Below are 57,065 nucleotides of genomic sequence, written 5' to 3'. Positions count from 1 at the left end.
CGGTAAGTAGAAGGCGGGAGGATCGAGATGACGATTTTCAACCGCCTGATGCTCGCTGCCGCAGGCCTTGTTCTTGCGGGCGCCCTTCACCTCTCTCCCGGGGGCGCAGGCGTGCCGACGGCGCAGGCGCGGGGCACCGCCGCCGCGCCTGCTGCCGCACCGGCGGGCAAGCCCAATGTGCTCGTCATCATCCTCGATGATCTCGGCTATGCTGACGTCTCAGCCTACAACAAGGGCCGCATCCCGACCCCGAACATCGACCGGCTTGCGCGCGAGGGCGTGCTGTTCACGCAAGGCTATGTCTCCGCGCCGATCTGCTCACCCTCGCGCGCGGGGTTGATGACGGGTCGCCATCAGCAGCGGTTCGGTTTCGAATACAACAACGGTCCCGGCGCGCTCGATCGTGCCGAGCACCGTGGTCTCGACCCGCGGGAAATGACGATCGGCGATGTCATGCGCGCCGGGGGCTACCGCACCGGCGTGATCGGCAAGTGGCATCTTGGCTGGAACGACGAGCATTACCCGACCAATCGCGGGTTCGACTATTTCTGGGGTCTGCTGACCGGGCAGACCAACTTCATCCGCCCCGATGCGCCCGATGCGGTCAACGCCTACAACCCTTCCAAGCCGGGCGAGAGCCGCGAGCTGGTGCAGCCCTACGAAGTGGTCGGCGCGACCGAGCAGATTGTCACCGGCCCCGATCGCACCCCGGTGCCGCTGGGTGACCGGCACCTCACCGATCTCATCACCGACGAAGCGATACGCTTTATCGACAGCAGCGGTGATCAGCCGTTCTTCCTCTACCTTGCGCACCCTGCGCCGCACACGCCGCTGCAAACGACCCGCGAATGGTATGATCGTTTCCCGGCAATCGAATCCCGCCAGAACCGGGTGTTCGCCGCGATGGTGGCGCAAGCCGATGACGGGATCGGCCGGGTGCTCGCTCATCTCGAGGCAACCGGCAAATCGCGCGATACCATCGTGGTGCTGCTGTCGGACAATGGCTGCGCGGCCTATATCGAAGGGCTGTGCAGTCCCGAGCCGCTGTCGGGTGGCAAGCTGACCTATCTCGAAGGCGGGGTGCGGGTGCCGTTCATGCTGCGCTGGCCGGCGCAGGTGGCGGGCGGGCAGGTGTTCGACCAGCCGGTCTCCAGCCTCGACATCATGCCCACCCTGGCACGCGCTGCCGGCCTGTCCCTCCCGTCCGACCGGGTGTTTGACGGGCAGGACATTGTCGCGCGGCTCGGCGGCAAGGGCGAGAGGCGCGCGCTGTTCTGGCGGACTCAGCCGATTGCCGCCGTGCGGGAAGGCGACTGGAAGTTCATCCGCGATCTCGACGGGAACGAGTATCTCTACAACCTGCGCAAGGACCCGCGCGAGACCGTCAACCTTCTTCAGCGCCATCCGCAGCGGGCCGAGGCCATGCGAGCGGCCCACGCTGCCTGGGCGGCGCAGATGAGCGAGCCGGGCTGGAAGCCGCGTCGAACCGATTTCGACTTCGGCGGCCGACATTTCAAGTTCAGCCCCTGATGCAAACCGGCACGCTTTGCCTTGCTGCGCCAAGCGCGCTTGCTGCGGGGTCGGTAAGATCATTGAAATAGCTGAAATATAACAGAAAAATATCGCAGCAGACCATGACTGCGAGAGAAAGGGGAATGGGGCATATGGTGCAAAGGACGTTCGGCTTGGTCTCGCTTTCCGCGCTTATCGCTGCGCATGGCCAACCGGCCTCTGCGCAGTCCAGCGACGGGCAGCCAGAGGGTGATGAAGCGGGCCCCAACATCGTCGTCACCGCGCGAAAGCGCGAGGAACGCATCCAGGACATCCCGCAAACCGTCAGCGTTCTGACCGGCGAGCAGATCGAGGAGCTTGGCGGCGTCAGAAACGCGCGGGATCTGGTGCAGCTTACGCCAGGTGTCACCTTCATCGATGCCGCGACCGGCGCTGTTGCCGAGCCCAATATTCGCGGGGCCGGGCAGGCGCGCAACCCGAACGCGGATGCGGCGATCGGCCTCTATCGCGACGGCGCCTACATCTCGGGCGGAAACCTGGGCGGCCGCACTTTCCAGCGCTTCGATCTGTTTGACGTGGAGCGCGTTGAAGTGCTGCGCGGGCCGCAGGGTGCGCTCTATGGGCGCAATGCTGTTGGCGGCGCGATCAATGTCATCAGCCGTCGCCCCGAGTTCGATTTTGGCGGCTATGTTGAAGCCACCTATGGCAGCTTCGAAACATCCGAAGTCCGCGGCGCACTCAATCTGCCGGTCAATGACAAGATTGCGCTGCGCGTTGGGGGAGAAATCGCCAATCAAGACGGGTGCATGTACCGGCGCTCAGACAATGGATCGTGCTTCGATTTTCTCGATTACCACGCCGGGCGCTTGTCGGCCTTGTTCGAGCCAACCGATCGGCTCGAAATCATGCTGGTTGCCGACTACGTCAAATCGGAGGCCGATGCAGGAGCGACGCTTTTCTACACGGATGCCGTCAACTTCGTGCGCCCGACCGACATCACAACCGTGCAGATCGACGGGTCAAACCTGTTCGAAACCGAGCGTGCCAATTTCAGCCTGAATGCCCGGCAGGACTTCGGTTGGGGGGAACTGGTCGCGGTCGTCAATCACCGGATCGGCGATTCCACCCTTCTGTCCGATCCCAACGGCATTGCGGTGCCGACGACCGAAACCGACCGCAGGGTCGACGACACAGCGGCGACCTTTGCCGAAATCCGGCTTCAGGGCGATGCGGAAAAGCTGCGCTGGCTGGTGGGTGCGGACTTGTTCCACCTCAGCAATGAATACCTGATCGAAATTCGCGGGCGCGCATTGCTCGGCATGGCGATGATCAACCCGAACAATGACATCACCACCATCAACGAACAGCGCTCCTACGCCGCCTTCGCCTCGCTCGAATATGACGTCACCGACAGGCTGACCCTCAGCGGAGAGGCGCGCTACAGCACCGACCGCAAGGATGGCGAAGTTGTGGCCGTGACAGTCACCGGCGCGCCGCGCTTCCCCGATTTCCCGCCGGGCAGCCCGCAGGCCAATCCGGTGATCGAAGCCGACAACTTCGCCTGGGGCTTGACGGCGTCCTATGACGCGACCGAGGACGTCATGGCCTTCGTGCGCGCTGCGACAGCGTTCCGAGCCGGCGGCTTCAACTTCGAATTCGGCAATCCCTGCGATCAGCCGGGAGAGGTTCCGGGGACGACCTGCAACCTCATTGATCCGCCGCTGACCTATGAGCCGGAAACCTCGATCACCTATGAGGCGGGTCTCAAGACCCAGTGGCTCGATGATCGTCTGACTTTCAACGTCAACGCCTATTACATCGAGTATTCGGATCTGCTGGCCAACGTGAACAACGGCATCATGGCCATGGTCGATCCGCTGAACGCTGCGATGTTCCTGGCCAATGCCGGAGATGCCACCGCCTATGGTGTCGAAGTCGAGCTGTCGTGGGCTTCTGAACTGCCCGGCGACCTCGGCAAGATCCGCATCGACGTGACTGGCGGCCACCAAAGCGGCGAGTTCGAGGATGTCCCGGCCTTCCTCACCACCGTGGCAGATGGGAACAAGATCGCCCGTCTGCGATCCTTCAGTGGGCTCATCAATGCGGTGCACACGCTTCGCGTCAGCGAGAAATTCTCGCTCGTATCATCGGTGACCTTCCGGGCCGAGGATGGCGGGTTCACGGGCGCCGAGAACGATTTTGCGCTCGACAATCTCGAAACGCTGGGAGCGCGGATCGCGTTACGATCCGATCGATGGTCGTTCGCCGTCGCCGGCCAGAACCTCACCAATCAGCGGTATCTGATCAATCAGACGGCCAGCAATTTCCGCATTGCCGACGCGCGGCGGATTTTTGGCTTTGTCACCTTCCGCTGGTAATCAGCCACGGCAAGGCGAGGCAGGGCGAACACGTCAAACGATGGGGGAACAGTCGCAAGAATATACCATCGACGTGGTGTTTCCGTCCGCCTTTGGCGTGTTCCAAAGCCCGGTGCATCTCGCCTATGCCGCCTGGCTGGGAGGGCGCAGGTCGTTCGACGTGCGCGCCCCCTTTGCCTATGCCGACCTTGGCTGCGGCGGCGGTGTCACCCTGTGCATTCTGGCCGCTTGCTACCCCCATGGCGAGTTTCACGGGGTCGACATCAATCCCGAACACATCGCGCAGGGCCGCGCTTTGGCTGCTGATGCAGGGCTCGGCAATGTGACCTTTCATCACCTGAGCTTTGCCGACCTTCCGGCGGCTCCCCTGCCTGCCCGGCTCGATGCCATCGCCATCAGCGGGATTTATTCCTGGCTCTCACCGAGCTTGCGCCGGGCCTGCCTGGATTTCGCCAATGCGCGCCTGAGCGATGCCGGGGTGGTCTTCCTGCATTATTCGGCCTTGCCCGGAAACGCCCAGATCGATGCGCTCTATGCTCTGCTGATCGAGCTGTCAGAGGGGATCGAAGGCGACACCGTGTCCCGGTTTCGCGGGGCGTGCGAAAAGGCGGCGATGCTGCGTGCGGCCAGCGGTCTGTTTTTCCGGCAGAACCCGCTGGCGGCGGCCTGGCTCGATCAGATTGCCCGAACCGACCAGCGCCAGATGGCGCACGAGGTGCTCAACAGCCACTGGGGTTCGCTGTCGATCCGCAATGTTGCCGAGGAGGCAGCGGCGGCGGGTCTTCAGTTCGTGGCCAACGCTCACCTTGAACTGAACGATATCGAGCTGGCTGCGCCGAGCGGTGCGCGCGAGGTACTGTCAGGGCTCACGCCCGTTGCGCGCGAAATGGCGCTCGATGCAATGCGATCGGCGATCGCCCGGATTGATGTGTTCATGCGGGAGAGCGACGACCACACCGGCAGCGCCGCGCCTCCCGATCTGTGGGTCGACCGGCTGACACGCGGCCCCCTCAAGGTCGAGCGTGCGCAATTGGCTCAGCGGGCCGGGGTCGATCTGTCCGGTCCCATCTACGATGACATTCTTGGCGCAATCGATGACCGGGCCCAGCGCCTGAGCGATCTTCTGGCGACACCCGATGCGCGCGATGCAGAGGCGCGCGAATTGGCGCTCAAGCGGATTATCGCGCTCAAGCTGGCGCATTTGCAGCTTGAACCCTTTCCGAGAAAGGCACCTGAACATCCGCCCCGCCTCGCATCGCCGATCAATGACCTGCTGCTGACCGAGCGGATCGAAGTCGCCGGCGCCCTTCCGCTCGCTTCTCCGGTGGCAGGGACGCAGGTTCTGCTGCCCCCGGAAGACCGTCTTGCCCTGTTGGCACTGGTGAATGGCGATTTCGAGCAAGCCTGGGCCCGCATCGAGCGGGCAGGGCAGAGCGTAAGGCTGGGCGAACGCCAGGTTCGCGACGCCCGCGCCCTGGCCGAAATTGCCAATGCGCGCGCCGAAGCGTTGCGCGGGCCGATTGTGGAGCGCCTGTTCAGGCTGGGGATACTCGCCTGATCGGCGCTGCGTAACGCAGCGCTTGCGCGAACCGAACCAATGCCGGTGATCCGAGCGGCACAAGGTCGCGCTGTGCCCACGGGCCGCACACGGCCTCGGGCGAGGGGAAGTGATCCCGCTCACCCGGCAATTCTCGTTGCATATCAGGCAAAAATGGTCGGGGAGAGAGGATTCGAACCTCCGGCCCCTGCCTCCCGAAGACAGTGCTCTACCAGGCTGAGCTACTCCCCGACCGTGTCGGCTCCGCTGACCCCTAGGGGTGCTGCGGATCGAGGCAAGGCGCGCCCTATAGGGGGCGATGCGCGGGGTGGCAAGCGGGCAATTGCGGCTTATAGTCGCAGGCATGGCCAGCAGCGCGATTCCTCTAACCGACCCTTCGTCTTGCGGGGCAAATCCGCATCCTGAACAGCAATATCTCGACCTGATGCGCACCATCTGGGAGACCGGGAGCGAGCGGCTCGACCGCACCGGGGTCGGCACGCGCTCGATCTGCGGGGCAATGCTGCGATTCGATCTGGCGGACGGCGCGATGCCTTTGCTCACCACCAAGCGGGTCTACTGGAAGACCGCCACACGCGAGCTGCTGTGGTTCCTCACCGGCGAGACCAACATTCGGCCGCTGGTGCTGCAAAGTGTCAAGATCTGGAACGAGTGGCCCCACGCGCGCTACGTCCGCGAAACGGGCGATCCGATCAGTCTGGACGACTTCGTTCAGCGAATCGCCGAGGACGAGGTCTTTGCCGCCAATTGGGGCGATCTCGGGCCGGTCTATGGCAAGCAGTGGGTCAACTGGCCGACCTATCGCTATCGCCCCGATGGCCTCTACGAAAAGGGCGAGGGGATCAACCAGGTCGCGCAGGTGATCGATTCCCTGCGCACCAGCCCCGGCAGCCGCCGCCATATCATTGAAGGCTGGAACGTCGCCGAGCTTGACCGCATGGCCTTGCCGCCGTGCCACAAGACCTATCAGTTCCATGTCGCAGGCGAGGGGAGCGATGCCCGTCTGGGCTGCCTGCTCTACCAGCGCAGCTGCGACGTTGCGCTGGGCTTGCCGTTCAACCTGTGGTCGGCAGCACTTCTTACTGCCATGATTGCGCAGCAGGTGGGGATGCAGCCGGGCGAGCTGGTATGGATGGGGGGCGATGTGCACCTCTATCTCAACCACGCGCATCTGATCGAGGAACAGCTCACCCGCCAGCCGCAGGGGCAGCCACGGCTCGAAATCACCCGCCACCCCGAAACAATATTCGACTACCGCATCGAGGATTTCGTGGTGCATGATTACGCGCCGCTCCCCCCGATCAGCGCACCTGTTGCGGTCTGACGCGCGCCTGCGCACCACGCTTGACCGCTTCCCGGCGCTGAAATAAAAATACGTATGCGAGCAATGATTGCACCTGCTTGCAGCGGGTGCTGGCGAGGGGAGAGCGCGATAGATGGCCGATCCAGCGAAACCGGCTGAGACCAACCGCGCAAGGCTTGCGCTTCACGTGCCCGAGCCGAAATATCGCCCCGGCGACAAGGCCGATTTCTCGCATCTCGACATCGGTCAACCCGGCGACCAGCCGCGCCCGGATGAAGGCGTCCACCCCAGCACGATGGCGGGCCTTGCCTATGGGCTGGTGCGGGTGCTGGGCGACGACAACCTCGCCCACGGCCCGTGGGATCCTCGCCTCGATCCTGAAACGCTGCGGCGGATGCTGGGCCACATGGCGATGGTGCGCGCCTTTGATGAACGGATGTTCCGCGGCCAGCGTCAGGGCAAGACGAGCTTCTACATGAAGTGCACCGGCGAGGAGGCGACCTCGATCGCCCCCGCGATGGCGCTTGCCAGCGATGACATGGTGTTCCCGAGCTATCGCCAGCAGGGCATCCTGATCGCGCGGGGCTATCCGCTGATCGACATGATCAACCAGATCTACTCGAACCGCGCCGACAAGCTGAAGGGCCGCCAGCTGCCGATCATGTATTCGAGCCGGGAGCACAGCTTCTTCTCGATCTCCGGCAACCTTGCCACCCAGTGCCCGCAAGCGGTGGGCTGGGCGATGGCGAGCGCGGCGCGCGGTGACAGCCGGATCGCGGCAAGCTGGGTTGGCGAGGGCAGCACGGCAGAGGGTGACTTCCATTCGGCCTGCACCTTCGCCGCCGTCTACAACGCGCCGGTGATCCTCAATGTGGTCAACAACCAGTGGGCGATTTCGAGCTTCTCGGGCTTTGCCGGGGCCGAGCGCACCACCTTTGCCGCCCGCGGGCTGGGCTATGGCATCGCCGCCCTGCGGGTCGACGGCAATGACGCGCTCGCTTGCTATGCCGCTGCCGAATGGGCCGCCAACCGCGCACGCGGCAATCATGGGCCGACGCTGATCGAATACTTCACCTACCGCGCCGAGGGGCACTCTACCTCGGACGATCCTTCGGGCTACCGCTCCGCGCAGGAGCGCGAGGAGTGGCCGCTGGGCGATCCGGTGACGCGCCTCAAGAAGCACCTCATTGCCATCGGCGAATGGGACGAGGAACGCCACGCGGCGATGGACCTCGAATGTGCCGAGACGGTCAAGGCCACCACCAAGGAGGCCGAGAAGAACGGCATCCTCGGCCACGGCCTGCATCACCCGTTCCACACCATGTTCGAGGATGTCTACGAAGAGCTGCCCTGGCACCTTGAGGAACAGGCCGAACAGGCGATCCGCGAACGCATCGCCAAATTCGGCACGGAAAGGCCTTTCGGATGAGCGATCTTATTCCTTCCGTCGGCGAGCCCGTGATCGAAGAACGCCGCCTCAACATGATCGAGGCGATCAACGAAGCGCTCGACATCATGCTGGCGCGCGATCCTGATGTGATCATCATGGGCGAGGATGTCGGCTATTTCGGCGGCGTGTTCCGCGCCACCGCCGGGCTTCAGGCCAAGCATGGCAAGAACCGCGTGTTCGACACGCCGATCTCCGAATGCGGGATCATCGGCGTGGCGGTGGGGATGGGGGCTTACGGCCTGCGTCCCGTGCCGGAAATCCAGTTTGCCGACTATATCTACCCCGGTCTTGACCAGCTGATCTCGGAAGCCGCGCGCCTGCGGTATCGGTCTGCGGGTGATTATGTCGCGCCGATAACGGTGCGCTCGCCCTTCGGCGGCGGGATTTTCGGCGGCCAGACCCACAGCCAGTCGCCCGAGGCGCTGTTCACCCATGTGGCGGGCCTCAAGACCGTGATCCCGGCGACGCCCCACGATGCCAAGGGGCTGCTGATTGCGGCCATCGAAGACAATGATCCGGTGATCTTCTTCGAGCCCAAGCGCATCTATAACGGGCCATTCTCGGGCTATTACGACAAGCCGGTCGAGCCGTGGAAGAAGCACCCTGATTCGGTCGTGCCCGAGGGCTACTACAAGGTCCCGCTCGGCAAGGCGCGCACCGTGCGCGAGGGCGAGGCGCTGACCGTGCTCGCCTATGGCACGATGGTTCACGTCGCCGAGGCGGTGTGCCGCGAGAAGGGGGTCGATGCCGAAATCCTCGATCTGCGCACGCTGGTGCCGCTCGACATCAAGGCCATCGAGGCTTCGGTGGAAAAGACCGGGCGCTGCCTGATCGTCCACGAGGCGACCCGCACTTCCGGCTTCGGCGCGGAATTGTCGGCGCTGGTCACCGAACGCTGCTTCTACCACCTCGAAGCCCCGGTCGAACGCGTGACCGGTTTCGACACGCCCTATCCCCACAGCCTCGAATGGGCCTATTTCCCCGGCCCCGTCCGCATCGGCGAGGCGATCGACAAGCTTTTGAGCGAGTAACCGCGATGGCCAAGTTCATTTTCAAGATGCCCGACGTGGGCGAAGGCGTGGCCGAGGCGGAAGTCGTCGAATGGCACGTCAAGGTCGGTGACTGGGTCGAGGAAGACCAGCACATCGTCGACGTGATGACCGACAAGGCGACGATCGACATCGAGAGCCCGGTGTCGGGCGTGGTGACGACGCTCGCGGGCGAGGTTGGTGATGTGGTCGCGATCGGCGCCATGCTGCTGGTGATCGAGACCGAGGGCGAGGTGACCGAAGAGGAAGCCGAGGCCGCGGCCGAGCAGATCGAGGACGACATGTCCGATGCGCCGACCTCGGAAGAGGTGGCGGAGCGGGTCGAGGTCGAGACCCCCGACGCCTCGGACCCTGAGGACGCGATTGCGGCAGCGCCCGCTCCGTCGCCCGCGCCCGAACACCGGGCTGAGGCCAAGGTCCTTGCCAGCCCCGCCGTGCGCCAGCGTGCGAAGGATCTCGGCATCGATCTGGCGCAGGTGAAGCCCGCCGCCGATGGTCGGGTGCGCCATGCCGATCTCGACGCCTTCCTTGCCTATAACGGCGGCTTCGGTGCGGCAGGCAAGGCCCGCGCGGACGAGACGATCAAGGTGATCGGCCTGCGCAAACGCATCGCCCAGAACATGGCCGCGGCCAAGCGCCACATCCCGCACTTCACCTATGTCGAGGAATGCGACGTCACCGACCTCGAAGAACTGCGCGCGCAACTGAACGCCGCGCGCGGTGACCGGCCCAAGCTCACCATGCTGCCGCTGCTGATCACCGCGATCTGCAAGGTCATCCCGCAATTCCCGATGATCAACGCGCGCTATGACGACGAGGCCAATGTCGTCACCCGTTATGGCGCGGTGCATCTCGGCATGGCGGCGCAGACCGACGCCGGATTGATGGTTCCGGTGATACGCGATGCGCAGGCCAAGAACCTGTGGCAGCTCGCGCGCGAAATCGGACGCCTCGCCGAGGCTGCCCGCACCGGCAAGGCGACCTCTGATGAGCTTTCGGGTTCGACCCTCACCGTGACGTCGCTCGGCCCGCTTGGCGGTGTTGCGACCACCCCGGTGATCAACCGGCCCGAGGTCGCGATCATCGGCCCCAACCGCATCGTCGAGCGGCCCATGTTCGTTTCCGACGGCATGGGGGGCGAGCGAATCGCCAAGCGCAAGCTGATGAACATCTCGATTTCCTGCGATCACCGCGTGGTCGACGGGCATGATGCAGCGAGCTTCATTCAGGGCGTGAAGCGGTTGATTGAAACCCCGGCATTGCTGCTGGTGGACTAGGGCGAAAATAAAGCGCCAAAGGGTCGAATGAGGGCGTTGACAGCCTCAACCGACCGCCCTAATGGCGCTGCTCCACGAGCGGGACGGCATCGCCGAAACGCTCGAAAGGACAAGATGCGCGGGTGTAGCTCAGTCGGTTAGAGCGCCGGCCTGTCACGCCGGAGGTCGCGGGTTCGAGCCCCGTCACTCGCGCCACTTGTTCCTCAGGGAAGCGCCGAAAGGCGAAAGCAAGGCGGGCTTCGGTCCGCCTTTTCTTTTGCCCGCAGCGCGCGGGCGTTATTCCGGCGGGCTCCAGCGCCCGGTTTCCATCCAGATCAGGAAGCGCTTGAGCGGCAGCAGCCAGACGAGGCCGAGGATCACGTAGACCACCGTCTGCGCGCCCCCCGACCAGCTTCCGATGATGGAAGGGGCATAGCGCGCGATCACCGCGCCATAGATGATCAGCAGCACGAACAGCGCGAAGATTCCCAGTGGGATTCGCCAGGTGGGGGTCTCACGCATTACAGGTGTCCATAGATCCGGGTCGGGGTGACGATTGCATCGAGAGCAATGTCGTGGGGTTCGGTCGGCAGGGTCTCGCAAGCTTGCGCGTCCCATGCGAGGCCAACGGCAAGCTGCGGGGGATGTTCCGCGAGCCAGCGGTCATAATGTCCGGCGCCTTGCCCCAGGCGTTCGCCGCTCGCGGTGAACCCCACCAGCGGCACGAACAGAACATCGGGCACCAGCGCCTGTGCCTCGGCGCCGGGCTGGAGCATTCCGAAGGGGCCGACCTCAAGGTCGCTGTCGGCATAGGGGTCGGTGTGATGCGCAAAGGCCATCGGAGCGGTCCGACTGGCAAAGCGGGGCAGAGCGAGGGTGTGCCCTGCCTCATGGAAGAACCGCGCATAACCGCCCGCGGGGGCTTCCCACGGGCCAGCATGATAGAGCCCGATCACTGCCTCATCCCCGATCCGCGCGAGCAGCGGGGCAGGGGGGCGATGGAACAAGAGGCCGCGGATGGAGTCGGGCAGTGCCTCGACATGGGCGCGGCGCGCGGCGCGCAGGGTGCGGCGGAGTTCGGTCTTGGTAGTGTCGGTCATTTCACCATAAGCGGTAGGCGACGGCCCGCAGGGCCGCAAGGGCGACCGCCCGTCCGCAGCGGGCGCAGCTCTGCTGCGCATCTAGCGAGGATCGCATCGCGAAGGCGATGCGCAAGACAAATCGGCTCGCAGGGCCGCAAGGGCGACCGCCCGCCCGGAGGGGTGGCCCCGCAGGGGCCGGGCCCCCGAAGGCAAGCCAAGCGCGCGGATGCGCGCGCCGGCGCTTGAGGCCAAACAAATGAAGTGGCGGAACCACCATGGGTCGTTTGCGCTCGAAATCCTCTGACGCGTGGTACGTCAGGTGGGCGCCGTATACCCAAGACTTCCGGACGAACCGGCAGGCAAGGGCAGGGACAACTCCCATTTGGATTACTTATAGCCTCAGGGATGTTCAACGGCTCGTGCCGGGCAGTCCCGCCGCCTTCTATCTAGGCGTTCGAGAGCGCCGCTTCAAGCGCAGCCGCGCTGGCTTCGGCCCGCGCGGCGAGGGCTTCAAGCTGTTCAGCGAGCGCCTCGGCATCGGGTTCGGAGGCGGCGGCAGGCGTGCCGCTACCGAACAGGTCGAATTGCGGAGTTGCCGCGGCAGGCGCGGCGGCGGCAGCGCTCCGGACTGCGGCGAGTTCCGCTTCCAACCGCGCCACTGCCTCGCGCAGGCTATCAATTTCGCTCGTATCAGGTTCGGCAGGTGCCGCCGGCTCGGGCTCGGCAGCCAGGCGCTTTCTCGCCTCGGCCAGCTCGTCGGCGAGGAACAGACCGGCGAACAGCAGGTTCTGCGCCTCAAGCGGCGCGCGCGCAGAGCCGAGCTGGGCGTATTTGTCGGCGATCATCGCCCCGAGCGCGCGGATATGCGCTTCCTGCCCGTCGGCGCAGGCGATGGTGTAGGTCTTGGGGCCGATACTGAGAGTGACGGTGCTCATCCTCAGTCCTCCAGCTTGGCCAAGAGATCGTCAAGTTCGCGAAGGCTTTCCGCCACTTGCTCGCGCAGCTTTTCGTGAACATTGACCAGTTCGACCACCCGCGCCGAGCCGCTGGCGGCCTTGGCCTCTGCCCCTGCGGCGCTGTCGCGCACGGCATCGATGCGTGCGATCGCAGCTTCGATCCGGGCAAGCGCGGCGGCGATACGGTCGGCGGTCATGGGCGTTACCGATAACAACAGAACGATGGCTGCGCAAAGCCTTGGCGGGGGCTGTTGATAAGTGGGCAGGGCTGCAGGCGGGCAAGGATGCGCGCGCAAGGTTGACCTCCCCCGTCCCCTCGGCAATGGCACAGCGCGACCGCAACCGGGGGCGAATCGCGCGCGCAAAGTGCCAGCGTCTCCCGCAGGAGAATAGCGTGCCCATGAGCCTTGATGCCGCCCGCCTCCAGCCGATGGCCAATGCCATCCGCGCCCTGTCGATGGACGCAGTCGAGGCTGCCAATTCGGGCCACCCGGGGATGCCGATGGGCATGGCCGATGTGGCCACTGTGCTGTTTACCGGCCACCTCAAGTTCGATCCGACCGCCCCCCAGTGGGCTGATCGCGACCGCTTCGTGCTGAGCGCCGGGCACGGCTCGATGCTGATCTACAGCCTGCTTTACCTCACCGGCTATGCCTCGCCGACCATCGACGACATCCGCAATTTCCGGAAGCTCGGTAGCCCGTGCGCCGGGCATCCTGAGAACTTCCTCATCGACGGGGTGGAATGCACCACCGGCCCGTTGGGGCAGGGGCTGGCGATGGCGGTGGGCATGGCGATGGCCGAGCGGCACCTCAATGCGGTCTATGGCGATGATCTGGTCGATCATCGCACCTGGGTGATCGCGGGTGATGGCTGCCTGATGGAAGGCATCAACCACGAGGCGATCGGCCTTGCCGGTCACCTCAAGCTGGGCGGCCTCAATGTGCTGTGGGACGACAACCGCATCACCATCGACGGGGCGACCGACCTCAGCTCGTCCGAGGATATCAAGGCGCGCTACATCGCCACGGGCTGGCACGTCACGGAATGCGACGGGCATGATTTTGCCGATATCGACCGCGCCCTCAATGAAGCCAAGGCCGATCCGCGCCCCTCGCTGATCGCCTGCCGCACGCTGATCGGCAAGGGTGCGCCCAACAAGCAGGGCACCAGCGGGGTGCACGGCGCGGCGCTGGGCGGGGCGGAAGTCGCCGCCGCGCGCGAAGCACTAGGCTGGCCGCACGAGCCCTTCGTCGTGCCGAGCGACATCCTCGCCGACTGGCACAGCGCTGCCGAACCGGGCCGCCGCGCCCATGGGGCATGGGCCGGACGGCTGGAGGCTTCGGACCAGAAGCACGCCTTCATCGAACGGATGATGCCGATCGGCAGCCTCGTCGGCCCGGCGATTGAGGGCTTTATCGACGATCTGGCCCGCAATCCGCAAAAGGTCGCGACCCGCAAGGCGTCCGAAATGGCGCTCGGGCCGCTGACGGCGGCGATCCCGAACCTGATCGGCGGATCTGCCGACCTTACGGGATCGAACAACACCAAGACGCCTTCGACCCTGCCGATGACGGCCGATGATTACGCGGGCCGCTACGTCTATTACGGTATCCGCGAATTCGGCATGGCCGCGGCGATGAACGGCATGGCGCTGCACGGCGGGATCGTGCCCTATGGTGGCACCTTCCTGATCTTCTCCGACTATTGCCGCAACGCGATCCGCCTCTCGGCGCTCCAGCAGGTCGGCGTGGTCTATGTGCTGACACATGACTCCATCGGTCTTGGCGAGGATGGGCCGACCCACCAGCCGGTCGAACAGGTGATGAGCCTGCGCCTGATCCCCAACCTCAATGTCTTCCGTCCCGCGGACGTGATCGAGACCGCGGAATGCTGGGCAATGGCGCTTTCGACCCCCGAAACGCCCTCGGTGCTGGCGCTGACCCGCCAGAACCTGCCGCAACTGCGCGGGAAGGGCGACGAGGACTGGACTCAGTTCAGCAATCGCTGCGCCAGGGGCGGCTATCGCCTGCGCGAGGCGATGGCGGAGCGCAAGGTCGTGCTCGTCGCCACTGGGTCGGAAGTGGCGCTGGCGGTGGAATGTGCAGCTGAGCTCGAAGCGGCCGGGATCGGCGCCGATGTCGTGTCGATGCCTTGCATGGAATTGTTCGACGCCCAGCCGGAAGTCTACAAGGCCGACCTCCTCCCCGCCGACGCGCTGATCGTCTCGATTGAGGCCGGCTCGACGCTGGGCTGGGAACGCTACACCGGCCGCAGCGGCCTCAATATCGGGCTCGACACCTTCGGCGCCTCCGCTCCGGCGGAAGACCTGTTTGCCCATTTCGGCTTCACCGCGGAGGCGATTGTCCCGCAAATTCTGAACAAACTGAACGCTTAAGCAGGAGTACCTCTCATGGCCACTAAAGTTGCGATCAACGGCTTCGGCCGCATCGGCCGCCTTGTCGCCCGCGCGATCCTGGAACGCACCGACCATGATCTCGATCTGGTCGCGATCAACGACCTTGCCGACGCCAAGGCCAATGCCCTGCTGTTCGCCTTCGATTCGATCCACGGGCGCTTCAAGGGTGAAGTGACGGCCGATGGCGATGCGATCGTCGTCAATGGCAAGCGCATCGCTGTCACCAAGGAGCGCGATCCGGCCAACCTGCCGCACGCGGCGATGGGCGTCGATATCGTGCTGGAATGCACCGGCTTCTTCCAGTCGGACGAAGCCAGCCGCCCGCACCTCGCCGCCGGGGCCAAGCGCGTGGTGATTTCCGCGCCCGCGACTGGCGTCAGCAAGACCATCGTCTACGGCGTGAACCACGAAACGCTGACCGCCGATGACGTGATCATCTCCAACGCGAGCTGCACCACCAACTGCCTCGCGCCGGTCGCCAAGGTGCTGAACGATGTCATCGGCATCGAGCGCGGTTTCATGACCACGATCCACTCCTACACCAACGACCAGCGGATGCTCGACCAGATCCACTCCGATCTGCGCCGCGCCCGTGCGGGTGCGCAGAACATGATCCCGACCACCACCGGCGCTGCGCGCGCGGTTGGGCTGGTGCTGCCCGAACTGAAGGGCAAGCTCGACGGTTCGTCGGTGCGCGTGCCGACCCCGAACGTCTCGATGGTCGACCTCGTGTTCGTGCCGAGCCGCGACACCACCGCCGAGGAAATCAACGCCGCGCTCAAGGCCGCGGCTGAAGGCCCGATGAAGGGCGTGCTCGACTACACTGACCAGCCGCTGGTCTCGAGCGATTTCAACCACTACCCGGCATCTTCTACCGTCGATTCGCTGGAAACCAGCGTGATGGAAGGCAAGCTCGCCCGCGTCGTCAGCTGGTACGACAACGAGTGGGGCTTCTCCAACCGCATGATCGACACCGCCGGCGTGGTGGCGAAGTTCTTGTAACCGAACGCCCCCTCCCGCCTGCGGGAGGGGAGCGAGACTTGCCCCGGACTTGTTCCGGGGCTTAGTCGCAGCGGGGTGGGCCTGCGCCACGCTCGTTCCCACCCCCGGCCCCTCCCGCCTGCGGGAGGGGGTCAACGGAGTGAGCCAATGCCCAAGTTCAAGACCCTCGATGATCTGCCCGCCAACCTCACCGGCGAAGTCGCGCTGGTGCGCGTCGACCTGAACCTGCCGATGAAGGACGGTTCCGCCACCGACGTCACCCGGGTCGAGGCGGTCAAGCCGACCATTCTCGAACTGGCAGGTCGCAGCGCCAAGGTGCTGCTGCTCGCGCATTTCGGCCGTCCGGGCGGGGCGCGCTCCTCGACCCTGTCGACCAGCATGGTGATCGGCGATGTCGAGCGGGTGCTTGGCAAGGAAGTGATGTTCATCCCCGAAATCGCCGGGCCGGTGGTGGCGCAGGCGGTCGAGAGCATCCTGCGCGCAGGCGACATTGCCCTGCTCGACAACACCCGCTTCTGGCCGGGCGAGGAAAAGAACGACCCCGAGCTGGCCAAGGCGATCGCCGCGCACGGCACGCTCTACGTCAACGACGCCTTCAGCGCCGCGCACCGCGCCCATGCAACCACGGAAGGCCTGGCGCACTTGCTCCCCGCCTATGCCGGGCGGTCGATGGAGGCCGAGCTCAAGGCGCTCGACGCCGCGCTTGGTGCGCCGGAGCAGCCGGTCGCGGCGGTGGTGGGCGGGGCCAAGGTTTCGACCAAGCTGGCCGTGCTCGAAAATCTGGTCGGCAAGGTGCAGCACCTGATCATCGGCGGGGGCATGGCCAACACCTTCCTCGCCGCGCGCGGGGTGAATGTCGGCAAGAGCCTGTGCGAGCATGACCTTGCCCCCACGGTGACCGCGATCATGGACGAGGCCGAGCGTGCCGGGTGCACCGTGCACCTGCCCTATGACGTTGTCGTGGCGAAGGAATTCGCCGCCAACCCGGCAAGCTTGCGGGTCTGCAACGTGCACGAGGTTGCCGCTGACGAGATGATCCTCGATGTCGGCCCCACCGCGGTCGAAGCGCTCGCCGATGTGCTCAAGACCTGCCGCACGCTGGTGTGGAACGGGCCGCTTGGCGCGTTCGAGACCGAGCCCTTCGATGCCGCCACGGTCGCCCTGGCGCGCACGGCGGCTGCTCTCAGCCTTGAAGGCTCGCTCATCAGCGTAGCGGGCGGCGGGGATACGGTTGCGGCGCTGGCCCATGCCGGGGCTGCGGATGATTTCACCTATATTTCAACCGCTGGCGGCGCTTTCCTCGAATGGATGGAAGGCCGCATCCTGCCCGGTGTCGCGGCGCTCGAAGCCTGATCCATGGCTGCAAGTGAAGCCGAGATCGAAGCGCTCGCGCTGACCACCATGCGCGCATGGGTCGGCGGCGATGCCAAGGCGATGAAGAAGCTGCTGGCGCGCGACTTCATGATGATGTGTGGCAGCACCCCGCCGCAACTGCTTGATCGCCCAAGCTTCCTCGCCGCGATCGAGCGTGGCTTCCAGTGCCATCGCTTCACCTTCCGCGAAGTGATCGTGCGCACTCATGGCAAGAGCGCCTGGTTCGTCGCCGGGGCGGAACTGGCGCTCGAAGTTGGCGGCAAGCCGTGGAGCGGGAGCTTCCTTGTCACCGATCTGTGGCGCAAAGGCACGATCGGGGGATGGAAGCTCGCCGAATGCAGCCTCGCGCGGCTCGATGGGGACGACAGCCTTGCCCCTGCCATCGCCCGCCTGCAATTGTGGAAATGACCCGATGAGCGACGCCAACGAACAAAGCTTCGGCCAGTTGACCACCATGGATGAAGGCGAATTCGCCGGGTGGCAATATTGGCTGGGTGACCCTTACGAGACCCGCTCCGGCCCCTTCTTCCACCGGCGCGAGGCCGATGGCTCCTATGTCAGCGCCTTCCGGGCCGAAGCGCGCCACATGAACGGTGGCGGGTTCATGCATGGCGGCTGCATGATGACTTTTGCCGACTTCGCGCTGTTCGCCATCGCGACCGACGAGCTGAAGGGCGACCATGCGGTGACGCTCAATCTGGCGGGCGATTTTCTCGGATCGATCAGCGAAGGCGCGTTGGTCGAGGCGCGCGGGGAAGTGACGCGCGGGGGCGGCAAGACGATCTTCGTGCGCGGGCTGGTGACGGGTGACGGCAAGCCCGCCCTGAGCTTCACCGGCATCATCCGCCGTCTCGCCAAGCGCTAGTTCTTCGCGGTTGCAGCATCCGCTTGCCCTCGCTAAGGGCGCTGGCAAGGGGCTATGCATACCTATGCATAGCCGTCAGGGACGCAACCGAACCACCTCTCGCGACTTGGAGACTGCTTGCCATGAACACCCTCGAAATGACGACCCGCATCGCCACCGGACAGGGGTTCATTGCCGCGCTCGACCAGTCGGGCGGATCGACCCCCAAGGCGCTGCGTGGCTACGGGGTGGACGACAGCGAATGGTCGGGCGACGAGGAAATGTTCGCCCAGATCCACGCGATGCGCGCCCGCGTCATCACCAGCCCTTGCTTCTCCAGCGGCAAGGTGATCGGCGCGATCCTGTTCGAGAAGACCATGGACGGCGAAGTGGACGGCAAGTCCACCGGCGATGCCTTGAAGGCGCGCGGGATCGTGCCCTTCATCAAGGTCGACGAAGGCCTCGCCGATGAAGCGGACGGGGTGCAGCTGATGAAGCCGATGGTGAAGCTTCCCGCGCTGCTCGAAAAGTCGGTGGCGGCGGGGATGTTCGGCACCAAGATGCGCTCGGTGATCAAATCAGCCAACCCCGCCGGGATCGCCGCGATCGTCGCCCAGCAGTTCGAAGTGGGCGCGCAGATCATCGCCGCCGGGCTGATGCCGATCATCGAGCCCGAATATGACATCACCGCCGAAGAGCGCGCCGAGGGTGAGGCGATCCTTTTGGCCGAGATCCTCAAGCACCTCGACGCGCTGCCGGAAGGCCAGCAGGTGATGCTCAAGCTGTCGATCCCCGCCACCGCCGGGCTGTATGCCCCGCTGATCGCGCACCCCAAGGTGCTGCGTGTGGTGGCGCTGTCGGGCGGGTTCTCGACCGACGATGCCTGCGCGCGCCTCTCCCACAATCCTGGCATGATCGCGAGCTTCAGCCGCGGGCTGCTGCAGGACCTGCGCAAGCAGCAGAGCGACGAGGAATTCAACACCGTCCTCGGCAAGGCGATCGACCAGATCGCCAGCGCGAGCGTCTGAGGCGGATCAGCGCGGCGCGCCCTCGCGCGGCTCGTAGGTAAGGCGATAGGCGTCGGGCGGGGTTTCCTTGTCCGTACCCGCCATTCGCCCCGGCTCGCCCGAAACGAGCGCGATCACGATGTCATGCGTGCCGAAGGGCTCGCCCAGCGTGAGGTCGGCCGTGTCGCGCCAGCCTGCGCCGTCGATGCGGGAGGTCACCACCAGCCGCCCGGGCCACACGCAGCGCGCGTTGATCGGGCAACGGCTGTCTTCGACGACCTTCATGGGCGTGACGACCACGCTGCCGACCTGCACCGGCTGCCCGAGCGGTACGGCGGTGCCTTGGGCGAGGGGTGTGCCTTCGACCAGCGGCGCATCGGGGATCACCGCGCAGGCGGCGAGGCTGGTCAGAAGCAGGGCGGGGGCGATGTGGCGCAGCAGCTTTGTCATGCCGCTGCTTAGGCACCCGCGGGCCTGAGTGCTGCCTGAACAGGTGACACGCGCGGCCAGAGCGATTAGCGAAACGCGCCATGACCCAGACCCAGCTCTATCTCATCAGCCCGCTCGACGTGGGCGGCGATTTTCCCGCCCGGCTCGAACGCGCGCTCGCGGCAGGTGCGCGGCGGCATGGTGATCTTGTCACCGCCTTCCAGTTCCGCGTGAAGGGCATCGACAGCCACGAGGCCGCGCGTCTTGCTGCCCCGCTCCAAGCCATCTGCGCCGCGCATGATGTCGCCTTCATCGTCAACGACTCGGTCGCGCTGGCCAAGCGGTTGAAGGCCGACGGGGTGCATCTCGGGCAGGACGACGGCTCGCCCAAGGATGCGCGCGTCGAGCTCGGGCGCGAAGCGCAGATCGGCGTCACCTGCCACGCCAGCCGCCACCTCGCGATGGAAGCCGGCGAGGCGGGGGCGGATTATGTCGCCTTCGGGGCGTTCTTCCCGTCCTCCACCAAGGACAAGGGCGCAGATGCCGAACGCCCGCTCCCTGAACTGCTCCAGTGGTGGACACAGCTGTTCGAAATCCCCTGCGTCGCCATCGGCGGGATCACGCCCGACAACTGCACACCGCTGATCGAGGCGGGCGCGGATTTCCTCGCCGTCAGCCATGCCGTGTGGGGCGGGGACGAGGTCGCCGCGATCGAGGCTTTTGCCAAAGTGATGCGGGGGTGAAGCGCTGGCTCGCCGCTGGGGTGGGCGCGCTCGTCATGTGGCTGGGCGGGGTCGCGGTGTGGATCGCACTCGGCCCACCCATCTCCGGCGCGGAGCGCGGCGAGACGGCCATCGTGCTCGGCGCGGCGGTGATTGGCGATCAGCCCTCGCCCGTGTTTGCCGCCAGGCTCGATCATGCGGCCACGCTTTACCGCACGGGGAGGGCGAGGCGCATTCTTGTCACCGGCGGGCGTTCACCCGAGGATGGGGTGTCAGAAGCTGAGGCGGGCGCGACCTATCTGGCCGCGCGCGGCGTGCCGAGGGCGGAAATCCTGGGAGAGGATCAATCGCGAACGACCCATCAGAACCTTACCAATGCACAACGCATCCTGGGGCCGCGCGCCGCCCAGCCGGTGCTGATTGTCTCCGATCCCCTGCATCTGCGCCGCGCCATGGCGATGGCCGTGGCCGAGGGCTTAGATGCGTTTCCTGCGCCGACGCCGACCTCGCGCTACCGCAGCCTCGGCACGCAGATACCTTTCCTCGCGCGGGAGGTGTGGTTCATCCATGTCCATTGGCTGGCGGGGGTGTGAACGCCTTCTGCGCCTACTCGCCCGCGCCCACGCGGGTGCAGATCAGCTTGCTCAGTGTCCCGTCCGGGTTGAGCTTCTGCAAGGTGTTTTCCCCCAGCACCCGGAAGCGTTCGTCCTTCTTCGGGCCGCGGGTGAAGAGGACTTCGGTGCCGCGCATCAGGTAGATGCCGGTGCCCTCCGGGCTTTCATAGCTGGAGGCGGTGCCGATGCGGAAGGCTTCGGCGGGCTGGGGCACGAAGGCCTCGCCGCCCGCGTCGCCGGGAAGGGCACATTCCCAGTTGCCGTGGCGCAGGATGCCGAGCATTCCGCTGGCCGGAGCCGTGGCCGACCCTTGCGGGCGTGAGGCCGCGCGGTCCTGTCCGTGGGTCTGGCCGGGCAGAAGCGCGGCCGCAGCAGCAGCGCTGACGACAAGCAGGAACACGTAACGGGTCTTCATGGCTGCGGCCTTATCATCCTGCGCCAAACACTGCCACCGCGTTAACCACGCTTGTGCTGCGCTTGCCCCGCCCGCGATGCTCGGCTATGGGCGCGCATCCTTTTCGGGGCCGCGCCCTTGCAGCGGCGCGCCTCACGCTCTTTCCACCTCGTAAAAAGGCCTGAAGCCATGAAGATCAGCGGCGTCGATATCCGCCCCGGCAACATTCTCGAATATGAAGGCGGCATCTGGAAGGTCGCCAAGATCCAGCACACCCAGCCGGGCAAGGGCGGTGCTTATATGCAGGTCGAAATGAAGAACCTGCAGGATGGCCGCAAGACCAACGTGCGCTTCCGCAGCGCCGACACGGTCGAGCGCGTGCGCCTTGATACGAAGGACTTCCAGTTCCTCTATGCCGAGGGCGATGATCTCGTCTTCATGGACAACGACACCTACGAGCAGATCCAGCTTCCGGGCGATCTGCTGGGCGATGCGCGCCCCTTCCTGCAGGACGGGATGCAGGTCGCGCTCGAACTGTGGGACGAAAAGCCGATCTCGGTCGAACTGCCCGCGCAGGTCGAAGCCACGATCGTCGAGGCCGACGCCGTGGTGAAGGGGCAGACCGCCTCGTCCAGCTACAAGCCCGCGATCCTCGACAACGGCGTGCGCATCATGGTCCCGCCGCACATCGGCAGCGGCACGCGCATCATCGTCGACGTCTACGAGCAGGCCTACGTCGGCAAGGCCGGCTGAGGACACGCACATGGCAGCTATTTCCGGCCTCATTCGCGTCATGGAGCGCGCCGCGCGCAAGGCGGGCGGGCGTTTGCGGCGTGACTTCGGCGAAGTTGAACACCTTCAGGTCTCCCGCAAGGGCCCGGCCGATTTCGTCAGCAAGGCCGATATGCGGTCCGAGCGCACGATCTATGACGAACTGACCGCAGCCCGTCCGGGTTGGGGCTTCGTGATGGAAGAGGCGGGCGTGATCGAGGGTGACCCCGGGATGCCGCGCTGGATCGTCGATCCCTTGGACGGCACCAGCAACTTCCTCCACGGCATCCCGCACTTCGCGATCAGCATTGCTGCGCAAGAGCCGCGCCCCGACGGCAAGGGCTGGGGCGACGTGGTCGCGGGCGTGGTCTATCAGCCGATCACCGACCAGACCTTCTGGGCGGAAAAGAGCCGCGGCGCATGGCTCCACGATGCGCGCCTGCGCGTCTCGGCCCGCTCGCGCCTGACCGATGCGCTGGTGGCGACCGGGGTGCCGTTCTTCGGCCACGGCGACTTTGCCGAGTGGACCAAGATCTTCAGCGCGATCGGCCCGGAGGTTGCGGGCATCCGCCGTTTCGGCGCGGCCTCGCTTGATCTGGCCTATGTGGCACAGGGCCGCTTCGACGGGTTCTGGGAAAGCGGCCTTTCCGATTGGGACACCGCCGCCGGCTGCCTGCTGGTGCGCGAGGCCGGCGGCTTCGTCAGCGACTTCCGCGGGCGCAGCGAGCAGATCCATTCGGCGCAGGTGCTCGCGGCGAATGATGCGCTCCATTCGAAGCTGCACAAGCTCTTGGCGGGCGCGCTGCGTTAATCCCGCGCCTTGGCGGGTTTTGCGCAGGTCTTGTCGCGCGGAAACGCGATTTGGCGCTGTTTCACGTGAAACAAGCGGCGTGATGCTTGATGCGATGCGCAAGCCGGGCTAACAGCCGCCCGTCCGCTTTGGTGCGCCCCTGTGGTGGAATTGGTAGACGCGACCGACTCAAAATCGGTTATCGAAAGATGTGCCAGTTCGAGTCTGGCCAGGGGCACCAACTTGCAGCGCAGGGCGACAAACTGCTTGCCGTTGAGCCGATAGCAGCTAGCCTCGTCGGCACCCTATGTTGGAACCACCATCTTATCACGCGATAGCCGCCATGGCGGTGACGGTCGCGATGTTCATCGCTTTCGCGCGCGGGCGTTATCCGGAAGAGATCATCTCGCTGGTGACCATCGCGGTGATCGGCGTCGGCCTCTATTTTGCCCCGCTCGAAGGCAACAAGCCGACCGACGGGCTGGCGCTGGCCTTCGGCGGGTTCGGCCATTCGGCACTGATCACGATCTGCGCGCTGATGATCATGGGGCGCGGGCTGGTGGTGACCGGCGCGCTCGAGCCTTTCGCCCGGATGCTGGAAAACGTGTTCCGAATCAATCCGCAGGCCGGTTTGCTGACAGCGCTGCTGCTCGCTTTCACCATGTCGATGTTCGTCAACGACACGCCGGTGATGGTGCTGCTGATCCCGATCATCGTCGCGATTGCGGGCAAAGGCCTGATGGCCTCGTCGAAGATTCTGATGCCGGTCAACACGGCGGTGTTGCTGGGCGGGATGTCGACCACCATCGGCACCTCGACCAACATCCTTGTCGTCACGATTGCCGCCGATATCGGGATGAAGCCCTTCGGTGTGTTCCAGTTCACGCCCATCGTCATGATCGCAGGCCTGCTGGCGATACCCTATCTGTGGCTCGTCATGCCCCGAATGCTGCGGGATAACAGCAAGGCCGCTGACCAGAGCTTGCGGATATTCCGCACCCATCTGAGGGTCGGCGAGAGCAGTCTGCTGGCGGGCGGCGATGTGTCGAGCCTGCGCAGCAAGCTTCCGGATGGGATCACCTTCCACGACACGCCCTCCGGCACGCTTCAGCCCGACGAGCGGTTGCAGATATCCGGCACCCATGAAGCGCTGGAAGAAGCCGCCCGCGCGCTCAAGGGCGAGTTGGCGCCGTCATGGGTGGTGGAACGAATCCGCCGCATCTCCAAGTCCAAGGGCGAGGATATCGTCGCGGTCGAGATGACGGTGACGGCGGATTCGCGGCTTGTCACCCGCACGCTTGCAGGCTCAGGGATTGCCGATCTTTATGGCGTTGCTGTGCTCGGTATCCACCGCCCCAATCGGGTTCTGGGGGAGCGCGATACCTATAGCCAGAACGGCGATCTCAGGATTCTCGACGGCGATGTGCTGCTGGTGATGGGGATCGAGGAGGATCTTCAGGCTTTTGCCCAGGGCGACGGACTGCTCCGGCTCGAGGGTGCGCGCGAACTGCCGCGGCGCTCGAAGGCGGTGCTGGCCGGCGCGATCATGCTCGGCGCCATCGCCACGGCATCGCTCGGCCTGCCGTGGTTTGATGCGAGTGGTTATGCCCCGATCAAGCTGCCGATTGCGATTTCGGCGCTGGCGGGCGCGATCATCATGTTCGTGACCGGCTGCGTGAAGTTCGACCGCGTGGGCCGCGCGCTTTCGGCCAAGGTGATCGTGTTGATCGCGGCGAGCCTCGCTATCGGCCGGGTGATCGACGAAAGCGGCGCGGCGGCATGGCTGGGGCAGGCGCTTTCGCTGGGATTGGCCTATCTGCCGCCTGCGCTGGTGCTCTCGGCGATCATGCTGTTCGTGACGGTGCTCACCAACTTTGCCTCGAATGCGACCGCAGCGACCATCGGCACCCCGATTGCCTATAGCATCGCCGTGCAACTGGGCCTGCCGCCCGAGCCACTGGTGCTGGCCGTGCTGTTTGGGTGCAACCTCTCCTTCGCGACGCCGATTGCCTATCAGACCAACTTGCTGATCATGTCCGAAGGGGGATACAACTTCGCCGATTACGCGCGTGCCGGGGTGCCGCTGGTGGCCTTGATGGTTACGGTGCTCTCGGTGCTGCTGGTGCTGTGGTACGGGCTGTAAGGCTCGCAGGGAGAGCGTGATGCTGCGATGGGTATGGGGAGCGAGCCTGCTGGCTCTGGCGGCGGTGCCAGCCGAGGCGGACAATCTGCGCGATGCGGTGGCTGCCGATCTGCCGGCGCTGGTCGAGCTTTACAAGGATCTCCACGCCAATCCCGAACTGAGTTTTCAGGAGGTCGAGACCGCCGGCAAGCTCGCCGCCCGCGCCCGCGCGCTGGGCTTCGAAGTGACCGAGGGCGTCGGCAAGACCGGCGTGGTCGCGGTGATGCGGAACGGCGATGGCCCGACGGTGATGCTGCGCGCCGATATGGACGGGCTGCCGGTGATCGAGCAGACTGGTTTGCCCTATGCCTCCAAGAAGCGCGCCATTGCGCAAAACGGCACCGAGACCGGAGTGATGCACGCCTGTGGGCACGATACCCACATGGCCGCCTGGATCGGCACAGCGCAGCAGCTGGCGGCGCGCAAGGATCAGTGGTCGGGCACGCTGGTGATGATACTCCAGCCCGCCGAGGAAATCGGCGAGGGCGCCAAGGCGATGCTCGACGATGGGCTCTATACGCGCTTCCCGAAGCCCGATTACGTGCTGGCCTTCCACGATGCGGCCCAGTTTCCGGCGGGGCAGGTGGGCTATGCCAACGGCTTTGCCCTCGCGAATGTGGATTCGGTCGATATCGTGGTGCCAGGTGTGGGCGGTCATGGCGCCTATCCGCACACCACCAAGGACCCGGTGGTGCTCGCCGCGGCGATCGTGATGCGGTTGCAGACGTTGGTGAGCCGCGAATTGAATCCGACCGATTCGGCGGTGGTCACCGTCGGCAGCTTTCAGGCCGGGGCCAAGCACAACATCATCCCCGACGAAGCGCGGTTGCAGCTGACCGTGCGCAGCTACTCCGATGCGGCGCGCAAGCAGTTGCTCGACGGGATCGCCCGGATCGCAAAGGGTGAGGCGATTGCGGCGGGAATGCCCGAGGACAAGCTGCCGCGCGTCAGCGTGGCCGATCCCTATGTGCCTGCCACCTTCAACACCCCGGAACTGACCGCGCGCGTGGTGACTGTGTTGAAACCACGCTTCGGTGACAAGCTGTTCGAAGTGCCCGCCGTGATGGGGGGCGAGGATTTCAGTCAGTTCTACCGCGCTGACCGCGATAATGTGGAATCGCTGATCCTGTGGGTGGGCGGGGTGCGCGCCTCGGAATGGGAAAAGGCGCAGAAGGGCGAGATCACGCTGCCCTCGCTCCATTCCCCGTTCTGGGCGCCCGATGCCCCGGTGGTGATTGCCACCGCGACCGAAGCGCTGACGGCCGCGACGCTCGATCTGCTCAAGAAGAGTTAAGTCCCGCGCTCCCTTGCGCGTTCAAAAAATTCGGCCGCCGAAGCGCACCCATGCAAGGGGCGTTCCGGCGGCCGTTTCTCCTCCCCAGGAGAACTGTGAAACGGGTATTCGCGTCTTACTCGCCCGACGGCACATAGGTGCCGAGACGGTGGTGCAGCGCATTGATCTTGGCCAGCTCTTCGCGATCTTCGGTCGCGCGGGCGTGGCTTTCGAGTGCGCGGCGCAACAGCTTCATGTCGGCGGTCGAAAGCAGCGCGCGGGCGCGGGCAGGCTCGGTCTTGGGGGTATCGGTATCGCTCATGTCACTCTCCGCTGGGTGATCTCACCCGCGTGTCCTTAGGCGGCTTTGGGGCATCCCGGAAGGCCGGATTATCCAGTCCTCCCGGGATTCTCTCCCAATCAAGCCGCTTCGAACTGGTTCATCGTGTTGTGCACGCCGCCTGCCTTGAGGGCAGCTTCACCGGCGAAGTATTCCTTGTGATCATCGCCAATGTCGGAGCCCGACATGTTCTGGTGCTTCACGCAGGCGATGCCCTGACGGATTTCCTCGCGCTGCACGCCCTTGACGTAGCCAAGCATCCCGGCCTCGCCGAAGTATTCCTTGGCGAGATTGTCGGTGCTGAGTGCCGCCGTGTGATAGGTCGGCAGGGTGATGAGGTGGTGGAAGATGCCCGCCCGCGCCGCAGCGTCGCGCTGGAAGGTGCGGATCTTCTCGTCGGCTTCGTTCGACAGTTCGGTGCCGTCGTAATCGACGCTCATCAGCTTGGCGCGGTCATAGGCCGACACGTCCTTGCCCGCCGCTTCCCAGGCGTCGAACACCTGCTGGCGGAAGTTCAGCGTCCAGTTGAAGCTGGGCGAGTTGTTGTAGACCAGCTTGGCGTTGGGCACGACTTCGCGGATGCGGTCGACCATGCCGGCGATCTGCTCGACGTGCGGCTTTTCGGTCTCGATCCACAGCAGGTCGGCGCCGTTCTGGAGGCTGGTGATGCAGTCGAGGACCACGCGGTCCTCGCCCGTGCCGGCGCGGAACTGGTAGAGGTTCGAGGGCAGGCGCTTGGGCGCCAGCAGCTTGCCGTCGCGGCTGATGAAGACCTGACCGTTGGTGATGTTGGCCGGATCGACTTCATCGGCATCGAGGAAGGAGTTGTACTGGTCGCCCAGATCGCCCGGCTCCTTCGAGAAGGCGATCTGCTTGGTCAGGCCAGCGCCGAGCGAGTCGGTGCGGGCGACGATGATGCCGTCTTCCACACCCATTTCGAGGAAGGCATGGCGGCAGGCGCGGATTTTCTGGAGGAAGTCCTCGTGCGGCACGGTGACCTTGCCGTCCTGGTGGCCGCACTGCTTTTCATCCGAGACCTGGTTTTCGATCTGGAGCGCGCAGGCACCCGCCTCGATCATCTTCTTGGCGAGAAGATAGGTGGCCTCGGCATTGCCGAAGCCTGCGTCGATATCGGCGATGATCGGCACGACGTGGGTTTCGTAGTTGTCGATCGCGTTTTCGAGGCGCTTGGCTTCGACTTCGTCACCGGCCTTGCGGGCAGCATCGAGGGCGCGGAACATCATGCCGAGTTCGCGGGCGTCGGCCTGCTTCAGGAAGGTGTAGAGTTCCTCGATCAGCGCGGGCACCGAGGTCTTCTCGTGCATCGACTGGTCGGGCAGGGGGCCGAACTCGCTGCGCAGCGCGGCGACCATCCAGCCCGAGAGGTAGAGGTAGCGACGCTTGGTCGAGCCGAAGTGCTTCTTGATCGCGATCAGCTTCTGCTGCGCGATGAAGCCGTGCCAGCAGCCGAGCGACTGGGTGTACTGCGCCGGGTCGGCATCATAGGCGGCCATGTCGGAACGCATGATCTTGGCGGTGTACTTGGCAATGTCGAGGCCGGTGCGGAAACGGTTCTGGATCACCATGCGCGCGGCGCTCTCGGGATCGATCGCGGCCCAGCTCGGCCCATTGGCGGCAATGACACCCTGCATCTGGGTGATGGTGTTCTGGTAGGTCATGTGCTTCTCCTGTCCGTCCTGGGGAGGGGTGCTTGCCTGTTGGAGAGACTCGCACCGCTGCTGGGCAGGCTTTGGCGTGGTGCGGCGCAGCATGACAGAAAAAATTACAAGAAATCTTGTCGCTATGCCGACATTCACCCGAAAACTTGTGTAAATCGGTAAATTAATTTACAAATACGGCATGGTTGACTCGAATCTTCTCGCCGGCCCGGCGCTGCGCCGTCTGCGCAAGCGCGAGGGGCTGACGCAGGCTGCAATGGCGGCGGTGCTCGGCATCTCGCCGTCCTATCTCAACCTGATCGAGCGCAACCAGCGACCGCTCTCTGCGCGCGTGCTGGTGCAGGTGATCGAGCGCTTCGACTTCGATCCGCGTTCCCTGCGCGAGGATGACGCGATCGGCGGTCTGGATGGCCTCGTGCGGCGCATGGCCGACAAGCGCTTTGCCGATCTCGGGATCGACCGCGAGGAAGTGCAGGAATTCCTCGCCGCCGCGCCGCAGATCGCGGCCGCCTTCGCGCGGCTCTACGACACGGGTGGCGGCGAGCGCATCATTGTCGAGGACACCGCTGCCGCCGCCCGCCGCGCAATCGAGCGCTGGCAGAACCACTTCAGCGACCTCGACCACGCAGCCGAGGACCTTGCCGACGAATTGCGCCTGTCGCGCGGGGAAATCAGCGCGGCGCTGGGCGAGCGGCTGCGCGAAAAGCACCGCATGACGGTGCGCATTCTGCCGGCCGAGGTGATGCCGGGGCAGGTCCACCGGCTCGATCTCCACGCCCGCCAGCTCCAGCTGTCCGAGATGCTGCCCGGTGCTGCCCGCCGCTTCCAGATCGCGCGGCAGGTCGGTGCGCTGGAGATGCGCGAGGGGATCGAGACGCTGGTCGCCGGGGCCAACCTTGCCTCGTCCGAGGCGCGCGAACATCTGCGCGAGCACATCACCGATTACCTCGCAGGCGCGCTGCTGCTGCCCTACCGCCGCTTCCTGCGGGCCTGCGAGCAGACCGGCTATGATCTCGCGGTGCTGCAACGCCGCTTTGCCGTCAGCTTCGATCAGGCGGCACAGCGCCTCACCACGCTCGGGCGCGTGGGCGAGCGCGGCCTGCCGTTCTTCATGGCCACCATCGATCGCGCCGGACGGCTCGAGAGCTTCACCGCCGGTGGGTCAGGCGCGCTCTATCCGCTCGAAGGCGCGCGCTGGCCGGCGTGGATACCCTATGGTGCCTTCGAGCGCCCCGGCACGGTGCTGACCCAGGCGGTGACCTTCAGCGAGGGCGAGGCGACCCCGCGCCACTGGCTCACCATCACCCGCACGGTCGATGGCGACGGGGTGATGTGCTCCGCCCGCCGCGCGGTGGTGCTGGGGATCGAAGCGCGCTTTGCCGGAGAGCTGGCCTATGCGCGCGGGGTCTCGCTCGACCCTGCCGATGCCGTGCCGCTGGGAACGCCGTGCCTGCGCTGCGGTCGGGCCGAGTGCCTCACCCCTGCGCCGGCGCGCATGGCGAGCGATCTGCCGCGCTTGAGGCCATCGTTCTAGCTTCAGAACTGCTGGTTGGAGGCGTGGATGTGAAGGATGCGCCACGCTCCGGCGCGCCTGACCAGAATGATCGTGCGACGCCCGAGGCGCTCGGGACTATCGAAATGGAAGGTGCACAGCGCGACATCACCCTCGACCTGCACCATCAGGTCATTGATCAGATCGGGGCGATGAAAAGGCGGTCCGGGACGCTCTTTCGGCAGGGTCAGCGCGATCCGGCGCATGCCTTCGGGCATTCCGGGCGTGCGCTTGATGCTGTCGCGTGCTGGCGCCGCATCGCCTGTCCCGGCATTGACCACATTGAAGCTCGTCGCGTCGGAAGCAAAGGCGGCTTCCATCGCGGGCAGGTCGCACGCGGCAAAACTCTGCAGGAAGGCCATCAGTGCGGCTTCGGCCGAGGCCGCATCATCACCACCGAGTGCGGCCCCCGGAGCTGCCGTCATCACCAGCCCCAGTCCGAGCGCTTCACGTCGATTGCTATGCATTGGCCTGCCTCCCTCCCGTATGCCCGCCTGAAGACCTTGTGCCACAATGGCGGGAGGAGACCAGCCTTGCGGCCGCGTTAACCCTCGAAAGACGCTCAAAATCGCCGTTTCAAAGGGGTGTAAAGTTTACCGACACTTAAGGTCTCGCGCCTAGAAGGGAGGGCAACGCGCAAGAGGCCTGCCCCCACCATGATCCGCCTGTTCAAGCACTATATCCCGCACGCCGTGCTGCTGCTCGGCCTGCTCGATCTTGGCTTGCTGGTGTTGGCGAGCGAGGTCGCGTGGCAATGGCGTGCGCATCAGATCGGCATGAATGTCGGGGCGCTCGATGATCGCGGTCTGGCGCTGTTCGGCACGGCATCGGTGATCTGGCTGGCGATGATTGCGGTCGGGGTTTACGGCCCTAACGCGCTCAGATCCCTGCGCTTTGCAGGCGCGCGCGTGCTGGTGGCGATCAGCCTCGGGATCATCGCGCTGGCGGTGATCGACTTCATCTTCCCGAGCGACATATTCTGGCGATCGACCCTGCTTTACACCATGGGCTTGGCGATCCTGGTGCTGGTGGCTGACCGGCTGCTGCTCAATTCCTTTCTCGGCTCCTCGGCCTTTCGCCGCCGTGTCATGGTGCTGGGCGCCGGGCCGCGGGCGCAGCGTCTGCGCGAATTGGGCGAAAAGCCCGAGACCGGTTTCGCCATCGTCGCCTATATCGCCATGAGCGAGGACAACCGCGTCGTCGAAGAGGCCATCCCGCGCGCTGCGATCCATGATCTGGGCCGTTTCGTCGAAAATCTCGGCGTGTCCGAAGTGGTGCTCGCGCTGCAGGAGCGCCGCAACGCGCTTCCCTTGAAAGACCTGCTGCGGATCAAGACCAAGGGCGTCCACGTCAATGATTTCTCCAGCTTCATCGAGCGCGAGACGGGGCGCGTCGATCTGGAGACGATCAATCCAAGCTGGCTGATCTTTTCCGACGGCTTTTCCAGCAGCCGGATGTTCTCAAGCGCGGTCAAGCGCATCTTCGATATCACCGCGAGCCTGATCCTGCTCAGCCTGACCCTGCCGGTGATCGTGCTGTTTGCCGCGCTGGTAAAGCTCGACAGCAAGGGGCCGGCATTCTTCCGGCAGAAGCGGGTCGGCCTTTATGGCGAGACCTTCACCCTCATCAAGCTGCGCTCGATGCGCACCGATGCCGAAAAGGACGGGGCCAAGTGGGCGGAGGAAAACGATCCACGCATCACCCGCCTCGGGCGCTTCATCCGCAAGGTGCGGATCGACGAACTGCCCCAGACCTGGAGCGTCTTGAAGGGCGAAATGAGCTTCGTCGGGCCGCGCCCCGAAGTCCCGACCTTCGTCGAAAGCCTCGAGGAGGAAATCCCCTTCTATGGCGAGCGGCACATGGTGAAGCCGGGGATCACGGGCTGGGCGCAGATCAACTATCCCTACGGCGCGTCGGTCGAGGATAGCCGCTGCAAGCTCGAATATGATCTCTACTACGCCAAGAACTACACCCCCTTCCTCGATCTGGTGATCCTGCTCCAGACCTTGCGGGTGATCCTGTGGCCGGAGGGCGCGCGGTGATCTGGCTGGGCGGCCTTGCGCCGTTGGCGGGCGCGCTGGTGTGGCTGGCGGGCGCGGTGCTGAGCCTTGGCGCCTTTGCCTGGCTGTGGCGCTATGGCGAGCGGGCACGGCCTGACCGAGCCGGGCTGATGGGGGCTGCGGCGCTGAGTGCCTTGTGGTGCGCGCTGTCGGCCGGATTGGGGCCGGACCATTATGCCGCCGTGATCGCGGCGATGGGTCGCAATCTTGCGCTGCTGGCGACGATCTTCTGCCTGTTCGCCGCCGATGGCCGCGCGGCCAGCCTGAAACCAGTGCGCCCGGTGATCATTGCGCTGGTTCTGGTGCAGCTGCTGCACCCCGTGGTGCTGCTGGTGGGGCATCGTATGGGCAGCGAGCCGCTGGTCGGGCGCGCCGTCTTCGAAGCGCGGGTGATGATCGATATGCTGGTGTCGATCGGTGCGCTGATGCTGCTGCACAACCTCTACGCCGGGGCAGCAGTGGCGCTGCGTCCGGCGCTGCGGTGGACGGGGATAGCGCTGGCAGGGATCTTCGCATTTGATCTCAACCTGCACACGCTTGCCTATCTCGGCGGTGCGATGCCGCGTGTCCTTGGCGACCTGCGCGGGCTGTTTGCCGGGATCATGGCTGTGCTGTTCGCGCTCGGCCTCAATGCGGCCGGGCCACGCGTGCAGTTCAGTCCGTCGCGCGCGGTGACGTTCCGCACGCTCTCGCTGCTGCTGATCGGTGGCTACCTGACGGCGATGGTGCTGGTGACGAAATCGCTGGCGCTGATCGGCGGCGACATGGCGCGCGCCAGTCAGGCGGTATTTGTGGTGATCGCGGTGCTGACAGCGGCGGTTGCCTTGCCTTCGCGCCGACTGCGCGGGTGGGTTCGGGTGACCGCGACCAAGCACCTGTTCCAGCACCGTTATGACTACCGCGAGGAATGGCTGCGCTTTACCCGCACGATCGGGCGGAGCGGCCCGGGCAGCGCCAGCCTCGAAGAACGCGCCGTCAAGGCGCTCGCCGACATCACCGAAAGCCCCGCAGGCCTGCTGCTCACGCCCAATGAAGAAGCGCAGCTGGAGCTGACCGCGCGCTGGAACTGGCAGACCATCGCTGTTCCGGCCGTCGCCGGCGAATTCGCGCTGTCGGGCCTGCTCGAACAGCATAGCCTCGTCCTTGCGCTCGATGAGGCACGCGCCGGGACGTCGCATCATGGCGAGGCAAGTCATGTGCCGGCCTGGCTGATGGAAGCCGAGGATGCCTGGGCGCTGGTGCCGCTGATCCATTTCGACCGCCTGGTCGGCGTGGTTGTCCTTGCCCGCCCGCGCAATCCGCGCCAGCTCGATTGGGAGGACTTCGATCTCCTGCGCGTCGCCGGGCAGCAATTGGCGAGCTATCTGGCAGAGCAGACCGGTCAGCAGGCGCTGATGGATGCAAGCCGGTTTGATGAATTCAACCGGCGCATGGCCTTCGTGATGCACGACATCAAGAATCTGGTCAGCCAGCTCTCGCTTCTTGCCGCCAATGCCGAAAAGCACGCCGACAACCCGGCTTTTCGCGCCGATATGCTGGTCACCTTGCGCAATTCGGCCGACAAGCTTTCGGCGCTTCTGGCACGGTTGGGCCGCTATGGATCGGGCCACGTCAATGCGATGGGGCCGATCGAGCTCGTCGAGCTTGCGCGCGGGATTGCCGAGCGGTTCAAGGGTGTGCATCCGGTCGCCCTGACCCGCGAGGTGCCGGTCGAGGTGTCCGGCAACCGCGAAGCGCTGGAACAGGCGCTGATCCACCTCGTCCAGAACGCGATCGACGTAAGCGCGCCGGATATGCCGGTGTTCCTCGATGTCACCACCGAAGGCCTGCACGGCGCGATTGATGTGGTCGATTCAGGTGCAGGCATGAGCCCTGAATTCGTGCGCAGTGGGCTGTTCAAACCGTTCATCTCGTCCAAGCCGGGCGGTTTCGGGATCGGTGCCTTCGAAGCGCGCGAACTGGTGAAAGCGATGGGTGGGCGCATCGCGGTGGAAAGCCGCGTTGGCCTTGGAACGCGCTTCTCCGTCGTTTTGCCGCTCGCCGAAGCCGTGCGGCTCGCTGCCTTCGAGGCGGGTGATGCCATTGATATTGAAGAGGTTGCGTGATGCCCGCCGACAAGAAGCCCGTGCTGCTGGTGATCGAGGATGATCCGGGCCTCCAGGCCCAGCTCAAGTGGGCCTATGACGATTTCGAGGTGGTCATCGCAGGTGACCGCGACAGCGCGATCGCTGCCCTGCGTGCCGAGGCACCGGGGGTGGTGACGCTCGACCTCGGGCTGCCGCCCGATCCGGACGGCACCACCGAGGGCTTTGCCGTGCTCGATGCGATCATGCAATTGAAGCCCGATACCAAGGTGATCGTCGCCAGCGGTCATGGCGCGCGGGAAAGCGCTCTCGCTGCCATCGCGCGCGGCGCTTACGACTTCTACCAGAAGCCGATCGACATTGATGCACTTGGCCTGATCGTGCGCCGCGCCTTCAATCTGCGCGCCATCGAGGAAGAGAACCGCCGCCTCGTTGCCACCAGCAGCGCCGACAAGACCGTGCTCGGCCGCCTGATCACCGGCGCGCCCGAAATGGTGAAGGTTGCACGCACGATCGAACGCGTCGCCAAGACCAGCGTATCGGTGATGCTGCTGGGTGCGAGCGGAACGGGCAAGGAGCTGCTCGCCAAGGGGCTGCATGACGCAAGCGACCGCGCCAGTGGGCCGTTTGTCGCGATCAACTGCGCCGCGATCCCTGAAAACCTGCTCGAAAGCGAGCTGTTCGGGCATGAGAAGGGTGCCTTTACTGGCGCCGTCAAGACCACCGAGGGCAAGATCGAAAGCGCCAATGGCGGCACGCTGTTCCTCGATGAGGTCGGAGACATCCCGCTGCCGCTTCAGGTCAAATTGCTGCGATTCCTGCAGGAACGCACCATCGAACGCGTCGGCGGCAGGCGCGCGATTGCGGTCAACACCCGGATTGTGTGCGCGACCCATCAGGATCTCGAAAGCATGATCGCCGGCGGACAATTCCGCGAGGACTTGTTCTATCGCCTCGCCGAAATCGTTGTGCGCATTCCTGGCCTCGCCGAGCGTCACGGTGATCCGGTGCTGCTCGCCAAGGTGTTCCTCAAGCGCTTTGCCGCCGAAATGAACCCCTCGGTGACCGGCTTTGCCCCCGATGCGCTCGCGGCCATTGATGCGCACGACTGGCCGGGCAACGTGCGCGAGCTGGAAAACCGGGTGAAGCGCGCGGTAATCATGGCCGATGGCAAGCTGGTGACCGCCGAGGATCTCGATTTCGGCGCGGGTGAGGACGAGGACGCCGATGTCCTCAACCTCAAGGCCGCGCGCGAGGCGGCAGACCGCCGTGTCATCCGCCACGCCCTTTCCCGCAGCGAGGGCAATATCTCGAGCACCGCCAAGTTGCTCGGGATCAGCCGGCCGACGCTGTATGACCTGCTCAAGCAGTATGATCTTCAGGCCTAGCCTCCTGCCGGCGCTTGGCGCGGTGGTGCTGATGCTGGGCGTTTCGGGCTGCTGGGGCGGAGAGGATGCTCCGGACGCCGGGCGCATGGTCGCTGGCGGAGCGGGGGTCGCACGCCTGCTGAGGGAGGCTGACGCCGCGATGGGGCGCGGTGCCTTGCCCGATGCCGCGCGGCTGCTTGACGAGGCGCGCAGTCTTGCGCCCGAAAGCCCCGACCTGTGGGTGGCCATCGCCCGGCTGCGGCTGCGCGGCGGCGAGCATCTGACGGCGCTGGAGGCCGCCGACCGCGCGCTTGCCTTTGGCCCCGATCATGCGCCCGCCCTGCATCTGCGTGCGCTGATGGTGCGCGATGCACACGGCGCAGCCGACGCGCTGCGATGGTTCGAGGCCGCACGCAAGGCCGCGCCGGACAATCCGGATATTCTGGCCGATTACGCCGCAACCCTCGGCGATGCCGGACAGGCCGGCGCGATGCTCAAGGTCGTCCGCGCGCTCGCCGAGGTCGCGCCTGATGATGCCCGCGTGCCGTGGCTTCAGGCTGTGCTGGCCGCGCGCGGGGGTGAATATGGTCTGGCGCGCAGCCTGCTCACCCGAAGCGGCATGGCGGCACGCGAAGTGCCCGCGGCCCTGCTGCTCGACGCGCTCATCAGCCTCGAGGAAGGCAATGCCGACAGCGCGGCAGCCACGCTTGAAGCTCTGGTGGCGCGCCAGCCAGCCAATGCCCGTGCGCGTGAACTGCTGGCTCGGGCCATGCTGGCGGGGGGACGCCACAATGACGTCATCCAGCGCTTCGGCGCCGAGGCGATGCTGCCCGAGGCATCGCCCTATCTCGTGATGCTGGTCGCCCGCGCGCATGAGGCACGCGGCGACCGCGCCGCCGCCGCGCCGCTGCTGGCGCGCGCTTATGGCCCGATGGGTGGCATCGCGGCGCGGTTGGCGGTTCGCGATGGCCTGCCGCCGCCCACTGCCGAATTGCGCGCCGCGCTGCTGGCAGGCAAGGGCGCCGCCGCGCGCGCTCAGGCCGATGCGCTGCGCCAGCGCTTTCCCGCTTCAGCCGACGTTGCCAGCCTTGCTGCCGATGCCCTGCTGGGCGCAGGCGACCGGCCCGCAGCACTCGCCGCCTATGGCCTCGCATCGGAAGCGCGCCGCCCCTGGCCGCTCGCCCGCCGCACGATTGCGGCCTATCGCTCGGCGGGCAATGCAGAGGCTGCCGATCTGCTGCTGATCCGGCAAGTCGCAGGCGAGACCCAGACACCCAGCGCGCTCATGGAACTGGCCCAGCGCCTTGCGCAAGCCGGAGACTGGGCGCGAGTGGCCGCGCTGCTCGATCACGCCATCGGGCTTGGCGCAGGGCACGATCCGGCGCTGCTAGGCCTGCGCCTGCGCGCCGCCGAGGCGCTAGGGCAGCAGGCCGACGCGCGCCGCTTTGCCGCGCTGCTCGCCGAGGTGCACCCGCGCACGCTGGCCGGGCGGTAAGCGCCCGCTCTCGACAAGCCGTGTGCAGCAGGGCAGGGGCAAGCCGATGTCCAATTCCTCCGCAGCCCCGCGCCCTCCGTTCCTCACCGACCCCATGATCGCGGTGCTGCTGATCGCCACGGCACTCGCCCTGCTGGTTCCCGCTGCGGGCGAGGCGCGCGCGGCGGCCACGATGGTCTCGAATGCCGGGATATTCGTCTTGTTCCTCGTCAACGGGATGCGGATCCGGCGCAGCGAAATCGCGCGCGGCCTGGCAAACTGGCGTTACTTTGGCCCGCTGATGCTGTTCGTCTTTGGGGCAATGGTGCTCCTCGGCCTCGGCTTTGCGCGCCTTGCGGACAACCTCCTGCCGCCCTTGGTCGCGCTGGGTTTCCTCTATCTCGGCTGCCTGCCTTCGACCGTGCAATCGGCAACATCCTACACCAGCCTTGCCAACGGCAATGTCGCGCTGTCGGTGGTGGGCGCGGCGCTGATCAATATTGCCGGGGTGCTGGTGAGCGGGCCGCTGTTCGCTTTCGTGGGCGGAGGCGCGGCCGGAGACATCGGCGGCGAGGCGATAGGCCGGATTTTCCTGATCCTCGTCCTGCCCTTCGCCATCGGGCAGGCGGTGCAGGATCGCTTCATCGACAAGCTGATCGCGCACAAGGCCACCGCCGCCTGGCTTGACCGGGCCGTGATCGGGATTGCGGTCTATGTCGCCTTTTCGGGGGCGGTTGAGCAGGGGCTGGGCGCGATGTTCACTCTGATGGACTGGGCGATGATTGGCGTGCTGGTGCTGGCGATGCTCGGCGCCGCGCTGGCAGCGGCGTGGGGCACGGCAGGGGCGATGCGTCTTGCCCGCGCTGACCGGATCGCTTTCCTCTTTGCCGGATCGCAAAAGAGCGTCGCCATCGGCGCACCGCTCGCCGCGATCCTGTTTCCGCCCGCGAGTGCCGGCTTCGTGATTGCGCCGCTGCTGCTCTATCACCTCGCCCAGCTGGTGCTGGCCGCGCCGCTGGCGATGCGGTTGGCGCGGGGCACCTAGGCCTTGGGCTGGTAGGTCTGGTCAGGCGTCGGGAAGCTGCGGGCGCGCACTTCCTCGGCATAACGCGCCACGGTGCGGTCGATGACACCGGCAATATCCTCGTAGCGTTTGACGAAGCGGGGCACGCGTTCAAACATCCCCAGCATATCCTCGGTGACGAGCACCTGACCGTCGCACGCCGCCGAGGCACCGATGCCGATGGTGGGGCAGGTGACGGCTTTGGTTGCGGTAATCGCGATGGGTTCGAGCACGCCTTCAATGACGATGGCAAAGGCACCCGCATCATCGAGCGCTTCGGCATCAGAGACGATCTTTTCCGCTTCGGCATCCGAGCGGCCCCGCGCGCCATAGCCGCCAAGGACGTTCACGGCCTGGGGTGTAAGCCCGACATGGCCCATCACCGGGATGCCGCGCTGGTTGAGGAAAGCGACGGTCGGCGCCATCGCCGCGCCGCCCTCCAGCTTTACGGCGGCAGCGCCGGTCTGCTTGAGCAGGAAGGCTGCGCTCTCGAAGGCCTGCTCGGGCGAGGCTTCGTAGGAGCCGAAAGGCATATCGATGACCACCACCGAATGATACGACCCGCGCACAACCGCGGCCCCATGATTGGCCATCATCTCGAGGGTAACCGGCACGGTCGAAGGCAGTCCGTAGATCACCTGACCGAGCGAATCCCCGACCAGCAGGAGATCGCAATGGGCATCGAGGATCTGCGCTTGCCGCGCGGTGTAGGCGGTCAGCATCACCAGCGGCTCGCCGGTCACACCATCGGTCTTGCGCGCCCGGATCGCGGGCACGGTCAGCCGCTTCATGGGGGCAGGGGTGGGGTTGGCGCGGCTCGTGCTCGTATCGAGCTGGAAGGTCGTGGACATGGCCCGGGGGTCTAGCGCCTGTGCGTCCCGGGGGAAAGAGCGCCGATTGCCGCTTGTGTTGCGGGCCTGTTCCGCTAGCTTGGCGCCATTCGATCGCGCGGGGGATCTGCCTGCGGTCAATGGGAGACCTAATTCAGATGTTTCTTGACAGGATCAAGCCGCGCGCCGCGCAGGCGTGCAGGGGGAAATTGTAATGGCAAGCAAACCCAACCGCTCCATCGTCGAGCGGATGTTCGCGCGCAAATCCATCGCTCAGGTGCAGCGTGAAACCGCCAACAGCGAATTGAAGCGTTCGCTCGGCAAGTGGAACCTGCTGCTTTTGGGCGTGGGTTGCATCATCGGCGCGGGCATTTTCGTGCGCACCGGCAGTGCTGCGGCGCTGCACGCGGGGCCGGCGGTGCTGCTGAGCTTCGTCGTCGCGGGCATTGTCTGCGCCTTTGCCGGGCTTTGCTATGCCGAGCTTTCCTCGACCCTGCCGGTGTCGGGCTCGGCCTACACCTATGGCTACACCACGTTGGGCGAATTCGTCGCCTGGACGATGGGCGTGCTGCTGCTGCTCGAATACGGGATCGCCGCCGCGGTGGTCGCGGTGGGCTGGGGCGGTTATGTCGTCAGCCTGTTGGCGGACTTTGGCGTCGTCATTCCCCCGCAACTGACCGGCCCCACAGGCTACACGCTGATGCGTGACGGGGTGCCGGTGCTGGTCGATGGCCAGACGGTCACCACGATCTTCAACCTGCCCGCCTTTGCAATCTGCATTGCCCTGTCGCTGCTGCTGATTTTGGGCGTGTCGGAAAGCGCCAAGGTCAACAACATCATCGTCGCGATCAAGGTCAGCGTGCTGGCTGCCTTCATCGTGGTCGGCGGGCTGATCGTGCTGGGCAACCTGCCGGAACTGATCGCGACCAACTGGACACCTTTCATTCCCGAAAACACCGGTGACGGCGAGTTCGGGGTCGACGGGATCATGCGCGCCGCCTCGATCGTGTTCTTCGCCTATATTGGCTTCGAGGCGGTCTCGACCGCAGGACAGGAAGCCAAGGACCCGGCCAAGGATATGCCCTTCGGCATCATCGGTTCGCTGGTCGTCTGCACCGTGATCTATATGCTGGTTGCGGCCATCATGACGCTGCTGGTGCCTTACAACACCTTGAACGTCCCCGATCCGGTGGCGGTGGTGGTCGATGCCTTCGGCCCGCAGTGGGGCTGGCTCGCCAAGATCATCAAGATCGGCGCGATCATCGGCCTTACCTCGGTGGTGCTGGTGCTGATGTATGGCCAGACCCGCATCTTCTACACCATGGCGCGCGACGGTTTGCTGCCGCACGTCTTCTCGAAGGTGCACCCGAAGTATCAGACCCCGTGGATCAACACCCTGCTGGTCGGCCTGATCACGGCGCTGGCGGCGGGCTTCCTCGACATCAACCTGCTGGGCGATGCGACCTCGGTGGGCACGCTGGCGGCGTTCGCCATCGTGTGTCTCTCGGTGATCTACCTGCGCCGCGCTGCGCCCGATCTGCCGCGCGGGTTCAAGGTGCCGTTCTACCCGGTGTTGCCGATCCTCGGGATTGCGTCCTGCGGCTACCTGATCACCACGGTGCCGGGTCACGTGCTGCTGCTGTTCCTCGGCTATCTGGCGTTCGGGATGGTGATCTACTTCTTCTACGGGATGCATTTCTCGAACCTGCAGACCGGACGGGATCAGGACGAAGGGCCGGATATGGGCGAGTTCCCCGGGCCGGTCGTCGACGACTGATCGGATCGGGCGTCAGCGCTTCATGGGGCGCGGGGAGCATAGGCTTCCCGCGCCCTTTGCATTTGCCAGCGGGCCGATGTTGGAACATAATGCGAACATATGAGTCGTTCGCCTATGCCCTTCACGCCCGCAAAGCCCTCTCCCGCCCGCATTCTGGCCCGCACCGGACCGGATCCACGCTGGCGGCCGGGTCTCAACGTGCAGCCGTTCCACTCGGAAATCTTCGCCCCTGCCACTGAGGCGAGCGGGGCGGGGCTGGCGTTGGCGCTGGCGCGGGACGCCCTTGCCGCGGCGGGGGAGAGCGATGACACCCGCCAGATCCTGTGGGTGCAGGATCGTGCGGCGATCCGGCTTGGCGGGCGGCCCTGCCTTGCGGGGCTGCCGCGTGATCTCGCCCACCGGTTGATCCATGTCGCCGCCGCCACGCCCGAAGACGCGCTGTTCGCGCTGGAGGAGGGGCTGAAGTGCCGTGACCTCGCCTGCGTGATCGGCGAGATTGCGGGCAACCCCAAGGCGCTGTCCTTCACCGCCTCGCGCCGCCTCAGCCTCACCGCCGAGAAGCATGGCGTGCGGCTGTGGCTGGTGCGCTTGGACGCCGCGCCCGACCTGTCCTCGGCCCGGATGCGCTGGCAGGCGCGCGCCGCGCCCTCGGCCGCCCCGCGCTGGAACCCCGCCGCCCCCGGCATGGCCACCTGGCACGCCGAACTGTTCCGCGCGCGCACTCACGCGCCCGGCCAATGGAGCCTCAGCGATGATGCCGGAACCCTGCGCATCGCCAGCGATCCCCCAACCGAAACCGTCGCCGCGCCGGATCCTCGCTATCTGGCTCGCCCGACTGTCGGTCGATCGCTGGCGGCGCGCGTCCACGCCTGAGGCGTCCCAAGACATTGACGCTGCCCCCACCGCGCTGATCCTCGACACGGCGCACGGGCCGCGCATCACCGCTGCCAATGATGCAGGCCTTGCCGCAGGGGCGAGGGCGGGGATGCTGCTGGCTGACGCGCGCGCGCTGTGCCCTGATCTGGTCGCGGTTCCCGGCGATCCGGCCGGCGATCTGGCGGCACTCGAAAAGCTTGCCCTGTGGGCGCAGCGCTGGGGGCCGTGGAGCGCGCTCGACCCGCCCGATGGCCTGCTGGTCGATGTCACCGGCGCGGCGCATCTGTTCGGGGGTGAGGAGCACTTGCTCAAGGATGTTGCTGCCGCTTTCGCCGCGCGCGGTCTCACCACCCGCGCAGCGCTTGCGCCGACGGCAGGGGCGGCCTGGGCACTCGCGCATTACGGGCGGCGGCAGACTATTCTTGCCCCCGACGAGGACCCACTGCGCGTGCTGGCAGACCTCCCGGTCGCCGCGCTCCGGCTCGATGATGATGTGCTCACCGTCCTGCGCCGCCTCGGGATCAAGCGCCTTGGCGAGCTTGCCGGGGTGAGCGGGGCGGGGGAGGCTGATCCCGCCGCCGAGGCTGCGGCGCGCGACGCGCTGCGCCGCCGCTTTCGCAACCGCCATGCGCCTGCCGCTAACCCATTGCTGCGCCTCGATCAGTTGCTTGGGCGTGTCCCCGAACCGCTATTGCCGGTCATCGACCGCCCGATGCCGTTGGTGCAACGCCGCTTGATGGAGCCGCTGCGCCACCGTGCGCTGCTCGATCATGTGCTCGAGGATCTCGCCGCCGACATGGTCCGCGCGCTCGAAGCACGGGGCGAGGGCGCGCGGCGGCTTGAACTGGCGCTTTGGCGGGTCGATGGCGAGGTCTTGCAGCGCCGCATCGAACTCGCCGCCGCCACCCGCGAGGCGAGCCACATCACCCGGTTGTTCGCCGCCCGGCTCGACGATGTCGCGGCCGGGTTCGGGATCGAGATGGTGCAGCTGCGCGCCAGCTGGAGCGAGCCGCTCGGCCTCACCCAGGCCGATCTCGATGCGGCGGCCGAAGATCATGGCACTGCGCTTGCCGCCTGTATCGACCGGCTGAGCGTGCGCCTCGGGCCGAAGGCCGTCACCCGCCCGGTTCCGCGGGCCAGCCACATCCCCGAACGCGCGCAGGTGTGGCAGCCGCCGCTCGCTCCCGTTCCTGCGAGCCAGCATCCGCTCGCCTTCCATACCCGTCCCCTGAAGCTGCTCGATGTCCCTGAGCCGATCGCGGTGCTCCATGCCGCGCCCGACGGCGTGCCCCAGCGCTTCCGCTGGCGGGGTGCGGTGCGCGAGGTTGCGCGCGTCGAGGGGCCGGAACGGATCGCGCCCGAATGGTGGCGCGAACGCTCGACGACGCGGCTGCGCGACTATTACCGCATCGAGGACGAGGCCGGGCGGCGCTACTGGATTTACCGGCAAGGCATCATCGGCGATCGCCGCGGCGGGGTGCCCATGTGGTTCCTCCAAGGCCTTTATGCCTAAGGCCTCTTTACCTGGTCGCTTAGGCTTCTTTTACGCCTTTGTGCGAAGAGAATCGCATGAACCTCGATTCCATCCCTCGCGCCTCCGAGCGTCGACCGATGAGCATAACGGTCAAGAGCCGTGTGCAGTCGCGCGTGGTGTTCGTCGATCTGCTCGACATCTCCGAAGGTGGCTGCAAGATCAAGGCGAAGGCGGGCTTTGCCGAGGTGGGCGACCGGGTGACGATGAAGGTCGGGGGGATCAACGCTCCGCTCGGTTCGGTGGCCTGGGTCGATGGGCCGGTCGCGGGCGTTGCCTTCGAAGGAGCGATGCATCCGGCCGTGATTGACCATCTGTGCGACCATCGCGATGATCGCGGTAACGGGCAGGGGCTGCGCCGGGTCCTGTAGAACAGGCTTGCAAGCTTTGCATTTGGCAGCGGGGCCGTAGGAACATATAAGGAACACTTGAAAGGTGTTCCCCCGTTCCCATGGCCCAGCAATCCCCCCCGAAACCCACTTTACGCCAACGTCTCGAAATCCTCGCCGATGCGGCGAAATATGATGCCTCCTGCGCGTCCTCCGGCACGGCGAAGAAGAACTCGCTGGGCGGCAAAGGCGTGGGCTCGACCGAGGGGATGGGCATCTGCCACGCCTATGCGCCGGACGGGCGCTGCATCTCGCTGCTCAAGATCCTGCTGACCAACCACTGCATCTTCGATTGCCACTACTGCATCAACCGCAAGAGCGCGAACACCCCGCGCGCGCGCTTCACCCCGCAGGAGGTGGTCGACCTCACGCTGAACTTCTACCGGCGCAACTACATCGAAGGCCTGTTCCTGTCCTCGGGGATCGTGAGGAGCGCCAACCACACGATGGAGCAGCTGGTCGAGGTCGCCCGCATCCTGCGCGAGGAGCATGATTTCCGCGGCTACATCCACCTCAAGACCATTCCCGAGGCCGAGCCTGAGATCATCCATCAGGCGGGGCTTTATGCCGACCGGGTCTCGATCAATGTCGAGCTGCCCACCACCGCCGGGCTGACGCGCCTCGCGCCGGACAAGAATGCAGGCCAGATCGAAGGCGCGATGGGCCGCACCAAGGCGCGCATCATCGAGGCCAAGGATGAAAGGAAGCGTTTCCGCCACGCGCCGCGCTTTGCACCGGCGGGACAATCGACCCAGATGATCGTCGGCGCGGACGGGGCCAATGACGCGGCGATCATCGGCAAGGCGAGCCGGCTCTATGGCGATTTCGGCCTCAGGCGCGTCTATTACAGCGCCTTCTCCCCGATCCCCGATGCGTCTGCCGTGCTGCCGCTGAAACGCCCGCCGCTGCTGCGCGAGCACCGGCTCTACCAGTCCGACTGGCTGATGCGCTTTTACGGCTTCGCGCCGCAGGAGGTCGCCGATGCGGCCGAGGCGGACGGTAACCTGCCGCTCGATATCGACCCCAAGCTCGCCTGGGCGCTGAAGTTCCGCGCAAGCTTCCCGGTCGACGTCAACCGCGCGCCCAAAGAGATGCTGCTGCGGGTGCCCGGCCTCGGCACCAAGGCGGTGGCGCGCATCCTTGCATCGCGCAGGCACCGCAACCTGCGGCTTGATGATGTGGCGCGGCTGACGGTTTCGGTGGCCAAGGTGCGGCCCTTCATCTGCACGGTCGACTGGCGGCCGACCTTTCTCACCGACCGCGCCGATCTGCGCGGGCTGTTGGTGCGCAAGTCCGAGCAGCTGGAGCTGTTCTGATGACGGCGATGCAGCACGTCAGCCTCGGCGCGCACTACGCCGTGCACCTTCCGGCTCCGGATGATTTCGCCTTCTGGCGCGAGCGGGCGCGGGGGCTCATCCAGTGCGACGTGCCGCCCGACCGGGTGAGCTGGATCGAGCCGGGCGGGACGGGCGACCTGTTCGCATCCGAAGGCCCCGCGCGCAGCGAGAAGCGCCTGCCCCCGCTGCCCGCCGATCCGCGCCCCGTGCGCGCCAGTCAGCGGTTTCTGACGGTCGCCCGCAGCGCCGCGCTGCATTCCGATCCCGCGCGCTTCGGGCTGCTCTACCGTCTGCTCTGGCGGCTTCAGCGCAACCCGCGGCTGATGGAGGACAAGGCCGATCCCGAGGTGCGCCGGCTCGAGGAACTCGCCAAATCGGTGCGGCGCGATGCGCACAAGATGCACGCCTTCGTCCGCTTCCGCGAGGTGGCCGAGGAAGATGGCCCCCCCCATTTCGTCGCCTGGTTCGAGCCCGATCACCACATCGTCCGCGCCGAGGCCGCCTTCTTCATGCGCCGCTTCGCCAATATGCGCTGGTCGATCCTGACCCCGCGCGGGAGCATCCATTGGGACGGCGAGACCATGCGCGAAGGCCCGCCCGCGCGCCGCGAGGATGCGCCGCAAGGCGATCCGGTCGAGAACCTGTGGCGCTCCTACTATGCCTCGATCTTCAACCCCGCGCGGCTGAAGGTCGGGGCGATGCTCTCGGAGATGCCCAAGAAATACTGGAAGAACCTGCCCGAGGCCGAGCTGATCCCGCAGCTCATCGCCGGGGCGCAGGCGCGCGAGGCGGCGATGGTGGCGGCGGGCTCGCGGGCCGAGTGGGTGCGGCCTGCGAGCCTCGCCGAGGTCGCGCAAGGGGCCGCTGCCTGCCGCGATTGCCCGATTGCCGACTGCGGCACCCGGGCGGTGGCGGGGGAGGGGCCGCAGCAGGCCGCTCTGATGATTGTCGGCGAACAGCCGGGCGATCAGGAAGATGCGGCAGGCCGTCCCTTCGTCGGCCCCGCCGGGCAATTGCTGGATGACCATCTGGAACGCGCCGGGATCGACCGCGCGCAGGCTTACGTCACCAACGCCGTCAAGCACTTCAAGTTTACCTGGAAGGGCAAGCACCGCCTCCACCAGTCGCCGGGCGCGAAGGAGATCGACACCTGCCGCTTCTGGCTCGAGGCCGAACGCGCCCTCATCCGCCCCCGCATCGTGCTGGCGCTGGGGGCGAGCGCGGCGCGGGGTCTGCTGGGCAAGACGGTCAGCGTCACCCGTGAGCGCGGGCGCGCGATCCGGCTCGATGACGGGGCCGAGCTGTGGGTGACCGTTCACCCCTCCTACCTCCTGCGGCTCGACGGTGCGGCGCGTGCGGAGCAGGCCGCGCTGTTCGCCGCCGATCTGGCGCGGGTGCAGGCGCGGTTGGGGGAAGTGTGAGTGCCCGACGCCCCGCTCACCCCCGACAAGCGCACCCTTGATGTCGACCCTGCCGACATCGCGCCGCCCGAACGTGCGCCCTTCGTCGAGCTCGGCCTTGTCAGCTGCTTCAGCTTCCTGCGCGGCGCGTCCGATGCGGTCGATCTGGTGCTGGCCGCGCACACGCTGGGTTACGACGCGCTCGGGATCGCCGACGTCAATTCGATGGCCGGCGTGGTGCGCATCCACACCGAGGCCAAGACGCTGAAACTCAAGCCCGTGATCGGCTGCCGGATCGAGACGGTCGAGGGGTTGGCCTTCCTCGCCTATCCCGAAACCCGCGCCGCCTATGGCCGCCTGTGCCGGTTGATCAGCGCAGGGCGGATGCAGACGCTCTCGGGCGAGTGGCAGGACAAGGGGGTGTGCGAGATCGACCTCGCGCTGCTGGCAGCGCACAGCGAGGGCGTGCAGTTGATCGTGCTGCCGCCCGATGACCTCGACGCGGAACTGACCATTCAGGTGCCGAGCAACGTCATTCCCCTCCCGCTTGCGGGAGGGGTTAGGGGTGGGTGCGAGCGCAGCGAGCTTGGGGACGGGCCCACCCCCGACCCCTCCCGCAAGCGGGAGGGGAGGCATATCGCCAGCCCTTTCGGCCCCACCGACTTAACCTCCCCTTTCCCCGACCTCCTCCCCCACCTCGTCCGCCAGCTCCCCACCCTCAGGCACCTCGCCGCGAGCTACCTTTACCGCGGGGACGACATCGCCCGGATCGAGCGGCTCGACAGCCTCGCCCGCGCCCACGGCCTCACGCTGCTTGCCACCAATGACGTCCACTACCACGCCCCCGAACGCCGCGCGCTTCAGGACGTGATGACCGCGATCCGCCACAAGACCACCGTGGCGGCGGCCGGACACCTGCTCCACCCCAATGCCGAGCGGCACCTCAAATCCCCTGCACAGATGCAGCGCCTGTTCGCCCGCTGGCCCCACGCGATCACCGCCGCGCGCGAAGTGGCGGACCGCTGCAATTTCAGCCTCGACGAGTTGCGCTACGAATACCCCGAGGAAATCTACCCCGACGGCCAGACCCCGCAGGCCTTCCTCGAAAGCGAGGTCTGGGCGGGGGCAGGGCGGCGCTACCCATCCGGCGTGCCGGAAAGTGTCCGCCAGACATTGGAACGCGAACTCGCGCTGATCGCCAAGCTCGACCTCGCCCGCTACTTCCTCACCATCAAGGACATCGTCGACTTCGCGCGGGGGTGCGATCCGCCGATCCTGTGCCAGGGGCGGGGGAGCGCGGCCAATTCGGCGGTGTGCTACGTCCTTGGCATCACCAGCGTCGACCCGGCCAAGCACCAGCTTCTGTTCGACCGCTTCATCTCCGAGGAGCGCAAGGAACCGCCCGATATCGACGTCGATTTCGAGCACGAGCGGCGCGAGGAGGTGATCCAGTACATCTACCGCAAATATGGTCGCCATCGCGCCGGGCTGTGCGCGACCGTGATCCACTACCGCCCGCGCATGGCGATCCGCGAGGTGGGCAAGGCCATGGGCCTGTCGGAGGACGTCACCGGCGCGCTGGCACGCACGGTGTGGGGCGGGTGGGGACGCGAGATTTCCGAGAAGCACGCCGCCGAGACGGGACTCGACATCACCGACCCGCACCTGCGGCGCGTCCTCAAACTCACCGAGCAGATGATCGGAATGCCGCGCCATCTCGGCCAGCACGTCGGCGGCTTCATCCTCACCGAGAGCGCGCTTACCGAGACCGTGCCGGTTGGCAACGGCGCGATGCCCGAACGCTCCTTCATCGAGTGGGACAAGGACGATATCGACGCGCTCGGCATCCTCAAGGTCGACGTGCTGGCGCTGGGGATGCTGACCTGCATCCGCAAATGCCTCGATCTGCTGGGGGCGCATCACAGCCGCCCGCTGACCCTCGCCACAGTCCCGCGCGAGGACCCAGAGACCTACGCCATGCTGCGCCGGGGCGATTCGCTGGGCGTGTTCCAGGTCGAAAGCCGCGCACAGATGAATATGCTCCCGAGGTTACGGCCTCGGGAATTCTACGATCTCGTCATTCAGGTCGCGATCGTGCGCCCGGGGCCGATCCAGGGCGACATGGTGCACCCCTACCTCAAGCGCCGCCGCGGCGCCGAGCCCGTCCGCATCCCCGCCCCCGCGCCCGAACACGGCCCGCCCGACGAGCTCACCAGCATCCTCGGGCGCACATTGGGCGTGCCGATCTTTCAGGAACAGGCGATGAAGATCGCATTGGATGCGGCGAAGTTCTCCAGCCTCGAGGCCAACCGGCTGAGAAAGGCAATGGCGACCTTCCGCAGCCGGGGGATGGTCGACGAGCTTCAGGACATGATGGTCGAACGCATGGTCGCGCGCGGCTATGATCGCGATTTCGCGCAGAGATGTTTCAACCAGATCAGGGGCTTCGGCGAATACGGCTTCCCCGAAAGCCATGCGGCCAGTTTCGCGCAGCTGGTCTATGTGTCGAGCTGGCTCAAGTGCCACTACCCCGCCGCCTTCGCCGCCGCGCTGCTCAATTCGCAGCCGATGGGCTTCTATGCCCCGGCCCAGATCGTGCGCGATGCAGCCGAGCACGGGGTGCGGGTGCTGCCGGTGGATGTGAACGCAAGTGCCTGGGATTGCACGCTTGAGGGCGGGCAAGAGCCTTTCGCTCTGCGCCTCGGCTTGCGCCAGATCGACGGCCTGCCCGAACACGTCGCCGCCGCGCTCGTCTCGGCGCGCGCGGCGGGCGGGCCTTATCGCGACATTGCCGATCTGCGCGCGCGCGGCGGGCTGTCGCCTGCCCATATCGAGCGGCTCGCCAGCGCCGATGCCTTCACCTCGCTGGGCCTCTCGCGCAGGCAGGCGCTGTGGGACGCCCGCAGCCTCATCCCCGCGCCCGATCTGCCGCTGTTCCGTGCGGCGGGCGTGCGCGAGGAGGGGGCAGAGCGCAAGGCCATCCGCCTGCCCGCCATGCCGCTCTCCGAGGAAGTGGTCGCCGATTACCAGACCACCCGCCTCAGCCTCAAAGCCCATCCGATGGCCTTCCTGCGCGCCGATCTTGCGGCGAGAGGCTTTGTGCGTGCCTGCGACCTGAGGGCGAGGAAATTCAGGAGCATGGTGCAGGTTGCCGGAGTGGTGCTGATCCGCCAACGCCCCGGATCGGCCAAGGGGGTGACCTTCATCACGCTCGAGGACGAGACGGGCGTAATCAACCTCGTGGTCTGGCCTGACTTGAAGGAGAAGCAGCGCAAGGTGGTGATGGGCGCGCGGCTGATGGAGGTGCGGGGCCGCGTCGAATATGACGACGAGGTGATCCACGTGATCGCCGCTCACATGACCGATGCGACCCACAGGCTGCACGCGCTGTCGGACGACCTGCTCGACGCGCCGCTTGCCCGCGCGGACGAGGTCAACAAGCCGATGCCCGATCGCGCGCCGCCGCGCGCGCGCGACATGATTGACGAACTGGCTCCCACGCCCAATGTGACCGGCCATCCGCGCAATCACAGAATTCTGCCCAAGTCTCGGGATTTCCACTAGGATCGCGCCGATGGCCCGCACCCGATCCCGCTCCGCACGCCGCTCGGCAGGCCGCCTGTTCGCACTCCTGCTGCTGCTCGCCGGAGCGCTTGCGGGATGGCAGTGGCTCAAGGCTCACCCGGAGCACAATCCCTGGGCGCCGCTCGATCTGTCGCATCCGCAAGGCTGGGCAACCCGCAGCAAGCTGGTCAGCCTGCGCACCAATGTGGCAGAATGCCGCGCTGTGCTGGCGCGCAGCGACGTGGCCTTTACGGCACTCGCCCCCGAAGGCGAGGGGCCGTGTGCGCGAACGGATCGCACGCAACTCGGGCGTTATCCGTTGGCGCCCGACACGCCGCCCGTGACCTGTCCCGTCGCCGCCGCGCTCGAATTGTGGCGGCGCAATACGGTAAGCCCCGCAGCTCGGACAATTTTAGGCAGCGAAATCAAGCAAATCGAACACCTCGGCGCCTTCTCCTGCCGCCGAATGTATGGCGGCGCGGACGGCCCGTGGAGCGAGCACGCCACCGCCAATGCCATCGACATTGCCGCTTTCGTGCTGGCCGATGGACGGCGGATCAGCGTGCTCGGGGATTGGGACGGGGACGACGAGGAAGCACGCTTTCTGCGCGCGGTTCGCGACGGCGCCTGCGGGAGCTTCGCCACCGTTCTCTCACCGGACTACAACGCCGCCCATGCCGATCACTTCCACTTTGATCAGGATGATCGCTGGGCCGGCGTATGTCGTTGATCTAGCTGGCTTCGAGCGCGTATCCCGCCGAGCGAACTGTCCGGATCGGATCTTTCGCGCCGTCGATCCCGATGGCCTTGCGCAGGCGGCGAATGTGAACGTCGACCGTGCGCAGTTCGATGTCCGAGCCGGTGCCCCAGACCCCATCGAGCAACTGGCCGCGACTGAACACCCGGCCGGGGCTTTCCATGAAGAATTTCAACAGCCTGTATTCGGTCGGCCCGAGTTGCAGGGGCTTGCCCCGGCGCTGGACCCTGTGCGCGACGGGATCGAGCTTCAGGTCGCCAACCTCGATCGTCTCGCCCGCCAGCGCCGGGCGGATGCGGCGCATCACGGCGGCGACACGGGCGAGTAACTCGCGGGGAGAAAAGGGTTTTGTCAGGTAATCATCGGCCCCGGTCTCGAGCCCGCGGACACGGTCGTCCTCCGCCTCGCGCGCGGTGAGCATGATGATCGGAACATGGGCCGTTTCCTTGTCGCGCCGCAACCGGCGGCACACCTCGATCCCGCTGGTACCTTCGATCATCCAGTCGAGGATAATCAGATCGGGGGTCTCTTCCGCAGCCAAAACAAGGGCTTCGTCGCCGTCGCCTGTGCAGCGCACAGCGTAGCCTTCGTTCTGGAAGCGGTATTCGAGCAATTCGGACAGCGCCGGATCATCTTCGACCAGCAGCAATTTCGCAGCGGACATGCCCCATGTCTCCTCAAGCCCGCCGATGCGGGCGACACCAAGCACTATGTGTCACTCACGCGACAATTTGATGAAACACCGCGACGAATTCAACCGGATCGCCAAAAGTGCCATGGTTACGGGCGACAAACTGTGATTGTTCCACGTGAAACACCCGCGCGAGGCGACGCGGTGTGTCGAAAACCTGCGACAAACCGACAAAAACGCGACAGCGAAAGCGGCCCGTCTAGCGGTCGCCCTCGGGCGGGTAGACCCCGGTCGCAGCGAAGTGCACCATTTCGGCGACGTTGGTCGCATGGTCGCCGATCCGCTCGATGTTGCGCGCCACGAACAGCAGCTGCGCCGCGCTCGAAATAGTCGAGGGGTTTTCGACCATGTAGCTCACCAGGTTGCGGAAAATCGAGTTGTAGAACCCGTCGACCTTGGCGTCGGTGGCAATCACCTCGCGCGCGAGGTCAGGGTCACGCGCGGCATAGGCGGTGAGCACGTCGTGCACCATCTCGCCCGCGAGTTCGCCCATGGTGGGCAGAAGCGTCAGCGGTTCGAAGCGGGCGCGGCCTTCGATCATGCCGGTGCGCTTGGCGATGTTCTTGGAATAGTCGCCGATCCGCTCCAAAACGCCGCCGATCTTGAGCGCGGCGATCACTTCGCGCAGGTCGTCCGCCATCGGCGCGCGCAGGGCGATGATCCGCACGGCGAGCTTGTCGACTTCCATTTCGAGCGCGTCCATGCGCTTGTCGCGCGCCACGACCTGTTCGGCCAGCGCTTCGTCTCCGCGCACGAGAGCGTCCAATGATTCGGCGATGGCGACTTCTGCGAGCCCGCCCATCTCCGCGATCAGCCCGCGCAGGCGGGTGATGTCTTCGTCGAATGCCTTGACGGTATGTTCAGCCATCAGCCGTAACGTCCTGTAATATAGTCCTTCGTCCGCTCCTCGATGGGATTGGTGAAGATTTCCGAAGTCGGCCCGTATTCCACCATCTTGCCGAGGTGGAAGAAGGCGGTGCGCTGGCTGACGCGGGCGGCCTGCTGCATCGAGTGGGTGACGATCACGATCGCGTAACGCCCGGAGAGTTCATCGATCAGCTCCTCGATCTTGGCGGTCGCGATGGGATCGAGCGCCGAAGCCGGTTCGTCCATCAGGATGACCTCGGGGTCAACCGCAATCGCGCGGGCAATGCACAGGCGCTGCTGCTGGCCGCCCGACAGCGCGGTGCCCGAATCCTCGAGCCGGTCCTTGACCTCGTCCCACAGCCCGGCGCGGGTCAGCGAGCGTTCGACGATCACGTCGAGATCGGCCTTCTTCTCCGCCAGACCATGGATCTTGGGGCCATAGGCGATGTTTTCGTAGATCGACTTGGGGAAGGGGTTGGGCTTCTGGAACACCATCCCCACCCGCGCGCGCAGCTGCACCACGTCCATGCGGCTGCCGTGGATGTCCTCGCCGTCGAGCTCGATCAGCCCGGTCACCTTGGCCGCGCCGATGGTGTCGTTCATGCGGTTGAAGCACCGCAGGAAGGTCGACTTCCCGCAGCCCGACGGGCCGATGAAGGCGGTGACGTAATTGGGCGAAATGTCGATCGAGACGTGATCGATCGCCTTCTTCTCGCCGTAGAAGACGCAGACGTCGCGCGCGCGGATCTTCGCGTTTTCGTCGGCCATGTTGGGATGGATGACTGTCACCAGCGTTTCTCGAATTTGTTGCGGAGGTAAATGGCAAGGCCGTTCATGGCGAGCAGGAACGCCAGCAGCACGATGATAGCCGCGCTGGTGCGTTCCACAAAGCCGCGGTCGATTTCGTCAGACCACAGGAAGATCTGCATCGGCAGCACGGTCGCGGGCGAGGCGAAGCCTTCGGGCGGGGTGGCCACGAAAATGCGCATCCCGATCAAGAGCAGCGGCGCGGTTTCGCCCAGTGCGCGGGCCATGCCGATGATGGTGCCGGTCAGCATCCCCGGCAGTGCAAGCGGCAGCACATGGTGGAACACCACCTGCACCGGCGATGCACCAATGGCGAGCGCGCCGTCACGGATCGAAGGCGGCACCGCCTTGATCGCGTTGCGCCCGGAAATGACGATCACCGGCATGGTCATCAGTGCCAGCGTCATCCCGCCGATCAGCGGGGCTGACCGCAGGCCGGGAAACAGCGCGAGGAACACGGCAAGGCCCAAGAGGCCGAAGATGATCGAGGGCACCGCGGCAAGGTTGCTGATCGACACTTCGATGATGTCGGTCCAGCGATTGCGCGGGGCGTATTCCTCAAGATAGAGCGCCGACAGGACGCCCACCGGGAAGGCCAGCACCAGCGTCACCAGCATGGTCAGCATCGAGCCCTTGAGCGCGCCCCAGATGCCGACCGATTGCGGCGTGGTCGCGTCCGAGCGGGTGAGGAAGCCCCAGTCCCAGTTGCGCTGAAGCTTGCCCTTGGCGGCGAGGTCTTGCGCGAGCGCCTGAAGCGCAGGATCGCCTTCGCCTTGCAGCCCTGCGGCGAGCGCTGAGGTGGTCGGCAGTTCGAAGGTTGCCTTGGTGGTGATGAGGTCAGGATCGGCCGCCAGCGCTGCCACGACATCGCGCCAGGCATCGGGGGCGATCTGTTCGGCGGCGGCTTTACCCAGCTGCTCTTCGGCAAGGCGTGTGACCGTGGCGGGCAGGCCCTGGATCTCAAGCGTTTGCGCGGAGCTCGGCGCGGTCAGCGAGGTGGCATCGCCTGTCAGCCCCGTAGCGGGAAAGTCGATCGTCACCGCCATCTCGGTGCGCTGGAACCCAGCGATCCCGTTCAGCAGCATATTGCCGAGCAGGAACACCAGCACCGCGACAGAGAACACCACCGCGCCCATGCCGATGCGGCGGAAGTTGCGTTCGGCACGGTAGCGCTTCGCAAGCCGCGCTTCGAAGGCAGGGGTGCGCGTCGGGCCGAGGGCATTGGGGGTTTCGGGCGTGCTCATTCGTAGGCCTCGCGGAAACGCTTGACGACGCGCAGGGCGATGAAGTTGAGCGCCAGCGTCACCATGAACAGCACAAAGCCCAGCGCATAGGCGCTGAGGGTGGCCGGGTGATCGGTGCTCTGTTCGCCCGTCAGCAGCTTGACGATCTGCACGGTGACGGTCGACATCGGTTCAAGCGGATTGGCGGTAAGGTTGGCGGCAGGCGATGCGGCCATCACCACGATCATGGTCTCGCCAATCGCGCGGCTGACCGCGAGCATGATCCCGGCAACGATGCCGGGGAGCGCGGCGGGGAAGAGCACGCGCTGGATCGTCTCGGACTTGGTCGCGCCCATGGCCAAGCTGCCGTCGCGCATCGCGGCGGGCACGGCAGCCATCGAATCGTCGGCCATCGAAGAGACGAAGGGAATGATCATCACCCCCATCACGATCCCGGCGGCCAGTGCGCTTTCGGTCGAGGCGCTGGTGATGCCGATCGCGACGGCGGCATCGCGGATCATGGGCGCGAGCGTCAGCGCGGCGAAATAGCCATAGACCACGGTCGGCACCCCCGCGAGCAGCTCCAGCAACGGCTTGATCCAGGTGCGCACCTTGGGGTGGGCATATTGGGTGAGGTAGATCGCGCTCATCAGCCCCAGCGGGATCGCGACGATCATGGCGATGATCGCGCCGATGAAGATCGTCCCCCAGAACAGCGGCACCGCGCCATAACGGCTCGCATCGACCGCATCGGGGCTCGCCATGGTGTCCGGCCCCCACTTGGTGCCGAGCAGGAAGTCGATCGGCGAGACCATGCCGAAGAATCGCACGGTCTCGAACACGAGGCTGACGAAGATGCCAAGCGTGGTGAGGATCGCCACCAGCGAGGCGAGCAGCAGGATCATCATCACCGTGCGCTCGACCCGCGTGCGCGCGCCGAATTGCGGCTTGAGACGCAGGAACGCGAGCGCGCCGCCGGCAAGTGCGATCAGAACGGTAACGATGATGCCGATCGTGTTGTAGCGCGCGAAGGCATCGCGGAACGGAGCGACGAGCGGTTCGGCCTCGTCGTTGAAGACACCCGGCGCCTGCCCCAGCGCAACCGCGCGGGCTTCACCCAGGAAAGCGTCACGTTCGAACCCGAAGGCGGGCAGCGCTTCGGCGGCGGGCGAGGCGAGCACCGCCTGCTGCACCAGCTGCGGGGCAATCGCGCTCCAGGCGATCACGAACAGCAGCACCGGGATCACCACCCACAGCGCAACATACCATGCGTGATAGATCGGACGCGAAGCGGTGCGCTCTCCGGCATCGCCCGACTGGAAGCTCCACGCCTTGGCGCGGCCAGCCAGCCAGCCGAGCAGGCCGAGGCCCAGAGCAATCAGGATGAGCGTGATCGGCGACATGACTTGGGAACCTGTATATCCTGCAGGAGGGCAAATTGACGCGTCGGCCGAGTTCTAAGTGGCGGGGCGAACCGGGTGATCCGCCGATACCGCCATGACGGCCCCATGTTGAACAATTAAGACAGGTTTATGACAATTGCTCGGTTTCGGGCTGGTTCGGCGCCTCGCTGTCCGCGTCCGGTGGGGGACTGACGGCCTGCGGATCGGGTTCGGCCAGCGGAATCCGCACCACGACCCGCGTCCCTTTGCCGACCTCGCTGGTGATGTCGAGCCGTCCGCGGTGGCGTTCCACAATATGCTTGACGATCGCAAGGCCCAGACCCGTCCCGCCCGAGGCGCGGCTGCGACCGGGATCGGTGCGGTAGAAGCGCCGGGTGAGGTGCGGGATCTGTTCGGGCGCAATGCCTTCCCCTTGATCCTCGACCGCGATTCGGGCCAGATCGCCCTGCGCCAGATCGAGCGTCACTGCGACCGGCGTATCGGGCGCGCCGTATTTCAGGGCGTTGTCGACCAGATTGCGCACCACCTGTTCAAGCTGTTGCAGATCGCCCAGCACGACCGGCTCGTCGGCGATGTCGAGCGTGAGGCGCTCGATCCGGTTCGGCCCGGCCGCATCGCGCGCCGCCCGTTCGACCAGCGAAGCCAGGTCAATCCTTTCGGTCGGCAGATCATGCTTTTCCGCCTCGACCCGGCTGAGGCTCATCAGGTCGCTGACCAGCGCGTGGAGCCGCTGGGCCTCACGCTCGATGATGCCGAGAAACTTCTGCGCGGTGGGCGTGTCGAGCTTGCCTTCGCCTTCCTGCAAGGTTTCGACATAGCCGAGTATCGCGGCGAGCGGCGTGCGCAATTCGTGGCTGGCGTTGGCGACGAAATCGGTGTGGGCGCGGCTGATGTCGGCCTCGGCGGTCTGGTTGATGAACTCCAGCATCGCCAGCCGGTCGTCGATCATCTGGCGGTTGATCTGCCAGATATCCCCGCGCCGGACGAGACCGCGCACGATCGCCTCGCCGTGGCTCTTGCCGCCCAGCAGGCTGATCGCCTCGGGCTGACGCAGGCCGACCCGGGCGTCCTGACCGATGATGTGTGGGCCAAGCACCCGGCGCGCCGCACGGTTGGCGATGGCAATGGTGTTGCGTTCGGTGATGATCAGCGGGGTCGAGGTGTCCTCGATCAGATCGCGGATCGAATCGAGCGACAGGCGCTGCTTGATCTTGGCCTTGGGCGGTTCGGGCGGACGACCGGCGGCGACCAGCAGCGATCCGACCCACACCGTCAGCACCGCGAGGGCAATCACGACATCGGTGCCCAGCGACAGCAATGCGACAAAGGTAACGCCCGCAAGGCTGATGCCGGCGATGGGGATGTTCTGGCCGCTGCCCATGGCCAAGCGCCTTAATGCGATGCGCGGGGCGAGGGAAGGCGCAGGCCGTCCTTGTCATAAAAATCAGCCGCGCAAAGGGGACGGCAGCCATGTCAGAGGGGCAATGCCACGAAAAAGGGCGGCGAGGCCTAAGCCTGCCGCCCTTGTTACGCATCCGAATGGTGACCCGTACGGGAATCGAACCCGTGTTTCAGCCGTGAAAGGGCCGCGTCCTAACCGCTAGACGAACGGGCCACGTCCGGTGCGGA

49 protein-coding genes, 4 tRNA genes and 1 other RNA gene are annotated in these 57,065 nt (G+C 65.9%); 35 read left to right on the top strand and 19 right to left on the bottom strand.

Annotation, left to right across the window (positions count from 1 at the left end):
• Positions 1–27: 27 nt before the first annotated feature.
• The 3 genes from PS060_RS14890 (at position 28) to PS060_RS14880 (ending at position 5,448) form a co-directional block, all read left to right on the top strand.
• A complete protein-coding gene (locus tag PS060_RS14890; protein ID WP_273984248.1) occupies positions 28–1,530 on the top strand; it encodes a sulfatase-like hydrolase/transferase in 1,503 nt (500 codons plus the stop codon).
• Between the two features lie 155 nt (positions 1,531–1,685).
• On the top strand, positions 1,686–3,890 hold the full coding sequence (locus PS060_RS14885) for a TonB-dependent receptor (RefSeq protein ID WP_273984246.1): 2,205 nt from the start codon (positions 1,686–1,688) through the stop codon (positions 3,888–3,890).
• 40 nt (positions 3,891–3,930) lie between these two features.
• Positions 3,931–5,448, top strand: a complete 1,518-nt coding sequence (locus PS060_RS14880; protein ID WP_273984244.1) for a methyltransferase domain-containing protein — start codon at positions 3,931–3,933, stop codon at positions 5,446–5,448.
• Between the two features lie 154 nt (positions 5,449–5,602).
• On the opposite strand, the gene PS060_RS14875 is transcribed toward PS060_RS14880, so the two are convergent.
• Positions 5,603–5,679, bottom strand: a tRNA-Pro gene (locus tag PS060_RS14875).
• A gap of 112 nt (positions 5,680–5,791) precedes the next feature.
• Here PS060_RS14875 and thyA point away from each other — a divergent pair.
• From thyA to PS060_RS14850, 5 genes are all read left to right on the top strand, one after another.
• Entirely contained in the window at positions 5,792–6,772 is a 981-nt protein-coding gene (thyA, locus tag PS060_RS14870; RefSeq protein ID WP_273984243.1) for a thymidylate synthase, read from the top strand.
• Positions 6,773–6,884: 112 nt separating this feature from the next.
• Positions 6,885–8,180, top strand: coding sequence for a thiamine pyrophosphate-dependent enzyme (locus PS060_RS14865; RefSeq protein ID WP_273984242.1), 1,296 nt, complete (start codon positions 6,885–6,887; stop codon positions 8,178–8,180).
• Positions 8,177–9,232, top strand: a complete 1,056-nt coding sequence (locus PS060_RS14860) for an alpha-ketoacid dehydrogenase subunit beta (RefSeq protein ID WP_273984241.1) — start codon at positions 8,177–8,179, stop codon at positions 9,230–9,232. Before PS060_RS14865 ends, PS060_RS14860 begins: the two co-directional genes overlap by 4 nt.
• 5 nt (positions 9,233–9,237) lie before the next feature.
• Positions 9,238–10,527 carry a dihydrolipoamide acetyltransferase family protein gene (locus tag PS060_RS14855; RefSeq protein ID WP_273984240.1) on the top strand — a complete coding sequence of 430 codons (1,290 nt, stop codon included), beginning with the start codon at positions 9,238–9,240 and terminating at the stop codon, positions 10,525–10,527.
• Positions 10,528–10,645: 118 nt separating this feature from the next.
• Positions 10,646–10,722, top strand: a tRNA-Asp gene (locus tag PS060_RS14850).
• A gap of 81 nt (positions 10,723–10,803) precedes the next feature.
• Here PS060_RS14850 and PS060_RS14845 read toward each other — a convergent pair.
• The 5 genes from PS060_RS14845 to PS060_RS14825 form a co-directional block, all read right to left on the bottom strand.
• Entirely contained in the window at positions 10,804–11,028 is a 225-nt protein-coding gene (locus PS060_RS14845; protein ID WP_273984239.1) for a DUF2842 domain-containing protein, read from the bottom strand.
• Positions 11,028–11,606, bottom strand: coding sequence for a 5-formyltetrahydrofolate cyclo-ligase (locus PS060_RS14840; protein WP_273984236.1), 579 nt, complete (start codon positions 11,604–11,606; stop codon positions 11,028–11,030). The genes PS060_RS14845 and PS060_RS14840 overlap by 1 nt, the downstream gene beginning before the upstream one ends.
• A 245-nt stretch (positions 11,607–11,851) precedes the next feature.
• Positions 11,852–12,024: non-coding RNA, 6S RNA (gene ssrS, locus PS060_RS14835), on the bottom strand.
• 10 nt (positions 12,025–12,034) lie between these two features.
• Positions 12,035–12,523, bottom strand: coding sequence for a cell division protein ZapA (locus PS060_RS14830; protein ID WP_273984233.1), 489 nt, complete (start codon positions 12,521–12,523; stop codon positions 12,035–12,037).
• 2 nt (positions 12,524–12,525) lie between these two features.
• Positions 12,526–12,741, bottom strand: coding sequence for a hypothetical protein (locus PS060_RS14825; protein ID WP_273984231.1), 216 nt, complete (start codon positions 12,739–12,741; stop codon positions 12,526–12,528).
• 203 nt (positions 12,742–12,944) lie between these two features.
• Here PS060_RS14825 and tkt point away from each other — a divergent pair, with 203 nt between their 5' ends.
• From tkt to PS060_RS14795, 6 genes are all read left to right on the top strand, one after another.
• Entirely contained in the window at positions 12,945–14,942 is a 1,998-nt protein-coding gene (gene tkt, locus PS060_RS14820) for a transketolase (RefSeq protein ID WP_273984230.1), read from the top strand.
• Between the two features lie 15 nt (positions 14,943–14,957).
• Positions 14,958–15,965: a type I glyceraldehyde-3-phosphate dehydrogenase gene (gene gap / locus PS060_RS14815; protein WP_273984228.1), complete on the top strand. Its 1,008-nt coding sequence runs from the start codon at positions 14,958–14,960 to the stop codon at positions 15,963–15,965.
• A 147-nt stretch (positions 15,966–16,112) separates the two neighbouring features.
• Positions 16,113–17,318 carry a phosphoglycerate kinase gene (locus tag PS060_RS14810; protein WP_273984227.1) on the top strand — a complete coding sequence of 402 codons (1,206 nt, stop codon included), beginning with the start codon at positions 16,113–16,115 and terminating at the stop codon, positions 17,316–17,318.
• Between the two features lie 3 nt (positions 17,319–17,321).
• The gene (locus PS060_RS14805) at positions 17,322–17,747 is read left to right on the top strand and encodes a YybH family protein (protein ID WP_273984226.1); all 426 of its coding nucleotides are present in this window, start codon (positions 17,322–17,324) and stop codon (positions 17,745–17,747) included.
• A gap of 4 nt (positions 17,748–17,751) precedes the next feature.
• Positions 17,752–18,204 (top strand): PaaI family thioesterase, encoded by a 453-nt coding sequence (locus tag PS060_RS14800; RefSeq protein ID WP_273984224.1) that lies wholly within the window; start codon positions 17,752–17,754, stop codon positions 18,202–18,204.
• Between the two features lie 122 nt (positions 18,205–18,326).
• Positions 18,327–19,211 (top strand): fructose bisphosphate aldolase, encoded by an 885-nt coding sequence (locus tag PS060_RS14795; RefSeq protein WP_273984222.1) that lies wholly within the window; start codon positions 18,327–18,329, stop codon positions 19,209–19,211.
• 6 nt (positions 19,212–19,217) lie between these two features.
• Here the strand turns inward: PS060_RS14795 and PS060_RS14790 are convergent, their stop codons facing one another.
• Positions 19,218–19,640, bottom strand: a complete 423-nt coding sequence (locus PS060_RS14790; RefSeq protein WP_273984220.1) for a hypothetical protein — start codon at positions 19,638–19,640, stop codon at positions 19,218–19,220.
• Between the two features lie 80 nt (positions 19,641–19,720).
• Here PS060_RS14790 and thiE point away from each other — a divergent pair, with 80 nt between their 5' ends.
• Both thiE and PS060_RS14780 read left to right on the top strand, forming a co-directional pair.
• Positions 19,721–20,362: a thiamine phosphate synthase gene (gene thiE, locus PS060_RS14785; protein WP_273984219.1), complete on the top strand. Its 642-nt coding sequence runs from the start codon at positions 19,721–19,723 to the stop codon at positions 20,360–20,362.
• Entirely contained in the window at positions 20,359–20,934 is a 576-nt protein-coding gene (locus tag PS060_RS14780) for a YdcF family protein (protein ID WP_273984218.1), read from the top strand. Before thiE ends, PS060_RS14780 begins: the two co-directional genes overlap by 4 nt.
• A gap of 13 nt (positions 20,935–20,947) precedes the next feature.
• Here PS060_RS14780 and PS060_RS14775 read toward each other — a convergent pair whose 3' ends face one another.
• A complete protein-coding gene (locus tag PS060_RS14775) occupies positions 20,948–21,370 on the bottom strand; it encodes an elongation factor P (RefSeq protein ID WP_273984217.1) in 423 nt (140 codons plus the stop codon).
• Positions 21,371–21,538: 168 nt separating this feature from the next.
• Between PS060_RS14775 and efp the strand changes: the two genes are divergently transcribed.
• The 5 genes from efp to PS060_RS14750 all read left to right on the top strand — a co-directional run bounded on the left by efp (position 21,539) and on the right by PS060_RS14750 (position 26,386).
• The gene (gene efp, locus PS060_RS14770; RefSeq protein ID WP_069310111.1) at positions 21,539–22,102 is read left to right on the top strand and encodes an elongation factor P; all 564 of its coding nucleotides are present in this window, start codon (positions 21,539–21,541) and stop codon (positions 22,100–22,102) included.
• Positions 22,103–22,112: 10 nt separating this feature from the next.
• A complete protein-coding gene (locus PS060_RS14765) occupies positions 22,113–22,931 on the top strand; it encodes an inositol monophosphatase family protein (RefSeq protein ID WP_273984215.1) in 819 nt (272 codons plus the stop codon).
• 135 nt (positions 22,932–23,066) lie between these two features.
• Positions 23,067–23,151: transfer RNA gene (locus PS060_RS14760), tRNA-Leu, on the top strand.
• Between the two features lie 102 nt (positions 23,152–23,253).
• On the top strand, positions 23,254–25,053 hold the full coding sequence (locus PS060_RS14755; RefSeq protein ID WP_273984213.1) for an SLC13 family permease: 1,800 nt from the start codon (positions 23,254–23,256) through the stop codon (positions 25,051–25,053).
• A gap of 19 nt (positions 25,054–25,072) precedes the next feature.
• Entirely contained in the window at positions 25,073–26,386 is a 1,314-nt protein-coding gene (locus tag PS060_RS14750) for an amidohydrolase (protein ID WP_273984212.1), read from the top strand.
• A 115-nt stretch (positions 26,387–26,501) separates the two neighbouring features.
• Here PS060_RS14750 and PS060_RS14745 read toward each other — a convergent pair whose 3' ends face one another.
• Positions 26,502–26,687, bottom strand: coding sequence for a hypothetical protein (locus PS060_RS14745; RefSeq protein WP_273984210.1), 186 nt, complete (start codon positions 26,685–26,687; stop codon positions 26,502–26,504).
• A 98-nt stretch (positions 26,688–26,785) separates the two neighbouring features.
• On the bottom strand, positions 26,786–28,384 hold the full coding sequence (locus PS060_RS14740; protein ID WP_273984209.1) for an isocitrate lyase: 1,599 nt from the start codon (positions 28,382–28,384) through the stop codon (positions 26,786–26,788).
• A 181-nt stretch (positions 28,385–28,565) separates the two neighbouring features.
• On the opposite strand from PS060_RS14740, the gene PS060_RS14735 reads away from it, so the two are divergent.
• Positions 28,566–29,918, top strand: a complete 1,353-nt coding sequence (locus tag PS060_RS14735; protein ID WP_273984208.1) for a helix-turn-helix domain-containing protein — start codon at positions 28,566–28,568, stop codon at positions 29,916–29,918.
• A 2-nt stretch (positions 29,919–29,920) separates the two neighbouring features.
• On the opposite strand, the gene PS060_RS14730 is transcribed toward PS060_RS14735, so the two are convergent.
• On the bottom strand, positions 29,921–30,403 hold the full coding sequence (locus tag PS060_RS14730) for a nuclear transport factor 2 family protein (RefSeq protein ID WP_273984207.1): 483 nt from the start codon (positions 30,401–30,403) through the stop codon (positions 29,921–29,923).
• A 189-nt stretch (positions 30,404–30,592) separates the two neighbouring features.
• Here PS060_RS14730 and PS060_RS14725 point away from each other — a divergent pair, with 189 nt between their 5' ends.
• The 5 genes from PS060_RS14725 to PS060_RS14705 are packed head-to-tail and all read left to right on the top strand — an operon-like array spanning position 30,593 to position 37,966.
• Positions 30,593–31,978 (top strand): TIGR03013 family XrtA/PEP-CTERM system glycosyltransferase, encoded by a 1,386-nt coding sequence (locus PS060_RS14725; protein ID WP_273984205.1) that lies wholly within the window; start codon positions 30,593–30,595, stop codon positions 31,976–31,978.
• Positions 31,957–34,101, top strand: a complete 2,145-nt coding sequence (gene prsK / locus PS060_RS14720; protein WP_273984203.1) for an XrtA/PEP-CTERM system histidine kinase PrsK — start codon at positions 31,957–31,959, stop codon at positions 34,099–34,101. The genes PS060_RS14725 and prsK overlap by 22 nt, the downstream gene beginning before the upstream one ends.
• Complete coding sequence (gene prsR / locus PS060_RS14715; RefSeq protein WP_273984202.1) at positions 34,101–35,468, top strand: PEP-CTERM-box response regulator transcription factor; 1,368 nt, start codon at positions 34,101–34,103, stop codon at positions 35,466–35,468. Before prsK ends, prsR begins: the two co-directional genes overlap by 1 nt.
• On the top strand, positions 35,452–36,942 hold the full coding sequence (locus tag PS060_RS14710) for a tetratricopeptide repeat protein (RefSeq protein WP_273984201.1): 1,491 nt from the start codon (positions 35,452–35,454) through the stop codon (positions 36,940–36,942). Before prsR ends, PS060_RS14710 begins: the two co-directional genes overlap by 17 nt.
• 46 nt (positions 36,943–36,988) lie before the next feature.
• Complete coding sequence (locus PS060_RS14705) at positions 36,989–37,966, top strand: bile acid:sodium symporter (RefSeq protein ID WP_273984198.1); 978 nt, start codon at positions 36,989–36,991, stop codon at positions 37,964–37,966.
• Here the strand turns inward: PS060_RS14705 and panB are convergent.
• Complete coding sequence (gene panB, locus PS060_RS14700) at positions 37,963–38,835, bottom strand: 3-methyl-2-oxobutanoate hydroxymethyltransferase (protein ID WP_273984197.1); 873 nt, start codon at positions 38,833–38,835, stop codon at positions 37,963–37,965. The genes PS060_RS14705 and panB overlap by 4 nt on opposite strands.
• Before the next feature lie 193 nt (positions 38,836–39,028).
• On the opposite strand from panB, the gene PS060_RS14695 reads away from it, so the two are divergent.
• From PS060_RS14695 to PS060_RS14660, 8 genes are all read left to right on the top strand, one after another.
• Positions 39,029–40,591 (top strand): amino acid permease, encoded by a 1,563-nt coding sequence (locus PS060_RS14695; RefSeq protein ID WP_273984196.1) that lies wholly within the window; start codon positions 39,029–39,031, stop codon positions 40,589–40,591.
• 99 nt (positions 40,592–40,690) lie between these two features.
• Positions 40,691–41,464: a recA-like protein gene (locus PS060_RS14690; protein ID WP_273984195.1), complete on the top strand. Its 774-nt coding sequence runs from the start codon at positions 40,691–40,693 to the stop codon at positions 41,462–41,464.
• Entirely contained in the window at positions 41,346–42,980 is a 1,635-nt protein-coding gene (locus PS060_RS14685) for a DUF6504 family protein (RefSeq protein WP_273986936.1), read from the top strand. The genes PS060_RS14690 and PS060_RS14685 overlap by 119 nt, the downstream gene beginning before the upstream one ends.
• A gap of 56 nt (positions 42,981–43,036) precedes the next feature.
• Positions 43,037–43,369: a PilZ domain-containing protein gene (locus PS060_RS14680; RefSeq protein WP_273984194.1), complete on the top strand. Its 333-nt coding sequence runs from the start codon at positions 43,037–43,039 to the stop codon at positions 43,367–43,369.
• Between the two features lie 80 nt (positions 43,370–43,449).
• Positions 43,450–44,703 carry a putative DNA modification/repair radical SAM protein gene (locus tag PS060_RS14675; RefSeq protein WP_273984191.1) on the top strand — a complete coding sequence of 418 codons (1,254 nt, stop codon included), beginning with the start codon at positions 43,450–43,452 and terminating at the stop codon, positions 44,701–44,703.
• Positions 44,703–46,145 carry a UdgX family uracil-DNA binding protein gene (locus PS060_RS14670; protein WP_273984189.1) on the top strand — a complete coding sequence of 481 codons (1,443 nt, stop codon included), beginning with the start codon at positions 44,703–44,705 and terminating at the stop codon, positions 46,143–46,145. The genes PS060_RS14675 and PS060_RS14670 overlap by 1 nt, the downstream gene beginning before the upstream one ends.
• Entirely contained in the window at positions 46,146–49,688 is a 3,543-nt protein-coding gene (locus PS060_RS14665) for an error-prone DNA polymerase (RefSeq protein ID WP_273984187.1), read from the top strand.
• A 10-nt stretch (positions 49,689–49,698) separates the two neighbouring features.
• Positions 49,699–50,418, top strand: a complete 720-nt coding sequence (locus tag PS060_RS14660) for an extensin-like domain-containing protein (protein ID WP_273984185.1) — start codon at positions 49,699–49,701, stop codon at positions 50,416–50,418.
• A 1-nt stretch (position 50,419) separates the two neighbouring features.
• Here the strand turns inward: PS060_RS14660 and phoB are convergent, their stop codons facing one another.
• The 7 genes from phoB to PS060_RS14625 form a co-directional block, all read right to left on the bottom strand.
• Positions 50,420–51,109 carry a phosphate regulon transcriptional regulator PhoB gene (gene phoB, locus PS060_RS14655; protein ID WP_273984184.1) on the bottom strand — a complete coding sequence of 230 codons (690 nt, stop codon included), beginning with the start codon at positions 51,107–51,109 and terminating at the stop codon, positions 50,420–50,422.
• Between the two features lie 226 nt (positions 51,110–51,335).
• Complete coding sequence (gene phoU / locus PS060_RS14650; RefSeq protein ID WP_273984182.1) at positions 51,336–52,004, bottom strand: phosphate signaling complex protein PhoU; 669 nt, start codon at positions 52,002–52,004, stop codon at positions 51,336–51,338.
• Positions 52,004–52,771: a phosphate ABC transporter ATP-binding protein PstB gene (gene pstB / locus PS060_RS14645; RefSeq protein ID WP_273986934.1), complete on the bottom strand. Its 768-nt coding sequence runs from the start codon at positions 52,769–52,771 to the stop codon at positions 52,004–52,006. The genes phoU and pstB overlap by 1 nt, the downstream gene beginning before the upstream one ends.
• Positions 52,772–52,788: 17 nt before the next feature.
• Positions 52,789–54,054, bottom strand: a complete 1,266-nt coding sequence (pstA, locus tag PS060_RS14640) for a phosphate ABC transporter permease PstA (RefSeq protein ID WP_273984180.1) — start codon at positions 54,052–54,054, stop codon at positions 52,789–52,791.
• Positions 54,051–55,436 carry a phosphate ABC transporter permease subunit PstC gene (pstC, locus tag PS060_RS14635; RefSeq protein WP_273984179.1) on the bottom strand — a complete coding sequence of 462 codons (1,386 nt, stop codon included), beginning with the start codon at positions 55,434–55,436 and terminating at the stop codon, positions 54,051–54,053. Before pstC ends, pstA begins: the two co-directional genes overlap by 4 nt.
• A 127-nt stretch (positions 55,437–55,563) precedes the next feature.
• Complete coding sequence (locus PS060_RS14630) at positions 55,564–56,817, bottom strand: sensor histidine kinase (RefSeq protein ID WP_273984177.1); 1,254 nt, start codon at positions 56,815–56,817, stop codon at positions 55,564–55,566.
• 159 nt (positions 56,818–56,976) lie between these two features.
• Positions 56,977–57,051, bottom strand: a tRNA-Glu gene (locus tag PS060_RS14625).
• Positions 57,052–57,065 lie beyond the last annotated feature (14 nt).

Origin of the sequence: Erythrobacter sp. BLCC-B19 (assembly GCF_028621955.1) — a bacterium.
Taxonomy (GTDB): domain Bacteria; phylum Pseudomonadota; class Alphaproteobacteria; order Sphingomonadales; family Sphingomonadaceae; genus Erythrobacter.
This window is presented reverse-complemented; position numbering and strand designations above follow the sequence as displayed.

Bases quoted from the DNA above. Each gene is read 5' to 3' on its own strand.
- PS060_RS14880 (WP_273984244.1), top strand. From the start codon at position 3,931: ATGGGGGAACAGTCGCAAGAATATACCATCGACGTGGTGTTTCCGTCC.
- PS060_RS14660 (WP_273984185.1), top strand. From the start codon at position 49,699: ATGGCCCGCACCCGATCCCGCTCCGCACGCCGCTCGGCAGGCCGCCTG.
- PS060_RS14750 (WP_273984212.1), top strand. From the start codon at position 25,073: ATGCTGCGATGGGTATGGGGAGCGAGCCTGCTGGCTCTGGCGGCGGTG.
- tkt (WP_273984230.1), top strand. From the start codon at position 12,945: ATGAGCCTTGATGCCGCCCGCCTCCAGCCGATGGCCAATGCCATCCGC.
- thiE (WP_273984219.1), top strand. From the start codon at position 19,721: ATGACCCAGACCCAGCTCTATCTCATCAGCCCGCTCGACGTGGGCGGC.
- PS060_RS14710 (WP_273984201.1), top strand. From the start codon at position 35,452: ATGATCTTCAGGCCTAGCCTCCTGCCGGCGCTTGGCGCGGTGGTGCTG.
- phoB (WP_273984184.1), bottom strand. From the start codon at position 51,109: ATGTCCGCTGCGAAATTGCTGCTGGTCGAAGATGATCCGGCGCTGTCC.
- PS060_RS14865 (WP_273984242.1), top strand. From the start codon at position 6,885: ATGGCCGATCCAGCGAAACCGGCTGAGACCAACCGCGCAAGGCTTGCG.
- PS060_RS14690 (WP_273984195.1), top strand. From the start codon at position 40,691: ATGAGTCGTTCGCCTATGCCCTTCACGCCCGCAAAGCCCTCTCCCGCC.
- PS060_RS14740 (WP_273984209.1), bottom strand. From the start codon at position 28,384: ATGACCTACCAGAACACCATCACCCAGATGCAGGGTGTCATTGCCGCC.
- PS060_RS14790 (WP_273984220.1), bottom strand. From the start codon at position 19,640: ATGACAAAGCTGCTGCGCCACATCGCCCCCGCCCTGCTTCTGACCAGC.
- PS060_RS14840 (WP_273984236.1), bottom strand. From the start codon at position 11,606: ATGACCGACACTACCAAGACCGAACTCCGCCGCACCCTGCGCGCCGCG.
- pstA (WP_273984180.1), bottom strand. From the start codon at position 54,054: ATGAGCACGCCCGAAACCCCCAATGCCCTCGGCCCGACGCGCACCCCT.
- PS060_RS14685 (WP_273986936.1), top strand. From the start codon at position 41,346: ATGCCGGAACCCTGCGCATCGCCAGCGATCCCCCAACCGAAACCGTCG.
- PS060_RS14630 (WP_273984177.1), bottom strand. From the start codon at position 56,817: ATGGGCAGCGGCCAGAACATCCCCATCGCCGGCATCAGCCTTGCGGGC.
- PS060_RS14755 (WP_273984213.1), top strand. From the start codon at position 23,254: ATGGCGGTGACGGTCGCGATGTTCATCGCTTTCGCGCGCGGGCGTTAT.
- PS060_RS14805 (WP_273984226.1), top strand. From the start codon at position 17,322: ATGGCTGCAAGTGAAGCCGAGATCGAAGCGCTCGCGCTGACCACCATG.
- PS060_RS14730 (WP_273984207.1), bottom strand. From the start codon at position 30,403: ATGCATAGCAATCGACGTGAAGCGCTCGGACTGGGGCTGGTGATGACG.
- thyA (WP_273984243.1), top strand. From the start codon at position 5,792: ATGGCCAGCAGCGCGATTCCTCTAACCGACCCTTCGTCTTGCGGGGCA.
- PS060_RS14745 (WP_273984210.1), bottom strand. From the start codon at position 26,687: ATGAGCGATACCGATACCCCCAAGACCGAGCCTGCCCGCGCCCGCGCG.
- PS060_RS14775 (WP_273984217.1), bottom strand. From the start codon at position 21,370: ATGAAGACCCGTTACGTGTTCCTGCTTGTCGTCAGCGCTGCTGCTGCG.
- pstB (WP_273986934.1), bottom strand. From the start codon at position 52,771: ATGGCCGACGAAAACGCGAAGATCCGCGCGCGCGACGTCTGCGTCTTC.
- PS060_RS14825 (WP_273984231.1), bottom strand. From the start codon at position 12,741: ATGACCGCCGACCGTATCGCCGCCGCGCTTGCCCGGATCGAAGCTGCG.
- pstC (WP_273984179.1), bottom strand. From the start codon at position 55,436: ATGTCGCCGATCACGCTCATCCTGATTGCTCTGGGCCTCGGCCTGCTC.
- PS060_RS14810 (WP_273984227.1), top strand. From the start codon at position 16,113: ATGCCCAAGTTCAAGACCCTCGATGATCTGCCCGCCAACCTCACCGGC.
- PS060_RS14675 (WP_273984191.1), top strand. From the start codon at position 43,450: ATGGCCCAGCAATCCCCCCCGAAACCCACTTTACGCCAACGTCTCGAA.
- PS060_RS14735 (WP_273984208.1), top strand. From the start codon at position 28,566: ATGGTTGACTCGAATCTTCTCGCCGGCCCGGCGCTGCGCCGTCTGCGC.
- PS060_RS14680 (WP_273984194.1), top strand. From the start codon at position 43,037: ATGAACCTCGATTCCATCCCTCGCGCCTCCGAGCGTCGACCGATGAGC.
- PS060_RS14860 (WP_273984241.1), top strand. From the start codon at position 8,177: ATGAGCGATCTTATTCCTTCCGTCGGCGAGCCCGTGATCGAAGAACGC.
- PS060_RS14800 (WP_273984224.1), top strand. From the start codon at position 17,752: ATGAGCGACGCCAACGAACAAAGCTTCGGCCAGTTGACCACCATGGAT.
- PS060_RS14890 (WP_273984248.1), top strand. From the start codon at position 28: ATGACGATTTTCAACCGCCTGATGCTCGCTGCCGCAGGCCTTGTTCTT.
- PS060_RS14855 (WP_273984240.1), top strand. From the start codon at position 9,238: ATGGCCAAGTTCATTTTCAAGATGCCCGACGTGGGCGAAGGCGTGGCC.
- PS060_RS14725 (WP_273984205.1), top strand. From the start codon at position 30,593: ATGATCCGCCTGTTCAAGCACTATATCCCGCACGCCGTGCTGCTGCTC.
- panB (WP_273984197.1), bottom strand. From the start codon at position 38,835: ATGTCCACGACCTTCCAGCTCGATACGAGCACGAGCCGCGCCAACCCC.
- PS060_RS14845 (WP_273984239.1), bottom strand. From the start codon at position 11,028: ATGCGTGAGACCCCCACCTGGCGAATCCCACTGGGAATCTTCGCGCTG.
- PS060_RS14705 (WP_273984198.1), top strand. From the start codon at position 36,989: ATGTCCAATTCCTCCGCAGCCCCGCGCCCTCCGTTCCTCACCGACCCC.
- PS060_RS14795 (WP_273984222.1), top strand. From the start codon at position 18,327: ATGAACACCCTCGAAATGACGACCCGCATCGCCACCGGACAGGGGTTC.
- phoU (WP_273984182.1), bottom strand. From the start codon at position 52,004: ATGGCTGAACATACCGTCAAGGCATTCGACGAAGACATCACCCGCCTG.
- PS060_RS14765 (WP_273984215.1), top strand. From the start codon at position 22,113: ATGGCAGCTATTTCCGGCCTCATTCGCGTCATGGAGCGCGCCGCGCGC.
- prsR (WP_273984202.1), top strand. From the start codon at position 34,101: ATGCCCGCCGACAAGAAGCCCGTGCTGCTGGTGATCGAGGATGATCCG.
- PS060_RS14695 (WP_273984196.1), top strand. From the start codon at position 39,029: ATGGCAAGCAAACCCAACCGCTCCATCGTCGAGCGGATGTTCGCGCGC.
- PS060_RS14670 (WP_273984189.1), top strand. From the start codon at position 44,703: ATGACGGCGATGCAGCACGTCAGCCTCGGCGCGCACTACGCCGTGCAC.
- efp (WP_069310111.1), top strand. From the start codon at position 21,539: ATGAAGATCAGCGGCGTCGATATCCGCCCCGGCAACATTCTCGAATAT.
- gap (WP_273984228.1), top strand. From the start codon at position 14,958: ATGGCCACTAAAGTTGCGATCAACGGCTTCGGCCGCATCGGCCGCCTT.
- PS060_RS14830 (WP_273984233.1), bottom strand. From the start codon at position 12,523: ATGAGCACCGTCACTCTCAGTATCGGCCCCAAGACCTACACCATCGCC.